At 68.5% G+C, this 55,027-nt stretch carries 56 protein-coding genes, 1 tRNA gene and 1 pseudogene (2 of these 58 cut by a window edge); 22 read left to right on the top strand and 36 right to left on the bottom strand.

All coding sequences use genetic code 11. The features are described 5' to 3' along the window. Together ACQR3U_RS14250 and ACQR3U_RS14255 are read left to right on the top strand one after the other, a co-directional pair. A protein-coding gene (locus ACQR3U_RS14250) for an RNA polymerase sigma-70 factor (RefSeq protein WP_039583783.1) crosses the window boundary here: on the top strand, positions 1-509 show its 3' portion. 373 nt of this gene lie to the left of the window's left edge; only the last 509 of its 882 coding nucleotides appear in the window; its start codon lies off the left edge, out of view; its stop codon occupies positions 507-509. A gap of 12 nt (positions 510-521) precedes the next feature. Then, positions 522-1,874, top strand: a complete 1,353-nt coding sequence (locus ACQR3U_RS14255) for an aminodeoxychorismate synthase component I (protein ID WP_071934493.1) — start codon at positions 522-524, stop codon at positions 1,872-1,874. A gap of 393 nt (positions 1,875-2,267) precedes the next feature. Here ACQR3U_RS14255 and ACQR3U_RS14260 read toward each other — a convergent pair. The 3 genes and pseudogenes from ACQR3U_RS14260 to rsmI all read right to left on the bottom strand — a co-directional run. Next, positions 2,268-5,813, bottom strand: a pseudogene (locus ACQR3U_RS14260) (WD40 repeat domain-containing protein); the annotation flags it as partial. Between the two features lie 286 nt (positions 5,814-6,099). Continuing rightward, a complete protein-coding gene (locus tag ACQR3U_RS14265; RefSeq protein ID WP_230810726.1) occupies positions 6,100-7,503 on the bottom strand; it encodes an alanine/glycine:cation symporter family protein in 1,404 nt (467 codons plus the stop codon). Between the two features lie 252 nt (positions 7,504-7,755). After that, entirely contained in the window at positions 7,756-8,643 is an 888-nt protein-coding gene (rsmI, locus tag ACQR3U_RS14270) for a 16S rRNA (cytidine(1402)-2'-O)-methyltransferase (protein WP_071934491.1), read from the bottom strand. A gap of 23 nt (positions 8,644-8,666) precedes the next feature. On the opposite strand from rsmI, the gene ACQR3U_RS14275 reads away from it, so the two are divergent. Next, the gene (locus ACQR3U_RS14275; protein WP_372477609.1) at positions 8,667-10,244 is read left to right on the top strand and encodes a dolichyl-phosphate-mannose--protein mannosyltransferase; all 1,578 of its coding nucleotides are present in this window, start codon (positions 8,667-8,669) and stop codon (positions 10,242-10,244) included. Positions 10,245-10,275: 31 nt separating this feature from the next. On the opposite strand, the gene ACQR3U_RS14280 is transcribed toward ACQR3U_RS14275, so the two are convergent. The 5 genes from ACQR3U_RS14280 to mscL (ACQR3U_RS14300) all read right to left on the bottom strand — a co-directional run bounded on the left by ACQR3U_RS14280 (position 10,276) and on the right by mscL (ACQR3U_RS14300) (position 14,157). Further along, a complete protein-coding gene (locus ACQR3U_RS14280; RefSeq protein WP_230810724.1) occupies positions 10,276-11,076 on the bottom strand; it encodes a T3SS (YopN, CesT) and YbjN peptide-binding chaperone 1 in 801 nt (266 codons plus the stop codon). An 88-nt stretch (positions 11,077-11,164) separates the two neighbouring features. Further along, positions 11,165-11,611, bottom strand: a complete 447-nt coding sequence (locus ACQR3U_RS14285) for a hypothetical protein (protein WP_019288786.1) — start codon at positions 11,609-11,611, stop codon at positions 11,165-11,167. Beyond that, on the bottom strand, positions 11,608-13,218 hold the full coding sequence (locus ACQR3U_RS14290) for a BCCT family transporter (RefSeq protein ID WP_006553803.1): 1,611 nt from the start codon (positions 13,216-13,218) through the stop codon (positions 11,608-11,610). Before ACQR3U_RS14290 ends, ACQR3U_RS14285 begins: the two co-directional genes overlap by 4 nt. A 114-nt stretch (positions 13,219-13,332) precedes the next feature. Beyond that, positions 13,333-13,695 carry a GntR family transcriptional regulator gene (locus ACQR3U_RS14295; RefSeq protein ID WP_039583790.1) on the bottom strand — a complete coding sequence of 121 codons (363 nt, stop codon included), beginning with the start codon at positions 13,693-13,695 and terminating at the stop codon, positions 13,333-13,335. A 12-nt stretch (positions 13,696-13,707) separates the two neighbouring features. Beyond that, complete coding sequence (gene mscL / locus ACQR3U_RS14300) at positions 13,708-14,157, bottom strand: large conductance mechanosensitive channel protein MscL (RefSeq protein WP_006553801.1); 450 nt, start codon at positions 14,155-14,157, stop codon at positions 13,708-13,710. A gap of 150 nt (positions 14,158-14,307) precedes the next feature. On the opposite strand from mscL (ACQR3U_RS14300), the gene arsC reads away from it, so the two are divergent. Next, the gene (gene arsC / locus ACQR3U_RS14305; RefSeq protein ID WP_006553800.1) at positions 14,308-14,655 is read left to right on the top strand and encodes an arsenate reductase (glutaredoxin); all 348 of its coding nucleotides are present in this window, start codon (positions 14,308-14,310) and stop codon (positions 14,653-14,655) included. A 7-nt stretch (positions 14,656-14,662) separates the two neighbouring features. Here arsC and arcA read toward each other — a convergent pair whose 3' ends face one another. Continuing rightward, on the bottom strand, positions 14,663-15,874 hold the full coding sequence (arcA, locus tag ACQR3U_RS14310) for an arginine deiminase (protein ID WP_230810723.1): 1,212 nt from the start codon (positions 15,872-15,874) through the stop codon (positions 14,663-14,665). 100 nt (positions 15,875-15,974) lie between these two features. Here arcA and ACQR3U_RS14315 point away from each other — a divergent pair, with 100 nt between their 5' ends. Beyond that, positions 15,975-16,442, top strand: a complete 468-nt coding sequence (locus ACQR3U_RS14315; RefSeq protein ID WP_006553798.1) for an FABP family protein — start codon at positions 15,975-15,977, stop codon at positions 16,440-16,442. A 61-nt stretch (positions 16,443-16,503) separates the two neighbouring features. Here ACQR3U_RS14315 and ACQR3U_RS14320 read toward each other — a convergent pair whose 3' ends face one another. The 7 genes from ACQR3U_RS14320 to ACQR3U_RS14350 form a co-directional block, all read right to left on the bottom strand. After that, on the bottom strand, positions 16,504-17,352 hold the full coding sequence (locus tag ACQR3U_RS14320; RefSeq protein ID WP_006553797.1) for an SDR family oxidoreductase: 849 nt from the start codon (positions 17,350-17,352) through the stop codon (positions 16,504-16,506). A 160-nt stretch (positions 17,353-17,512) separates the two neighbouring features. After that, positions 17,513-17,656 carry a hypothetical protein gene (locus ACQR3U_RS14325; RefSeq protein ID WP_153811617.1) on the bottom strand — a complete coding sequence of 48 codons (144 nt, stop codon included), beginning with the start codon at positions 17,654-17,656 and terminating at the stop codon, positions 17,513-17,515. A gap of 101 nt (positions 17,657-17,757) precedes the next feature. After that, positions 17,758-17,830: transfer RNA gene (locus tag ACQR3U_RS14330), tRNA-Ala, on the bottom strand. Positions 17,831-17,993: 163 nt separating this feature from the next. Next, positions 17,994-18,812 (bottom strand): divisome protein SepX/GlpR, encoded by an 819-nt coding sequence (sepX, locus tag ACQR3U_RS14335; protein ID WP_230810722.1) that lies wholly within the window; start codon positions 18,810-18,812, stop codon positions 17,994-17,996. A gap of 256 nt (positions 18,813-19,068) precedes the next feature. Next, complete coding sequence (locus ACQR3U_RS14340; protein WP_230810721.1) at positions 19,069-19,704, bottom strand: GNAT family N-acetyltransferase; 636 nt, start codon at positions 19,702-19,704, stop codon at positions 19,069-19,071. Continuing rightward, positions 19,704-20,957, bottom strand: coding sequence for a molybdotransferase-like divisome protein Glp (gene glp / locus ACQR3U_RS14345; RefSeq protein ID WP_019288788.1), 1,254 nt, complete (start codon positions 20,955-20,957; stop codon positions 19,704-19,706). Before glp ends, ACQR3U_RS14340 begins: the two co-directional genes overlap by 1 nt. 31 nt (positions 20,958-20,988) lie before the next feature. After that, on the bottom strand, positions 20,989-21,900 hold the full coding sequence (locus tag ACQR3U_RS14350) for a UTP--glucose-1-phosphate uridylyltransferase (RefSeq protein ID WP_006553794.1): 912 nt from the start codon (positions 21,898-21,900) through the stop codon (positions 20,989-20,991). 61 nt (positions 21,901-21,961) lie between these two features. Here ACQR3U_RS14350 and ACQR3U_RS14355 point away from each other — a divergent pair, with 61 nt between their 5' ends. The 4 genes from ACQR3U_RS14355 to mscL (ACQR3U_RS14370) all read left to right on the top strand — a co-directional run bounded on the left by ACQR3U_RS14355 (position 21,962) and on the right by mscL (ACQR3U_RS14370) (position 24,322). Beyond that, positions 21,962-22,564, top strand: coding sequence for a 5-formyltetrahydrofolate cyclo-ligase (locus ACQR3U_RS14355; protein WP_024103191.1), 603 nt, complete (start codon positions 21,962-21,964; stop codon positions 22,562-22,564). An 84-nt stretch (positions 22,565-22,648) separates the two neighbouring features. Continuing rightward, positions 22,649-22,936: an FmdB family zinc ribbon protein gene (locus ACQR3U_RS14360; RefSeq protein ID WP_006553792.1), complete on the top strand. Its 288-nt coding sequence runs from the start codon at positions 22,649-22,651 to the stop codon at positions 22,934-22,936. A 103-nt stretch (positions 22,937-23,039) separates the two neighbouring features. Further along, on the top strand, positions 23,040-23,765 hold the full coding sequence (locus ACQR3U_RS14365; protein ID WP_006553791.1) for an SAF domain-containing protein: 726 nt from the start codon (positions 23,040-23,042) through the stop codon (positions 23,763-23,765). A gap of 125 nt (positions 23,766-23,890) precedes the next feature. After that, complete coding sequence (gene mscL / locus ACQR3U_RS14370; RefSeq protein ID WP_006553790.1) at positions 23,891-24,322, top strand: large-conductance mechanosensitive channel protein MscL; 432 nt, start codon at positions 23,891-23,893, stop codon at positions 24,320-24,322. An 88-nt stretch (positions 24,323-24,410) separates the two neighbouring features. On the opposite strand, the gene ACQR3U_RS14375 is transcribed toward mscL (ACQR3U_RS14370), so the two are convergent. The 10 genes from ACQR3U_RS14375 to mrf form a co-directional block, all read right to left on the bottom strand. Then, a complete protein-coding gene (locus ACQR3U_RS14375; RefSeq protein WP_006553789.1) occupies positions 24,411-25,043 on the bottom strand; it encodes an MspA family porin in 633 nt (210 codons plus the stop codon). A gap of 53 nt (positions 25,044-25,096) precedes the next feature. Next, positions 25,097-25,897 (bottom strand): MspA family porin, encoded by an 801-nt coding sequence (locus ACQR3U_RS14380; protein WP_230810720.1) that lies wholly within the window; start codon positions 25,895-25,897, stop codon positions 25,097-25,099. 573 nt (positions 25,898-26,470) lie between these two features. Continuing rightward, positions 26,471-26,680: a hypothetical protein gene (locus tag ACQR3U_RS14385; protein ID WP_006553787.1), complete on the bottom strand. Its 210-nt coding sequence runs from the start codon at positions 26,678-26,680 to the stop codon at positions 26,471-26,473. Between the two features lie 7 nt (positions 26,681-26,687). After that, positions 26,688-27,185, bottom strand: a complete 498-nt coding sequence (locus ACQR3U_RS14390; protein ID WP_006553786.1) for a MogA/MoaB family molybdenum cofactor biosynthesis protein — start codon at positions 27,183-27,185, stop codon at positions 26,688-26,690. Between the two features lie 74 nt (positions 27,186-27,259). Next, on the bottom strand, positions 27,260-28,474 hold the full coding sequence (locus ACQR3U_RS14395; RefSeq protein ID WP_170318558.1) for a S1C family serine protease: 1,215 nt from the start codon (positions 28,472-28,474) through the stop codon (positions 27,260-27,262). A gap of 167 nt (positions 28,475-28,641) precedes the next feature. Continuing rightward, the gene (locus tag ACQR3U_RS14400; RefSeq protein WP_050993447.1) at positions 28,642-30,045 is read right to left on the bottom strand and encodes a HAMP domain-containing sensor histidine kinase; all 1,404 of its coding nucleotides are present in this window, start codon (positions 30,043-30,045) and stop codon (positions 28,642-28,644) included. 8 nt (positions 30,046-30,053) lie between these two features. After that, positions 30,054-30,743: a response regulator transcription factor gene (locus ACQR3U_RS14405; protein ID WP_006553783.1), complete on the bottom strand. Its 690-nt coding sequence runs from the start codon at positions 30,741-30,743 to the stop codon at positions 30,054-30,056. A gap of 69 nt (positions 30,744-30,812) precedes the next feature. Then, the gene (rpmF, locus tag ACQR3U_RS14410) at positions 30,813-30,986 is read right to left on the bottom strand and encodes a 50S ribosomal protein L32 (protein ID WP_006553782.1); all 174 of its coding nucleotides are present in this window, start codon (positions 30,984-30,986) and stop codon (positions 30,813-30,815) included. A gap of 32 nt (positions 30,987-31,018) precedes the next feature. Beyond that, a complete protein-coding gene (locus tag ACQR3U_RS14415) occupies positions 31,019-31,270 on the bottom strand; it encodes a type B 50S ribosomal protein L31 (RefSeq protein ID WP_006553781.1) in 252 nt (83 codons plus the stop codon). Next, positions 31,267-32,484 (bottom strand): ribosome hibernation factor-recruiting GTPase MRF, encoded by a 1,218-nt coding sequence (gene mrf / locus ACQR3U_RS14420; protein ID WP_006553780.1) that lies wholly within the window; start codon positions 32,482-32,484, stop codon positions 31,267-31,269. The genes ACQR3U_RS14415 and mrf overlap by 4 nt, the downstream gene beginning before the upstream one ends. A 101-nt stretch (positions 32,485-32,585) precedes the next feature. Here mrf and rpmB point away from each other — a divergent pair, with 101 nt between their 5' ends. The 7 genes from rpmB to ACQR3U_RS14455 all read left to right on the top strand — a co-directional run bounded on the left by rpmB (position 32,586) and on the right by ACQR3U_RS14455 (position 36,296). Further along, positions 32,586-32,822, top strand: a complete 237-nt coding sequence (gene rpmB, locus ACQR3U_RS14425; protein WP_006553779.1) for a 50S ribosomal protein L28 — start codon at positions 32,586-32,588, stop codon at positions 32,820-32,822. After that, positions 32,822-32,989, top strand: a complete 168-nt coding sequence (rpmG, locus tag ACQR3U_RS14430) for a 50S ribosomal protein L33 (RefSeq protein WP_006553778.1) — start codon at positions 32,822-32,824, stop codon at positions 32,987-32,989. The genes rpmB and rpmG overlap by 1 nt, the downstream gene beginning before the upstream one ends. A 2-nt stretch (positions 32,990-32,991) precedes the next feature. Beyond that, complete coding sequence (gene rpsN / locus ACQR3U_RS14435) at positions 32,992-33,297, top strand: 30S ribosomal protein S14 (protein WP_006553777.1); 306 nt, start codon at positions 32,992-32,994, stop codon at positions 33,295-33,297. A 10-nt stretch (positions 33,298-33,307) separates the two neighbouring features. Continuing rightward, entirely contained in the window at positions 33,308-33,565 is a 258-nt protein-coding gene (gene rpsR, locus ACQR3U_RS14440) for a 30S ribosomal protein S18 (RefSeq protein WP_230810719.1), read from the top strand. 173 nt (positions 33,566-33,738) lie between these two features. Continuing rightward, positions 33,739-34,665, top strand: coding sequence for an AEC family transporter (locus ACQR3U_RS14445; RefSeq protein WP_019288796.1), 927 nt, complete (start codon positions 33,739-33,741; stop codon positions 34,663-34,665). 32 nt (positions 34,666-34,697) lie between these two features. Next, on the top strand, positions 34,698-35,120 hold the full coding sequence (locus tag ACQR3U_RS14450) for a hypothetical protein (protein ID WP_039958480.1): 423 nt from the start codon (positions 34,698-34,700) through the stop codon (positions 35,118-35,120). 3 nt (positions 35,121-35,123) lie between these two features. After that, positions 35,124-36,296 carry an MFS transporter gene (locus ACQR3U_RS14455; RefSeq protein ID WP_230810718.1) on the top strand — a complete coding sequence of 391 codons (1,173 nt, stop codon included), beginning with the start codon at positions 35,124-35,126 and terminating at the stop codon, positions 36,294-36,296. 27 nt (positions 36,297-36,323) lie between these two features. Here the strand turns inward: ACQR3U_RS14455 and ACQR3U_RS14460 are convergent, their stop codons facing one another. Both ACQR3U_RS14460 and ACQR3U_RS14465 read right to left on the bottom strand, forming a co-directional pair. After that, entirely contained in the window at positions 36,324-38,261 is a 1,938-nt protein-coding gene (locus ACQR3U_RS14460; RefSeq protein ID WP_230810717.1) for a vWA domain-containing protein, read from the bottom strand. Next, the gene (locus tag ACQR3U_RS14465; RefSeq protein ID WP_230810716.1) at positions 38,258-39,646 is read right to left on the bottom strand and encodes an ATP-binding protein; all 1,389 of its coding nucleotides are present in this window, start codon (positions 39,644-39,646) and stop codon (positions 38,258-38,260) included. Before ACQR3U_RS14465 ends, ACQR3U_RS14460 begins: the two co-directional genes overlap by 4 nt. A gap of 72 nt (positions 39,647-39,718) precedes the next feature. Here ACQR3U_RS14465 and ACQR3U_RS14470 point away from each other — a divergent pair, with 72 nt between their 5' ends. The 3 genes from ACQR3U_RS14470 to ACQR3U_RS14480 all read left to right on the top strand — a co-directional run bounded on the left by ACQR3U_RS14470 (position 39,719) and on the right by ACQR3U_RS14480 (position 41,878). Continuing rightward, positions 39,719-40,348, top strand: a complete 630-nt coding sequence (locus ACQR3U_RS14470; RefSeq protein ID WP_230810715.1) for a DUF4126 domain-containing protein — start codon at positions 39,719-39,721, stop codon at positions 40,346-40,348. Positions 40,349-40,360: 12 nt separating this feature from the next. Continuing rightward, positions 40,361-41,326 (top strand): alpha/beta hydrolase, encoded by a 966-nt coding sequence (locus ACQR3U_RS14475; RefSeq protein WP_024103174.1) that lies wholly within the window; start codon positions 40,361-40,363, stop codon positions 41,324-41,326. Positions 41,327-41,635: 309 nt separating this feature from the next. Then, positions 41,636-41,878, top strand: a complete 243-nt coding sequence (locus ACQR3U_RS14480) for a hypothetical protein (RefSeq protein WP_064061768.1) — start codon at positions 41,636-41,638, stop codon at positions 41,876-41,878. Positions 41,879-41,917: 39 nt separating this feature from the next. On the opposite strand, the gene purH is transcribed toward ACQR3U_RS14480, so the two are convergent. Genes purH through ACQR3U_RS14500 form a run of 4 tightly spaced genes read right to left on the bottom strand, consistent with a single transcriptional unit; the run spans position 41,918 to position 46,912 of the window. Next, positions 41,918-43,480: a bifunctional phosphoribosylaminoimidazolecarboxamide formyltransferase/IMP cyclohydrolase gene (purH, locus tag ACQR3U_RS14485; protein ID WP_006553767.1), complete on the bottom strand. Its 1,563-nt coding sequence runs from the start codon at positions 43,478-43,480 to the stop codon at positions 41,918-41,920. Beyond that, complete coding sequence (gene purN, locus ACQR3U_RS14490) at positions 43,467-44,114, bottom strand: phosphoribosylglycinamide formyltransferase (protein ID WP_230810750.1); 648 nt, start codon at positions 44,112-44,114, stop codon at positions 43,467-43,469. The genes purH and purN overlap by 14 nt, the downstream gene beginning before the upstream one ends. A 55-nt stretch (positions 44,115-44,169) precedes the next feature. Continuing rightward, a complete protein-coding gene (locus tag ACQR3U_RS14495) occupies positions 44,170-45,771 on the bottom strand; it encodes a cell division protein PerM (protein WP_230810714.1) in 1,602 nt (533 codons plus the stop codon). A 49-nt stretch (positions 45,772-45,820) separates the two neighbouring features. After that, positions 45,821-46,912, bottom strand: coding sequence for a DUF5336 domain-containing protein (locus tag ACQR3U_RS14500; RefSeq protein ID WP_230810713.1), 1,092 nt, complete (start codon positions 46,910-46,912; stop codon positions 45,821-45,823). A gap of 83 nt (positions 46,913-46,995) precedes the next feature. Between ACQR3U_RS14500 and ACQR3U_RS14505 the strand changes: the two genes are divergently transcribed. Further along, entirely contained in the window at positions 46,996-47,619 is a 624-nt protein-coding gene (locus tag ACQR3U_RS14505; RefSeq protein ID WP_230810712.1) for an IMPACT family protein, read from the top strand. Between the two features lie 68 nt (positions 47,620-47,687). Here the strand turns inward: ACQR3U_RS14505 and sucD are convergent, their stop codons facing one another. Together sucD and sucC are read right to left on the bottom strand one after the other, a co-directional pair. Beyond that, positions 47,688-48,590: a succinate--CoA ligase subunit alpha gene (sucD, locus tag ACQR3U_RS14510; RefSeq protein WP_006553762.1), complete on the bottom strand. Its 903-nt coding sequence runs from the start codon at positions 48,588-48,590 to the stop codon at positions 47,688-47,690. A gap of 16 nt (positions 48,591-48,606) precedes the next feature. Continuing rightward, the gene (gene sucC / locus ACQR3U_RS14515) at positions 48,607-49,776 is read right to left on the bottom strand and encodes an ADP-forming succinate--CoA ligase subunit beta (protein ID WP_006553761.1); all 1,170 of its coding nucleotides are present in this window, start codon (positions 49,774-49,776) and stop codon (positions 48,607-48,609) included. A 442-nt stretch (positions 49,777-50,218) separates the two neighbouring features. On the opposite strand from sucC, the gene ACQR3U_RS14520 reads away from it, so the two are divergent. Continuing rightward, positions 50,219-51,208 (top strand): M23 family metallopeptidase, encoded by a 990-nt coding sequence (locus ACQR3U_RS14520; protein WP_006553760.1) that lies wholly within the window; start codon positions 50,219-50,221, stop codon positions 51,206-51,208. 110 nt (positions 51,209-51,318) lie between these two features. Here the strand turns inward: ACQR3U_RS14520 and pcrA are convergent, their stop codons facing one another. Further along, complete coding sequence (gene pcrA, locus ACQR3U_RS14525; RefSeq protein WP_230810711.1) at positions 51,319-53,697, bottom strand: DNA helicase PcrA; 2,379 nt, start codon at positions 53,695-53,697, stop codon at positions 51,319-51,321. A gap of 234 nt (positions 53,698-53,931) precedes the next feature. On the opposite strand from pcrA, the gene ACQR3U_RS14530 reads away from it, so the two are divergent. Continuing rightward, positions 53,932-54,267: a chorismate mutase gene (locus tag ACQR3U_RS14530; RefSeq protein ID WP_006553758.1), complete on the top strand. Its 336-nt coding sequence runs from the start codon at positions 53,932-53,934 to the stop codon at positions 54,265-54,267. A 152-nt stretch (positions 54,268-54,419) separates the two neighbouring features. Here the strand turns inward: ACQR3U_RS14530 and ACQR3U_RS14535 are convergent, their stop codons facing one another. Continuing rightward, positions 54,420-55,027, bottom strand: the 3' portion of a protein-coding gene (locus tag ACQR3U_RS14535; protein WP_230810710.1) for an NAD-dependent succinate-semialdehyde dehydrogenase. 844 nt of this gene lie beyond the right edge of the window; only the last 608 of its 1,452 coding nucleotides appear in the window; the start codon falls outside the window, past its right edge; it ends in the stop codon at positions 54,420-54,422.

Below are 55,027 nucleotides of genomic sequence, written 5' to 3' on the forward strand. Positions count from 1 at the left end.
TGTTCGGTTTCGAGTACGGGCGCATCGCCGAGACGGTCGACCGTACCGAGAGTGCCGTCCGGCAGATCGCGCACCGCGCCCGCGAGCACGTCCATGCCCGGCAGCGACGCTTCACTCCCGCGGGCGACGAGACCGACCGGGTGGTCGCGGCGTTCCTCACCGCGGCCACCACCGGCGACCTCGACGGACTGCTGTCGCTGCTGGCTCCCGACGTGCGGTACCTCGCCGACGGTGGCGGCAAGGTCACTGCGGCCCGAGTTCCGATCTTCGGCTCCGCGAAGGTCGCCGGCCTGTTCCTCGGACTGGTCCGGCATCCGCTGCCCGACATGACCATCGAGCCGGCCGTGGTGAACTCGATGCCCGGTTTCCTCGTCTACTCGGCAGGTGTCCTCGACATGGTGCTGCACCTCGAGATCGACGACCACCTGATCACCGGCGTCTACGTGGTCCGCAATCCCGACAAGCTCACGCATCTCCGGGCTCGTCCCGATGCTTCCGACCAGACATGACAAGCTGACGCCATGCGGATGGAACGACTCGGCCGCGGCGGCACCGTCGATCGCGTGCTCGGTGCACTCGCAGAACGCGCCAGGATCCTCGCGATCCCCGCCCCGGCGGCACTGTCGGGTGAATGGTTCGGGGCGGCGGCCGTGCTCGTCCCGTCCGTGTCCGTCGAATCCGTCCCACCGGCAGAGGTCTTCTCCCTCCCCGCGGACGCTCCCGGGCCCGGCGGTGCCGATCGGCGCTTCCAGCGCAGTGACGACCGGCCGCTCATCGGAGGCGGGCGCATCGGTTATCTCGCCTACCCGGATCGCATCCCGGACCGACCCGCGCTGCCCCTCGCCGCGAGCGGGTGGACCGACACTGTCCTGCGTCTCGACGCCGACGGGTGCTGGTGGTACGAGACCCTCGGTACCGCACCCTGCCCCGACGATCTCGCCGCGGCAGTCCTCGATTCACCGTCGACCGCCGCCCCGCCGACGAACGCCACAGAGTCGACGAACGCCACGGACTGGCACATCGACTGGACACCACCGCCTCGCGACGAGCACCGCCGCGGCGTCGAACACTGTCTCGACGCGATCCGCGCCGGCGAGGTGTACCAGGCGTGCGTGTGCACGCGGTTCACGGGCAGATGGGACGGCGATCCGCTGGCGTTCTTCGCCGACGGGATCTCCCGGACTGACCCTCCGCGCGCCGCCTACCTGCAGGGATCGTGGGGTGCGGTCGCGTCGCTCTCGCCCGAACTGTTCGTCTCCCTCCACGGCGACACGCTGCGGTCGAGTCCGATCAAGGGCACCCTCCCCCTCTCCGCCGACCCCGCCGGGCTACGGGCATCGGTCAAGGACGTCGCCGAGAACGTGATGATCGTCGATCTCGTCCGCAACGATCTCGGCCGCGTCGCCGAGACCGGTTCGGTGCGGGTCGAGGATCTTCTGACCGTGCGTCCCGCACCCGGCGTGTGGCATCTGGTGTCCACCGTCGCGGCGGAGCGGCGACCGGGTGTGACGGTCGCCGATGTGCTCGACGCGGCGTTCCCGCCCGCATCGGTGACGGGCTGCCCGAAACTCCGCGCCCGGACGCTGCTCACCAGGTGGGAGGGTTCCGCGCGAGGTGTCTACTGCGGCACCGTCGGCATGTCGAGTCCGATCGCCGGCACCGAACTGAACGTCGCGATCCGCACCGTCGAGTTCGGGCACGACGACAGCGGCAACGGCGTGTGCGCGCTCGGTGTGGGAGGCGGCATCACCATCGACTCCGATCCCGACGCGGAATGGCAGGAATGCCTCGACAAGGCCGCCAGCATCCTCGCGCTCGGCGACGCGCGGGCAGCCGTTCAGCACACCTCGTCGGGAGGCGACGGCAACTCGTAACGGTCGAGGACCTCCTCGAGTCGCACCGAGGTGGAACGGCAGATGCGGGCTACGACGGCATCGGCGTCGAGCCCCCATGTGCGGAGCAGACCGTCGCCACCGGCGGCGACGATGGTGCTGTCGGGCGCGAAGGTCACCTGCCATCGTCCCGTTCCCATGTCGGTGACCGGGCCACCGATCTCGTGCATGCCGCCCGGGTCGGCGACGTCCCACAGACGGACAGTGCCGTCGTCGCTGCCGCCTGACCGCGCGGGTGCCGTCGAGGGTGATGGAGACGGAGTAGACCGTGCCGGTGTGGCCGCTCAACCGGGTCTCGCGGGCGACGAAGTCACCGGACTCGGTGCGGTCCCAGACCACCACGTCGTGGTCGTCCCCGCCGGTCACCAGCACGTCGCTCGACCCGCCGAAGGCCACGGTGTTCACGCCGGTTGCGTGCCCGTCCGAGACGTTCACCCGTGTCGGGGAGCGCGGATCGGTCACGTTCCAGGCGTAGATCTCGCTGTCGGCGCTCGTGACCACGAGACTTCGGCCGTCGGGGCTGATGGCAGCACTGCGCACGAGATTCTTCGGTCCCGTCAGCGGCTGGCCCCACGGCACCGGTTCGGCGGGATCCGCGATGTCCCACAACTGCACCGTGGAGTCGTCGGCGCCGGTCACGAGGGTCGTGCCGTCGGGTCCGAACGCCAGGGCGGAGGTGAACCTCGTGTCGAGCGGCACCGGATCGCCGAACGGCTTCGGTGTTGCCGGATCGCGCACGTCCCACAATTGCACGCTGCCGCCGGAGGTCGGTGCCGTGGCCAGGATCGTGCCCGAGGGCGAGAGCGCGCACACGTACGCACCGCCGAGCGGGCGCGGCAACGCGATCCCACCGGCGCGGTTCCAGTCGCCGCCCTGATCGACCCGCCAGAGCGTGACATCCGGTCCGTAGCTGCCGGTCGCGACGAGGGCTCCGGCACGATCGATCGCCGGCCTGGTCAGCGCTCCGTCGGCGACCGCCATCCGGGTCTGCGGCATCGTCCACACCCGGACGTTGGAATCCTGTCCGCCGGTGACGACGGTGGTCCCGGTCGGGCTCACCGCGAGCGTCGGGACACCGCCTCCGTGCCCGGTCAGCGGCGGGCCGATCTCGTCTAGGGTTCGTGTCGACGGGTCGACGTCCCACAGTTTCGCGGTGCCGTCCCAGGACGCGCTCGCCAGTGTGCGTCCGTCGGGGAGGAACGCGATGTTCCAGACACCGCCGGTGTGGGCGTTCGTCGGCACCCCCAGCGGGCGGGCCGCGCGCGGATCGGTGGTGTCGAACAGGTGCAGCACACCGTCGTCGCTGCTCGCCGCGAGGATCGTGCCGTCGCCGTTGAAGCTCACCGAATGGGCCACGTCGCCGAAACCGGTGAGCGGCTCACCGAGCGGCACCGGCCGCGAGGGCGTGCTCACGTCCCATAGCCGGACGGTGCGGTCGTCGCTCGACGTGGCGAGGACCTGCCCACCGGGACGGAAGGCCACCGTCCGCACACCACCGTCGTGCTCGTCGACCAAGGTGACGGGGAACCGGCCCGATCCGGGATCCGAGGTGTCGACGAGTGCGACGTGCCCGTCGTCGTAGGGCACGGCGAGCACCCGCCCGTTGGGTGAGTACCGCACGTTGTGCACGGCGCCGTCGGCGTAGACCTGCCGGTCGAGCACCACGCGCGGCGCGGCACGATCGGACGCGTCGTAGATCCACACACCGCCGTCACCTGCCCCGATCGCGAGGAAACGGCCGTCGGGGCTGAACGAGACGGACGCCATGTACTTCGACGACAACCGCAACGGCTCGCCCACGGCGGACGGTTCGTCGCCGTCGAGTGCCCACAGGCGGACGGTGCCGTCATCGCTCGCCGACGCGAGGGTGGCCCCGTCGGGGGAGACGACGACGCCGTACACCGGCCCGGTGTGTCCGCTCAGTGTGTACGCGAGGGGCACGGCCTGGCTGGCGATGAGCCTCGAGTACGCGACCGGGCTGTCGGGCTGGAGTTCGGCCGCGACGAGCGCCAGGTTCGCCGAGATCGTGGAGTCCTTGTCCCGCAGGGAGTCGGACAGCGCGACGATCTGCTGGAACTGCGCGGTGCTCCGTGCCGTCTCGGCCCGGCTCTTCGCGTCCCAGGCCAGTCCGGTCATGACGAACGCGATGATCGTGGACAGCGCCATCGCGGTGATGCCGACCCGCCGGGTCCGGGTCTCGCGGGCGATCTGCCGCCGGGAGGCGTCGAGGAAGGCCACCGCGATGGGGCTGAGCGCGACCGGCCCGCGCCGGCCCTCGGGAGTGCCCGCCATGGCGAGGTGCGGATTCTGCTCGGACACGACGTCCATGCGTCCGCGCTGGTAGAGCAGCTCGCGGTTGCGTCCGGAGCCGAGCCAGGTCGACGCGTCGGCCTCGATCTGCTGTCGCAGGGCGGCACCGGCGCGGTCCTGCTGGATCCAGGACTTGAGTCGGGGCCACGCGTCGATCACCGCATCGTGGATGAGTTCGACATAGTCGGCGTCGACGACGAGCACACGTGCCGACACGAAATGGTCGAGGACGCGCTTCGACGCGTCGCGATCCTCCCCGCCGACCGCGAGCAGTTCGTTCAGCGACCGCGCGATCTTGACGTCCGTGCCGGTCGTGGTGACGTACACCAGGTGGACGAGCATCGAGCGGGCACGGGCACGGTCGGAATCGTCGGCGAGACTCTCCCACGCTCGTTCGGCGCCGGCGGCGACGGATCCGCGGACCCCGCCGGTCGCGCGGTAGGCGGCGACGGTGAGCGTGCCCCCGCTGCGCTTGTCCCACAGGGAGTCGAGCAGGTGGGACAGCAGGGGAAGCTCGGTGCCGCTGATCTCACCGTCGGCCAGTCCGGTGAGGTCGTGGAGGATGAGGTCGACGAGACCTGGTTCGAGGCGGACACCCACGAGTTTGGCGGGCGCGGTGATGACCTCGACGAGATCGTCGCGGTCGAGGGGCTGGACGGTCTTGGTCCGCCGTTCGAGGGCCCGGGCGAGCACGGGAGTGGCCACTGCCTGGTCGTAGAAGTCCGACCTCATCGTCGCGACGACGAGTGCGGGCGCGTCGCCGTCCGAACCGGTCGACGCCGTCTCGATGAGGGTGAGGAACTCGGTGCGCAGAGCGACGTCGCTGCACTGGGTGAACAGTTCCTCGATCTGGTCGACGACGATCAGCAGCAAGGACGACGACGTACGGGAGGTCGCGGCAAGCAGGGCCGCGTGGACGGCGGTGTGGTCGGCGGGGTCGCCGACGTCGGTCAGTTCGGGGAGCGCGTCGACGAGTCGTGCCACCGGGTCGGTGCCGGGGGTGAGGACCACCGGGTGGCAGTCCGGCGCGGAACACAGCTGGGGAATGAGACCGGCCTGGACGAGCGAGGACTTGCCGACGCCGGAGGCACCGGTCACCACGACCGGGCCCTGCCCGTGGGAGGCCGTCACCACGTCGGCGAGGGTCCGCACACTCTGGGCGCGCCCGAAGAACAACCGGGCGTCGTTCTGACGGTAGGAGGCGAGTCCCTTGTAAGGGCGGATCCCGGGCGGCACCGATACCGATGCCGATTCCTTGGTGCGCGGAGCGTTCGCCTGGCCGCGCGCGGCCTTCCACCAGTTCTCCCACTGCTTCAGGGAGTACAGACCGGGGGCCGGCGGTTCGGCGTTGAGCTCCCGCGCCGCGCGGATGAGGACCACGAGCACCGGATGCACCGACTCGAAGTTGGCCGGCATCCGGTTGCCGCTGCGCCAGTCGCTGACCCGCTGTACGGAGACGGTCCGGTCGCTGCCCACCGCCCGGGCGACGGTCGCGGCATCCGAGACGACCTTCTTGAGGGCGGGACGACCGGCTGCGGCGAACAGCATGCGCAACTGGTCGGCGAAGAACTGACGCTGCGCCGAACCAGGCTTTCCGCCGGTCTCTGACATCCGTTCCGCGCCCTTCGTGCTCCCGTTCCCCGCCTGCAAACATCCGCTGCGGAAAAATTCCTCACCACGTCTGAGCAGGGATGATACCGGTTCCGCGCCGGTCGGTATTCTTCGTCCCCATCAAAGACGAGGAAGAGTGGTGACCACGCAAGGTTCGGCCTTGCAGTGTGGGGCGGGGGCCTCCACGCCGATAGGGACTGACGAGGGGTAGTTCCGGGTCGGCGTGGAGGCATGCTCCACATACGTTCGGCCCCGCATCACGCGGGGCTTTTCGCGTATCCCCGGCCTACTTCACGACGTCGGGATCGTCCGTCGCGACGGGGCTATTCAACAGATACGGATCGCGATCCAGGTAGGCCTTCGTCTCCCGCGCGATCAGACCCGACAGCACCAGCAGACCGATCAGGTTCGGCAGCGCCATGAGGCCGTTCATCACGTCCGAGAAGTTCCAGACCACCTCGAGCTGGGTGGTGGCACCGATGAACACCACGATCACGAAGATCGCGCGGTAGGGCACCACGCCGCGGCGACCGACGAGACGCTCGACGCACCGCTCGCCGTAGTACGACCAGCCGAGGATCGTCGAGAAGGCGAAGAAGACGACCGAGATGGCAACGATCCAGTGACCCCAGTCCCCACCGAGTCCGTCGGCGAAGCCGGCCGATGTCATCGCGGCGCCCTGCTCGCCGGACTCCCAGACTCCGGTCGTGACGATGACCAGACCGGTGAAGGTGACGACGATGATCGTGTCGATGAACGTCTGGGTCATCGACACCAGGCCCTGACGCACCGGGTGGGTGGTCTGGGCGGCCGCGGCGGCGATCGCCGCGCTGCCCATGCCCGACTCGTTCGAGAAGATGCCGCGCGCCACGCCGTAACGCAGAGCGATCATGAAGACCGATCCGATGAAGCCACCGGTGGCCGCCGTGCCGGTGAAGGCATCGGTGAAGATGAGCGCGAAGGCATCGGGGATCTGCGTGAAGTTGACCGCGAGGACGATGATGCCGGCGCCGACGTAGAGGAGGATCATCGCGGGCACGAAGCCGGCGGTGACCCTGCCGATGGACTTGATGCCGCCGAGCAGGACTGCCGCGGCGAGCACGGTCATCACGATGCCACTGAGCCAGGTCGGCACACCGAAGGTGCCGTCGAGCTGGGTGGCGACGGTGTTGGCCTGGGTCATGTTGCCGATGCCGAAGCTGGCGAGCACGGCGAACACCGCGAACAGCAGACTCAGGACGAGACCGGCCTTGTTGGGGATGGCGCGGGCGAGGTAGTACTGCGGACCACCGCTCTGCTCACCCTTGGCGTCGGTCGTGCGGTACTTCACGCCGAGGAACGCCTCGGAGTACTTGCTGGCCATGCCGACCAGGCCGGTGACCCACATCCAGAACAGCGCCCCGGGCCCGCCGAAGTAGATCGCGGTGCCGACACCGGCGATGTTGCCCACGCCCACCGTCGCGGCGAGCGCGGTGGTCAGTGCCTGGTACTGGGAGATGTCGCCTTCGGTGGCGCCTTCGTCGTGGCGGGTGATCAGACCCAGCCGCAGTGCGGGCCACAGCTTGCGGAACTGGATGCCCTTCAGCCGAATCGTGAGCACGAGGCCCGTGCCCAACAGCAGCGGGATGAGCAGGTACGGCCCCCACACCACCCCGCCCACCTCGACGAGGAAATCGTTCACCGAATCCATCCGCGTCCTCCTGATCGTCCGAAGCCCCCGACAGCGTCCGACCGGCCGGTGCCGGTGACGTCTGCGCTCGGGACCCGGCAGAGTCTAGGCTTCCGTGGCACGCAATGTCCCCGGACCCCGCGGCGCGTCCGATATGCGTTCTTCTCGATCGGTGGGCGGCAGGCCGCGTCAGTCGCGACGCGCTTCCAGCACCGCGTCAGTCGCGACGCGCTTCCAGCACCGCGTCAGTCGCGACGCGCTTCCAGCACCGCGTCAGTCGCGACGCGCTTCCAGCACCGCGTCGTACAGTTCGCGCTTCGAGACCGTCGCACCGGACGACGTCGACGCCGCTTCGGCGACGACGGCGCAGGCGTCCTTCAGCCGCATCCCGTCCTCGACCTTCCGTTCCACCTCGTCGACGAGGTCGACGGGGTCGGTGGCCACGGCAACCGCCCCTTCGAGCACCACGGTGATCTCACCGCGCGCGCCCTCGACGGCCCACTCGGCGAGTTCGGCGAGCGTGCCGCGGCGCACTTCCTCGTAGGTCTTGGTGAGTTCGCGGCAGACGGCGGCGCGACGGTCACCGCCGAGCACGTCGACGGCGTCGGCCAGACAGGCCGCGAGCCGGTGCGGCGCCTCGAAGAACACCACGGCGCGAGGCTCCTGGACGAGCGTGCCGAAATACGCGCGTCGCTGGCCCGGTTTGCGGGGTGGGAACCCGTCGAAGCAGAACCGCTCGACCGGCAGGCCCGACAGGGCGAGGGCGGTGGTCACGGCGGACGGGCCGGGTAGGCAGGTCACCGGCAGACCGGTCTCGACGCATGCCGCGACGAGCCGATAGCCGGGATCGCTCACCGACGGCATGCCCGCGTCGGTGACGAGCAGGACGGTGCGGCCCTCCTCGATGTCGGTGACCAGGCCCGGCAGTCGCGACACCTCGACCTGATCGTAGAAGCTCACGACCCGCCCGGTGATGGTGACGCCGAGCGCCGCGGCGAGTGCCTTGGTGCGCCGGGTGTCCTCGGCGGCGATGACGTCGGCGGTGCCGAGAGCGTCGCGGAGACGCGCCGAGGCGTCACCGATATCTCCCATCGGAGTGGCGGCCAGCACGAGCCGGCCCTCTCCCGGATTCGCGCCGTGGACCGGTTTGGCTGCCTGCATACGGCTCAGCCTACGATCGGAACGTGACCGTGACGGACCGCAGCCCTTCACAGGCCCCCGGCCGTGGTCCGTCGGCAGCGCAGGATCGTCGCCTCATCGGTCCAGGCCCGTTGGTGCCCGGACCCGAGCCCCTTCCGGAAGATCGGGCGCGCGGCTGGATCGTCACCGCCTTCGTCACGGCGCTCGCCGCGATCACGCGGTTCACGATGCTCAGCTACCCCACCGATGCGAAGACGCCGGTGTTCGACGAGAAGCACTACGCCCCGCAGGGCTGGCAGGTGCTCACCGGCGGCTGGATCGAGGACAATCCCGGCTACGGGCTCGTCGTGCATCCGCCCGTCGGCAAACAGATGATCGCGCTCGGCGAGGCACTGTTCGGATACACCGCGTGGGGTTGGCGTTTCTCGGCCGCTGCGGCCGGCGTCGTGCTCGTCCTGCTGGTCGTGCGGATCGTGCGGCGGCTGACCCGCTCGACGATGCTCGGCGCGATCGCCGGTCTGCTGCTCGTCGTCGACGGGGTGACCTTCGTGTCGTCCCGCCTCGGCATGCTCGACATCTTCCAGGCGGTCTTCGTCGTCGGCGCCTTCGGATGCCTGATCGTCGACCGCGACGACGTGCGCGCCCGGATGGCCCGGGTCCATGCCGAGGGCCGTGTTCTCGACAGTGTGTGGGGTCCGCGCTTCGGTGTGCGCTGGTGGCGCTTCGGCGCGGGCATTCTGCTCGGCCTGGCGGTCGGCACCAAGTGGTCGGGCCTGTACTTCATCGCGTTCTTCGGGCTGATGTCCGTGGCCTTCGACCTCGCGACGCGTCGCGCGTACCGGGTGCAGCGACCGTGGATCGGGACGGCCCTGCGCGACATCGGCCCGGCACTGTATGCCCTCGTGCTCGTCCCGCTCGGGGTGTACCTGTCGACCTACTGGGCGTGGTTCGCGAGCGAGACCGGCGTCTACCGTCACGCGGTCGGCTCGCGGATCGGCCACGACGGGATGTTCTCGTTCGTGCCCGACGCGCTGCGGTCACTCTGGTACTACAGCGCGAGCGTCCTGGAGTTCCACTCCGGCCTGACGAACTCGGCCGGCAACCAGCATCCCTGGGAGTCGAAGCCGTGGACGTGGCCGATGGGCCTGCGTCCGATGCTGTACTACTTCGCCGACGGCGAGCGGATCAGCGGATGCGACGCCGAGCAGTGCGTCAAGGCCGTGATGCTGATCGGAACGCCGGCGCTGTGGTGGGTGTCGGTGCCGGTGCTCGGATGGGGACTGTGGCAGCTGCTCGTCCGCCGCGACTGGCGGTGGGCCGCGGTGCTCACCGGATGCGGCGCGGGGATCCTCCCGTGGTTCGCGAGCCTCGACCGGCAGATGTACTACTTCTACGCGGTGCCGATGGCGCCGTTCCTGGTGATGGGTGTCGCGCTGGTGCTCGGCGACATCCTCGGGTCGCCGCACGCCTCGACGGAACGACGGACGACCGGGCTGCTCGTGGTGTGCCTGTATGTCGGGCTCGTCATCGCGAACTTCGTGTGGTTGTGGCCGATTCTCACGGCGCTGCCGATCACCCCGGAGCACTGGAACGACCAGCTGTGGCTCCCCAGCTGGCGCTGAGCGGAGCGCAGTCGCTCGTCCCGAGGAGAGCTCAGTTGGGTTCGTCGAGCACGCTGCCCTCGGCCAGCTCGACGTCGCGGTCCCTGTCGGAGCCGTAGCGGATGCCGTCGAAGCGGCGCTCGAATCGCTCGTCGACGACCGTGAGGAAGCCCTTGAGTCGTTGGAGCAGCTCGGACAGGTGGCGGGGCACGAACGGATCGCCGAGCAGGTCGACGGTGGCGACAAGCCGGTCCTCGACGAGCACCACCTTGATGTGCGGCCACGTCCGGTTCAGTTCGGTGAGCTCGGCGAGCGCGTGGGTGCGACCGCCGGTGGGCGTGGCTCCCGGGGTGTCGTCCTCGGGGATCGCGTGCAGCAGCGGTGCCCACAGCCGGATGCTGCCGTCGTCGTCGATCACGACGAAGACCACATGGGAGTCGAGGACGACGACGAAGTCGCCGTCGGCGTCGACCGGCACAGGGCGGCCGAGGGCGTGCGCGAGCGCATCGCTCACGCGTTCGCGGAGGTCGCCGAGGGCTGAGGGCGGGTGTGCCTGCAAGAAGGCCGGATGCGGCACCTTCCCGCGACCGCGCAGCACCGACACGATGTGCCGGGCGAGCGTGTCGGCCTCGGACACGGGCCTGGTGACCGGCTCGGATCCGGTGACCTCGATCGTGGCGTGTCCCCCGGCGCTCGCGAGCACCCGCACGCAGGCCGCGGGCCCCGAGGCGGTCTCGGCGTGCAGTTCGAAGGCGTCGGGTCCGGCGAGTTCGGAGATGCGCCGGGCCAGTTGCGAGGCGTAACGGGACCAATCGCGGTCGAGGGCGTCGTCGAATCGGTCGGTGTCGGTCACGCGCACTCCTCTCGAAGAGCAACTGCCGGGCAGGCGACACCGTACTCGGGGTGGGCGACAACTCACCGCAGGCACGCGGCGTCGTGTGTCACCCGTGATGCCGTCGTCCGGCCGCCGCCCACACCGCGACTCGCGATCCGCGTTCGAGGATGTCGACGATCGCGAATCCTGCCCGTGCGAGAACGGTGCTCACGGTCATCGAGACGGTTCCGGTGTCCTCCCCCGGTCCTGCCCCGTCGATCACCCACAGTTGTCCGTCGTCGGTCAGCAGCGGCGCGAGGGCGGCCGCGGCGGCGGTGTCCTCGCGGAGGTCGGGGATGTCGAGTGCGTAGATGCGGTCGAACTTCTCCCGCTGCGCGAACTCGTGGGCGCGGGTCACCGAGGGTGCCACGCGCACGCGGCCGTGGGGACCGACGTTCTCGGCGACCACGGCGGAGGCGGGCCCGGCGTCGATCGCGAGGACGGACGTGCCCGGACGCGCATCGAGGACGTCGAGCAGGAACTCGACGTCCTCGATGTGGGACCGCTCGGTCATTCGACCTTGCGCAGTGTCCGTTTCCTGCGCCCGCCCGTGATCAGGGGGTCGCGCTGCAGATCCCGGTACAGCGACACGCACAGACCGATCATCACGAGGAGGAAGGGAGCTGCCGCGATGATCGTCATCGTCTGCAGGGCGTTGAGGGCTTCCTCGCCGCCGCTCCACAGCAGCAGGGCCGCGACACCGCCGGTGAGTCCGCCCCAGAAGACCACGACGCCGCGATTCGGCGCGAGGGTGCCGCGTTGACTGAGGCTGCCCATCACCATCGACGCGGAGTCCGCTCCGGAGATGAAGAAGATGGCGATGAGGAGCATCGCGACGACCGTGGCGATGCCGGTGAGCGGGAGGTTGCCGAGCACCCCGAACAGCTGTCCTTCGACGCTGTCGGCACCCGCGATGTCCAGGCCGTCCAGCTGCTGTCCGATACCGGCGCCGCCGAACACCGAGAACCAGATGAGGCTGACGAGGCTCGGGACGAGGATGACACCGACGATGAACTCGCGGATGGTGCGGCCGCGGCTGATGCGGGCGAGGAACATGCCGACGAAGGGCGCCCACGAGACCCACCACGCCCAGTAGAAGATCGTCCAGCTCGACAGCCACTCACCTGCGGCCTCGTTGGAGGCGGCCGTGCGCGCCGACATGCGGGCGAACTCCGCGGCGTAGGCACCGAGGGTGGTGGGCACGAGGTTGAGGATGAAGACGGTGGGTCCGAGCACGAACACGAAGATCGCCAGGATCGCGGCGAGCACCATGTTGATGTTCGACAGATATTGGATGCCCTTGGCGACACCCGTGACCGCGGAGGCGATGAACGCGAGCGTGAGCAGTGCGACGATCGCGACGAGCAGCATCACCCCGGCCGTCTCGAGCCAGCCGGTGACCTCGAAGCCCGAGCCGATCTGCAGCGCGCCCAGGCCGAGCGACGCCGCGGTGCCGAACAGGGTCGCGAACAGGGCGAGGATGTCGATGACCTTGCCGAGCGGACCTTCGGCCCGGCGTCCCAGCAGCGGGATGAACGCCGAGCTGATGAGCTGCTTGCGACCCCTGCGGAAGGTGCCGTAGGCGATGGCCAGACCCACCACGGCGTAGATCGCCCAGGGATGCAGGCTCCAGTGGAACATCGAGGTCGCCATCGCGACGCCGGTGCCGCCGGTGCTGCCCGGTGGCGGCTCGACGAAGTGCGAGAGCGGTTCGGCGACACCGAAGAACATCAAGCCGATGCCCATGCCGGCGGCGAACATCATCGAGATCCAGCTGACGGTGCGGAACTCCGGCTTCTCGTCGTCCTTGCCGAGCGGAATGCGGCCGTATCGGCTCACCGCCAGCCAGAGCGCGAAGAACACGAATCCGCTCGCCGTGAGCACGAACAACCAACCGAACTCGACGACGATCCAGTCGAGGATGTTCCCGGTAACGGTCCCGAAATTGTCGGTGGCGGCCAAGCCCCACACCACGATCGCCGCGACCAGCGCGGCAGCGACTCCGAAGACCACTTTGTCGGTCTGCGGCGGATGCGCCGCGGACGCGGCTACTTCAGAAGCACGGGCGCCCGAGACCTCGTCGATCTCCTCGGACCCGGGCCGATCACCAGGGACATTCATGCGAACAAACCTTGCAAGTTTCGGGCGCCTGCGGAGCGGAATCGTCGAACCCGAGAAAATCATCACATTCCGGACGCGCCGTGCATTCTCTGCACGAACTCGAAGATCGACAGGTCAACCCGCGCGCAGGGCGGCCGAGACGAACTCGAGGATCTCCTCGTCGGACATCCCGAGTGCCCTCACCTCGGTTACGTACTCGTTGGTGGATCGCTGGGCCCGCGTGCGGGTGGGATCGCCCGTGTCGGCGACGAACGTCCCCGCCCGCCCCCGGGCTTCGAGCACACCCACCTTCTCGAGTTCCCGGTAGGTCTTGGCGACCGTGTTCGGAGCGATGCCGAGGGTGTCGGCGAGGCCCCGGACGGTGGGCAGCTTGGTACCAGCGATCAGCTCACCATCGTGGACCAGGTCGACGATGCGTCGCCGCAGTTGCTCGAACGGCGGGACAGGCGAGTCTGGATCGATGGCGAGGTCGAGCATTCTCGCAGGTTATCAGCGCTCGGTGACCTTGACGGGTGCTTCGGCCGAGGGCACCTCGGCAGGGGCGTGGTTGTAACTCCCGGTCTCGAGCAGGTCGCGGATCTGGATGAGCAGATCGGTCTCGCTCAGCGGCTCGTCCTCGGGCTCCTTCTCCGGCGCGAAGCGGGCCTTGGCCGCGTTGACCGGCACGATGAGCACGAAGTAGACGACGGCCGCGATGATCAAGAAGTTGATCGCCGCGGAGATGACGGCGCCCAGGTTGACGAAGGTCGCGTCGTTCGACGAGAGCAGGCGGAAGCCGAAGCCCATCTCATTGTCGCCACCCACTGCAGCGACCAGCGGGTTCACGATGTGATCGGTGAACGCCGTGACGATGGACGTGAACGCCGCGCCGACGACCACTGCGACGGCGAGTTCGACGACATTTCCGCGCAGCAGGAAATCCTTGAAACCTTTGAGCATCGTGCTCCGTACCTTTTCTGGTGAGAATTCGAAAAACTTCAGTGCGCGGAGATCGTAGTAACGCTGCCCACCGGCTTCAACAGGGACGAATCGGGCAACACGGCGGCGGGTGGCAGCGGGTTACGGATTGCGCCGGGGCAGAATCGGGCCATGGCAACCACGGCGACGATCTATCACAACCCGCGCTGCAGCACGTCACGCAACACTCTGGCGTTGCTGAAGGAGAACGGACTCGAACCCACGGTCATCAAATATCTCGAGACTCCGCCCTCCCGAGACGAACTGCAGGCGCTGCTCGATGCGGCAGGTCTCACACCGAGTCGAGCGATCCGGAAGAAGGAATCGCTCTACAAGGAGCTGAACCTGGCCGAGGCGTCCGAGGACGAACTGCTCGATGCGATGGTCGCGAATCCGATCCTCATCGAGCGTCCGCTGGTCGTCACCGACAAGGGCACCGTGCTCGCGCGTCCGGTCGACAAGGTGCGCGAGATCCTCTGACGAGGAGTTACAGGACCGCCCGCGAGAGCGGGCACGACATGCATCGTGGACCGCCGCGGCCGGAACCGAGTTCCGACCCGGCGATCCGCAGTACCTCGATCCCCGAATCCTCGAGGCGGGTGTTCGTCTCGACATTGCGTTCGTAGGCGACGACGACGCCGGGCGCCACGGCCAGCGTGTTGTTCCCGTCGTCCCACTGCTCACGCTCGGCGACAACGGAATCCAGACCGGTGTCGATGACACGCAGTTCCTCGATCCCCATCGCGTCGGCGGCGGCCTCGAGGAAGGGGCGCGGCCCCGAGATCTGCACCGCGCCGTTCTCGCGGTGGATGGCGAACGCCTGGAGGCTGTCCCGGATCGCCGGGTACATCACCACCGCGTCGACGTCGACCATCGTGCACACGGTGTCGAGGTGCATCGACGCCCGGCGCTGCTCGATCGGGACCGCCAACACGGTGTGCGCGAGCTCGTCGTCGAAGACACTGCGCGCCAACGCTTCCGCACCGGCGGGACTCGTCCTCTCCCCCACCCCCACGGCGACGACGCCGGGCGCGAGGAGCAACACGTCGCCACCCTCGACGGGCGCGGTGTGCGATTCGTACGCGCGTCGCACGTGGAGGAATTGCGGGTGAAAGGCGTAGATGAGGTCGGTGAGGCTGGTCTCGCGCCGGCGCGCGGGCAGCGCAAGATTGGGGATCGCCACGCGCGAGCCGATCCAGAAGGACGAATCGCGCGTGAAGAGCAGGTTCGGCAGCGGTGCGATCGCGAAATCGGAACCGTGGTGCATCAGCCGCACGAGGGACGGGGCAGCGCCGTTGCCCACCGCGGGCAGTTCGTCGAAGGTCATGCCCGCGATGAGGATCCGGGCGAGCTCGGCAGCGGGCAGGGCACGCAGATGGCCCGTCAACTCCTCCGCGAGGGCATAACCGAGACGCTGTGCGTCGACGGCCGACGACACGCTTTGCACCCGCGCGGCGCCACTGGCCTCGAGTGTCTCGGTGAGCAGGTCGGCCAGCAGGAACACCTCCACCCCGCGGCTGCGCAGCAGCTCGACGAAGGCGTCGTGTTCCTCCTGGGCGCGCGCCACCCACGGCAGGGCGTCGAAGAGCAGCTGGTCGTTGTTGCGGGGCGTGAGGCGTTCGAGTTCGGCACCGGGCCGGTGCAGCATCACGGCGCGGAGTTCACCGACTTCGGACTCGACACCCCAGCGATGACTCATATGCTCACGGTATCGCGCAGGACGGCGGCATCCGGGTCAGGCGCGTCGAGTACGGCGGCAACGATTGCGAAGAACACACCGAGAACGCGAGGGAGATTTCATGGCCGACGACCCGCTCGGGTGCCTGGCACCGTTCGCCGGGCGCTGGACCGGAGGTGGCGACGGCCACTACCGCACCATCGACGACTTCGCGTACGACGAGACGATCGAGTTCGCCACCATTCCCGGAAAGCCCTTCCTGATGTACGTCAGCCGTACGCGGCACCGCACGGAGGGACGCCCGTTGCACACCGAGAACGGTTACCTGCGCCGCAGCGGCGACGACGTCGAACTGCTCGTCTCGCAGCCCACCGGGTTCGTCGAGATCCAGCGGGCCCGGCCGGAGGGCGGCGTGCTGGACTTCACCACCCTCACCCTGGAGCGCTCACCCGACGCCAAGCCCGTGCACGAGGTCCGGCGGCGTTTCGAGGTCGACGGCGACGTGCTGGTCTACGACTTCTGGATGGCCCACGCCGACACCCCTCTGACGCATCATTTGCACGCCGAGCTGCACCGCGCGCCGGAATGATTCAGGTGGTTCCGGCCCCGCCGAGCGGTATCGGATCCACTGAATCATGTCGCGCCGAATTTCATTTGGTGCCGACGACGCGACGGAAGTAGTCGTTGGCGGCCTGCATGACGAGGTTGTAGGGCGGCGCGAACTTACGCGCCCACCAGTAACCGAACCGGGTGTCGAAGGACGTGTAGACCATGAAGCGGTTCTTCAGGATGCCGGTGACGATGCGCTCGGCCACCTTCTCGGGAGTCGCGGCGTGGCGGACGAACCGTTGGGTGAGTTTGCGGACCTCGGGACGATCACGGTCGACGCCGACGATCTGCACGGTGTCGACGAGCGGTGTACGCACGGCCCCCGGGACGACCAGCGAGACACCGATGCCGTCGCGCTTGAGGTCGAACCGCAGCACCTCCGACACTCCCCGCAGACCGAACTTGCTTGCGCTGTAGGCGGCGTGCCACGGCAGGGCGAGCAGCCCGGCGGCCGAGGAGACGTTGACGATGTGCCCGCCGCGACCGGCCTCGATCATGGCCGGCACGAAGTTCTCGATGACGTGGATGGGCCCCATGAGGTTGACGTCCACCATGAGCTTCCAGTGCTCGTGCTGCAGCCGGTCGACGGTGCCCCACACCGACACTCCGGCGACGTTGGCGACGATGTCGAGCGACCCGCACGCCTCGTGCACGTCGCGGGCGAAGGCGGTGACGGCCTCGTAGTCGGAGATGTCGAGGGCGGCCGAGTGCAGCACGGTGCCGCCGCGTTCACGAACGCTGCGGACGACCTCGTCGAGGGCCGCCTCCTGCAGGTCGGTGAGCACCAGCCGGGCCCCGCGATCGGAGGCCGCATGGGCCAGGGCGCGGCCGATTCCGCTGGCCGCGCCGGTCACAAGGAATTTGGTTCCGCGCAGGTCGGTGATCGCCATGGCGACACCCTAGCCTCGCCGTGACGACTCGATGCTCCGGCGCGCCACGGACGAACCGGATGCGCCGGAGCGAAGCGACTTGTGTGTCCGAGCGAAGCGACTTGTGTGTCCGAGCGAAGCGACCTGTGAGCCGGAGTGTTGGGCTCCGGCGGATGGAAACTCAGAGCCGCTGGGCCATCTCCTCCTGGTATTGCCGAATCGTGCGCTCGATCATCTCGACATCGTCGTGGCGATTCTCGCTGCGCGCGAGGTCGGCGCGCTCGCGCAGTACCCGGATCGCCCGACGCAACTCGTCGTCACTCATCCTGTGGTCCATGCCATACAGTCTGCCGGGTTCGGCGTGGACCCGCCAGCGAATGGCCCTGCATACGACGAAAGCCCCGCCGAGGGCGGGGCTTTCAGGGGTGGAGCTGAGGGGAATCGAACCCCTGACCTCTTCGATGCGAACGAAGCGCGCTACCAACTGCGCCACAGCCCCGTAGGTTCCGAGGGAACCGACTCGCAAACTCTAGCAAACCACCCCGTCCATCACGAAATCGGAGTGTCGGCGCAGGTGACGGGCGATTTCACGGCCTGCTCCGAAGCCGGGTCGGGGCCCGCACAGATTCGGTGCGGGCCCCGCCGTAAGCGTCGCAGGACGATCATTCCCCCACTGCGCGGGGAACGACGTAGTCGCCGGGCTCGTCGTCGCCGTCGCTCGCTCGGACGTCGTAGCCGTGGTCGATGCCGTAGTCGTCCTCGTAGCGATCGAGGTGCTCGAACTCCGGATCCTCGTCGTCGACCTCGAGGACCACGGCCCCCGGGCGACGCAGGCGCTGTGGAACGTCGTCGTGGCCGCCGCGGGCCCCCGCGCGGGACCGTTGCAGTCGCGCGAGGCGACGCCGCCGGATCTCCTGCTCGAGATGCACCTGGCGCCGCAGGTAGAACAGATAGGCGACGAGGGCCACGGCCGCGAGACCGGCGAGCCACCACATGACCGACGAGACGATCAGGGCGAGCGCCGAGGTCATGATCGCGGCGATCAGCAGGCCGAGGACGGCCCGCTGCCGGAATTCGTATCGTGCGGCGCTGGCGACCGCATCGGCGTGCGGGTCGAATCCGCCGCGGCCCCGGCGTTGCGGTGCGTGTGCGCGCACGGGCTCACGATCGGGTGCTGCTTCGTGGTGGACGTCGGCCTCGTCGGAATCGATCTCCGGCCTGTCGTCGAGTTCAGTGTTCATGCGGTCCTCCGCGGGGGTGCGGTGCGTGCGGTCACGACTCGGACGCCAATGAGGATCGCTGCGGTGCCCGGCGGCCGGCCCTCGAGGGGTGATCGGCTCGTCGTCTCCGCGGTGCAGAACTCGAGTTGCGAGCGCGGCGTCGGTCGTCTGCCGGATTCGAGGACGCTTCGTGACCAGCATGGGAACCAGAACGAACAACCACACGGCAACGAGCCCGATCCACAGAAGCGAGTTCGGCATCCGGTGGTCCTCCCTCCAGTCGTCGCCCTACCAGCCCGTCGACGCCACCGACCTACATGAGGCTAACGGCATCACCGCGTTTACCTGTACAGAAACGCCGACTCGATCGACAACAGACGTCACTCGAGTCACGCGAAACCAATTGACACTTTCTTCACTCTAATCACAGAGATCCCACACGCGCTGGGGATTGTTACTCGAGTTGCGAGTAACCTGCGTTACATAGCGGACGAACCCGACTCGAGACGGAAAGCGATCAGGACCAGGTCGCGCGACCGGCACGGACGAGGCGATCCGAGACCGAGCCCGGCACCTCCTCGACCGTCATCGCGACCAGCAGATGGTCGCGGAACCGGCCCTGGACGTCGAGGTAGCGCTTCAGCAGACCTTCATCGCGGAAGCCGACCTTGCGCAGCACCGCGCGACTGGCCTCGTTCTCCGGGCGCACGGTGGCCTCGACGCGGTGCAGCCCGACCGGGCCGAAGCAGTGGTCGAGGCCCAGGGCGACGGCGGCGGTCGCGACACCGAGGCCGTTGACCTCCTTCTCCACCCAATAGCCGATCCAGGCCGAGCGCAACGCTCCGCGCACGATGTTGCCCACCGTCAGCTGCCCGCAGAATCTGCCGTCCAGCTCGATGGCCATCGGCAGCATCAGGCCCTTGTGGGCCTCCGAGCGCAGACTCCGGTAGAGCCCGGGCCACACCGAGATGTGGTGCCGCATGTCCCACGGCGCCTCACCGGTCGGCTCCCACGGCTCGAGATGCGCGCGATCACGCAGACGCAGACGGCTCCACGCCGCGGCGTCGCGCAGTCGGATCGATCGGACGGTCACCACGCCCCCTGCCACCCGCAGCGGCCCGAGCTCCGCCGGCCAGCCGGGATGACGGGACATCAACCACGCTGCCCGAGGAACGCCACGTCCACCGGGTCTCCCGTGCGGATTTCGGAGACCTCGGGATCGACGATGACGAGACAGTTCGCCTCGGCGAGGGTGGCGAGCAGATGCGACGACGAACCCGCGGCGCCGCCGAGCGCCTGCACGAGATAGTCGCCCGTCGTTTCGTCGCGCATGAGCCGGCCGCGCAGGAAACCTTTGCGATCGGGGATCGAGGTGATGGGGGCGACCGTGCGTGCCGAGACCACGCGGCGCATCGGCTGGCGACGGCCGAGCGCGATGCGGATCAGCGGCCGGACCATCACCTCGAAGACGACGAGCGCGCTCACCGGATTGGCGGGCAGCAGGAAGGTCGGCACCTCGTCGCGGCCGAGACGTCCGAAGCCCTGGACCGAGCCCGGATGCATCGCGATCCGCTCGACGCCCATCTCGCCGAGATCGGACAGCGCCTCGCGGACCTCCTCGAGCGCGCCGCCGCCCACGGCCCCGGCGATCACGACGATCTCGGCGCGGATCAGCTGACCCTCGACGACCTCGCGCAGCCGCTTCGGGTCGGTACTGGCGATCCCGACCCGGTTGACGTCGGCTCCGGCGTCACGCGCGGCCGCGGCCAGCGCGTAGGAGTTGACGTCGTAGACCTGTCCCGGCCCCGGGGTGCGGTCGACGTCGACGAGTTCGCCGCCGACGGAGATGACCGACAGTCGCGGGCGCGGATGGACGAGCACCTTGTCGCGGCCGACCGCGGCGAGCAGACCTACCTGGGCGGCCCCGATGATCGTCCCGGCCCGCACTGCGATGTCGCCGGGCTGGACGTCGTCGCCGGTGCGGCGCACGTAGTCGCCGGACCGCACCGGTTCGAGCACCTTGATGCGCGCGGCACCGCCGTCGGTGTTGTCGAGCGGCAGCACCGCGTCGGCGAGCGTCGGCAGCGGCGCACCGGTGTCGACGCGCACCGCCTGACGGGGCTGGAGACGGATCGGCTGACGCGAACCGGCACGCACCTCGCCCACGACCGGCAGCGTCACCTCGGCGGGCGCGGACCCGCCGTCGGTCTCGGCCGGGGCTTGGAGGTCGACGCTGCGCACGGCGTAGCCATCGATCGCCGCCTGGTCGAATCCGGGTAGGGGTCGCTCGGTGACCACTTCCTCCGCGCACAGCAGACCCTGCGCCTCGGAAATGGCCACCCGGACCGGCCGGGGTGCGACTGCCGCCGCCGTGACCCTGGCCTGCTGATCCTCAACCGACCGCATACTGCTTCTCGTCCTCCAGCCCGTCCTGCAGTCAGCGCTTCAAGCGCTCGATGAGCCACTCGCGCAGCGAGGGCCCGTACTCTTCCGTGTTCAACGCCGAGTCAACCGCAGCGCGCAGATAGCCCCCGGGATTTCCGAGGTCGTGTCGGGTGCCGCGGTGCACCACCACGTGAACGGGGTGGCCCTCGGAGATGAGCAGGGCGATTGCGTCGGTGAGCTGCAACTCTCCCCCGGCTCCGGGCTCGATGCGACGCAGTGCGTCGAAGATCGCCCGGTCGAGCAGGTATCGGCCGGCGGCGGCGAAGGTCGACGGTGCGTCCTCTACGGCCGGCTTCTCGACCATGCCGAGCACCTTGAGCACGTCGGGGTTGGCGGCGTCCGGCACGACCTCGACGTCGAAGACGCCGTACGCGCTGACCTGTTCCTTGGGCACGTCGATCGCGCACAGCACAGAACCGCCACGCTTGGCGCGGACGCGCTGCATCGTCTCGAGCACGCCGACCGGCAGCACGAGGTCGTCGGGCAGCAGCACGGCGATCGCGTCCTCGTCGGGATCGAGCGCCTCTTCGGCGCACGCCACGGCGTGACCGAGGCCGAGCGGCTTCTCCTGGACCACGGACTCGACCTCGAGCAGCCCCTGGGCCTTGCGGACCTTGGCGAGGAGCTCGTACTTGCCCTTCTCCTCGAGCTTGGACTCGAGGACGAGGTCCTCGACGAAGTGCGCGACCACGCCGTCCTTACCCGGCGCTGTCACGATGAGAAGGCGTTCGGCGCCCGACTCCGCGGCTTCACCCGCCACGAGCTCGATGCCGGGCGTGTCGACCACCGGCAGGAGTTCCTTCGGAACCGTCTTGGTTGCGGGAAGGAACCGCGTCCCCATACCTGCTGCGGGGACAACCGCGGTCTTGAAATGCCGCGTGCCTCCGGTCGTACTGTTCGTCATAGACTCCCACCCTAAACTTCGGCCACCGAGGACGGTGGTTCGGCGATCGTAAGGCGCAGACATGCCCCCACCCCCGAAAGCGGTCTGGCGTGACCGCATTCTTACAGCTCGGCGCGAGCTGAGTGCTGCGAGGCGCAGAATCGAGGACACCGCGCTCGCCACGGTGGCCTCGACGCTGGCCCCGGCGGGGTCGATGGTGTGCGCATATGTGCCCGTGGGTTCGGAGCCCGGATCGATCGCGCTCCTCGACGCTCTGACCGAGGCCGGAACGACGGTGCTCGTCCCGGTGACCCGCACCGGCGAACCGTTGTCGTGGGCCCGCTACATGGGCGAGAAGACGCTGATGGCGGCCGATTTCGGGCTGCGCGAGCCGGGTGGTGAGATCTTCCCGCCCGAGGCGGTGGCGAAGGCTCACACGGTGCTCGTCCCGGCCCTGGCGGTGGACGCGCGGGGCGTGCGGCTCGGCCGCGGCGCCGGCTTCTACGACCGCACCTTGCACCTCGCCTCACCCGAGGCCGTGATCATCGCGGTGGTCCGCGATGAAGAGCTCGTCGACGAACTCCCCGAGGACCCCCACGACATCCGTATGGGATGGGCGCTGACACCCGGGAAAGGGCTGGTCCGGCTCGGTAGCGGCGACCGTGCGGAACAACACACTCCCTAGCGCTGTTGGCACTGTCGGCGGTAGAGTGCCAAAACTGCAGTACGACGAATACTGCGGTTCGACGAACTGGCGGAGGATCAACCGGTGCCCACCTACTCATATGCCTGCACGGCCTGCGACAACAAGTTCGACATCGTGCAGTCCTTCAGTGACGACTCCCTGACCGAATGCCCGCAGTGCGAGGGCAAGCTGCGCAAGCTCTTCAACTCGGTCGGCATCGTGTTCAAGGGCAGCGGCTTCTACCGCACCGACTCCCGCAGCGGCAGCACCGCGAGCGAATCCGCGTCGACGAGCTCGACCAGCTCCTCGTCGAGCGACAGCAGCTCGTCGTCGAGCAGCACGTCCTCGGCTCCGGCGGCCGCCGCGAGCTGACCTCCGGACTCCTTTGTCCACAGGCGGTCGAGTCATCCACAGACCGCCGTCTCCGAGGGTTCATCGGGGCCGACAGAGCATCCCCACCTTCTAGGTTCGGGGCATGCCCGTCGGCCCTTTCTCGTTCCTCCAGCGTGCGCGCGCGCATCCGCACCACTCGCGCTCCTCTGCGGGTGCCTCGCTGCAGCCCACCCTCCCCGACCGGTTCGTCGAACTCCTCCGCCCCGGCTGGTCGCGCATCGTCCGGGCCCGACGGATCGCGGCCGGACTCCTCGCCGTCCTCGCGGTGATCCTCGCGCTGCGCGGCGACCCCGACACCGATCGTGTGGGTGTCGTTGTCGCGGCTCACGATCTCGCGCCCGGGCACACCCTCACGGCCGACGATGTCGCGCACGTGGAGCGCGATCGGTCCACTGTGGTCGCCGGGACCCTGCACGACGTCGACGACGCCGTGGGCCACACTCTCGCCGGCCCTGTGCCGGCCGGTGAACCCCTCGTGGACACCCGCCTTCTCGGTCCTCGTCTCGCCGCAGTCGCCACCGGCTCCACCGAGGCCCGCGTAGTGCCCATCCGGCTCGCCGATGCCGGGGTGAGCGAACTGCTCCGTGAGGGCGACCGCGTCGATGTCCTGACGGTGACGGAGACCGAAGAGGGACCCCTGCCCGGCGCCCACGTCCTCGCTCGGGGTGCAGTGGTGGTGCTGGCCGAATCCGGCGGTTCGACGAGGGATCGGAACGAGCGGGTCGTGCTGGTCGCGCTGGAGCCCGAACCTGCCACGGCGGTCGCGGCGGCGTCACTCGTCAGTGCTCTGACCGTCACACTGCACTGAGCATCCGCTCGTTTCCCCAGCGCAATCGCCACCCGTAACCGACCTCGCGGTTTATCGTGTGAACGTCCGTGTGACCTACCTCATGTGCGCGGCTCCGGCGGACAGGCCGCGAAAAGGAGCACACCATGCTGAAGGGCTTCAAGGACTTCATACTCAGGGGCAACGTCCTCGATCTCGCCGTCGCGGTCGTGGTCGGTGCGGCATTCACCGCTATCGTCACCGCCTTCACCGCGAACATCATCGAGCCGCTCATCAGCGCGGTGGGCGGCGACAACGAGATGGGCTGGGGCTTCGAGATCGTGAGCGGCAACCCGGAGACCTTCGTGAACATCGGCGCGGTGATCTCCGCGATCATCAACTTCATCATCATCGCCGCGGTCGTGTACTTCGTGCTCATCGTCCCCGCCAACGCGGCGAAGAAGAAGTTCGTCACCGAACCGGAGGACAAGCAGGCCAGCGCCGAGGACCTGCTCATCCAGATCCGCGACATCCTCGAGGCACAGGCAGGCCAGGCTACTCAGGGCGCTCACGCCAAACCCAACCCGGGCATCGAGTAGGTGGTCGACGACGAAAAAGACCGGGCCCGCTCGAGATTCGAGCGAGCCCGGTCTTGTCGTGCTGTGTTCGGCTGAGCCGGACGTCTACTTAGACGGTCCAGGGAGCGCCGTAGGTGGTGACGTTGTCGCCGTTGGCCGTGATGGCGCGGACGAACGGACGGACCTGGACGGCGCCGAGGACGCCGGAGGCCGTGCCGTGGACGTTGGAGAACTGAACGGTCTTGAAATCACCGTCGAACTCGCCCTCGGCGACGACGAGCTCCTCGATGCCCGGAGCCGGGGTCAGCTCGAGCTCGGCGTAGGCCTGCGGGAGGATGTCGGTAACGGTTGCGCCGACAGAGTCGCTGATCTCGAGCTCCAGCTGCGGGGTGGAGTAGGTCACGCCGATGGCACCGTCGATGCTGCCGGCCCACGCGAACTGGTAGCCGAACTGGAAGGTGGTGCCCTCGGCGTCGGCTGCGCCCTCACCGAGGAGGTTCGCGGTGCCGCGGCCGTTGTGGAAGAACTCGCGGTTGAACGGGCTGCCACCGAGGGCCGGAACACCCTGGATGAAGGTGTCTTCCTGGGTCACGACGACCTCGAGGCCGTCGGAGACGATGCGGTTCTGGTCGTTGACCTCGGCCGAAGCGGCGCCCGAGGCACCGAGCACCAGACCGAGGACGGCGGCACCGGCGACGGTGGCGTTACGAGCGGCCTTGAAGCCACGCGACTTGATTCCCATGATTACTCCGTTTGTGGTGGTGGGGATTTCTTGCGGGATGGCGCGGAGCAGGACTAGAGGGTCCAGACCTGGCCGTAGGTGGTGACGTTGTCGCCGTTCTCGGTGATCACACGGACGAACGGACGGAGGGAGACCGGGCCGATGACGCCCGTCGCGGCACCGTGGATGTTGGCGATCTGGACTTCCTTGTAATCGCCGTCGAACTCACCCTCGGCAACCACGATTTCCTCGATACCCGGAGCGGGAGTCAGCTCGATGCCTGCGGTCGCCTGCGGGAGAATCCCGGACACGGTCGACTCGGTGTTGACGACGGTCTCGCCGCCACCCTCGATCTTCTGGTACGCCTTCTCGGTCACGAGGATTGCGCCTTCGGCGTCGGCGCCAACCGGCTCGCCCTTTTCGTTGACGTACTGCGCCTGACCGTCCTTGAGGACTGGAACATCGATCTCTTCGTAGGACGGCGTCGTCGTGGGGAAGAGACCCAACTCGACATCGGGACTGGTCCAGCTGAAACCGATTGCGCCGTCGACGGACGCGGTCCACGCGACCTGGTAGCCGAACTGGAAGGTCGAGCCTTCGAAGTCCGCCGCCTCGGGGCCGAAGATGTTGGCGATGCCGCGGCCGTTGTGGAACCACTCACGGCTCAGCGGGCTGCCGCCGATCGGGGGCACACCGTTGATGAAGGTGTCCTCCTGCGTGACGATGACCTCGTGGCCGTTGGAGACGATCCGGTTCTGGTCGTTGACCTCGGCACCTGCGGCGCCGGCCGATCCGAGAACCAGACCGGCCACAGCAGCTGCTGCCACCGTGGCGTTGCGGGTGGCCCGGAAGCCACGTCGCGTCTGAATCTTCATGAATGCCTCATCCGTTCTCTGCGTGCCGGGTTGCGCACCGCGTCCGACAACAAGTGGTCGCCCTGTCGCCCGCGGGCCGCTGTCCACAGCGAACACACCGGCGGATCACCCGTCGGTGTGTCGGTACGTCCATCGTCCGCACGGTTTTGCTTTACCGATTCGTGACCGAGCCCAGGCCGTGAAGCCTGGGCTCGACCGGTTTGAACCTGAGAGGGAGATTAGACCGTGACCATTCCTGGAGCAACGCCTAGCTTTCGTAACGCTCCGGTATAGGCGCGGTGCAGGCCACACGCCCAGCGATTCACCGAAGCGGGCAAACCGGACACTTTTCGGGGTGGAATATGTAACCCGGGATTACACGTACATGACCCGCCCACCGCCACATCAGCGCAGGTAGAAGCCACATATTCAGTGCACCCGGAGTGCAGGACGAAATGCCTTCTGTGACTGGAAACACAGATTCAAAAGATCGCGCGGACCAGATGGAGATGAACGGACCGTTGCGGCGACGTTTCGTTGCGGTCGACAACGGGTGGAATCCGGTTGAGCGCAACACGACATCAGTGATACAGATCACCCACCGGAATGGTGCGGAGGCACCTGCCTGCGCAGCCATTCATCCGAGTCGCCACCGCCGGAGTCGTTCTCGCCGCGTTCGTCGCGTGTCGTCTCGGGAAGTACATCCCCGAAGATGCGCGCCAGCCGTGCCCGGTCGATCCGGGCACGGCTCTGCTGCTGCTCGCCGGTCACCTCGTCGTGCGAGGGATCACGGTCGTCGGACACGGCGTCGTCACTCCTCCATCCAGGACAACTCTTCGATGACGTGTGCGGCGAGAGGCAACAACGTCGCCATCCCGTCGCGGATGGCGGGACGCGACGACGCGAGGTTCACCACGAGCGTCGATCCGGAGACTCCCACGAGACCACGGGAGAGGCCGGCGTCGACGGCGCCCGACGCCAGGCCCGACGAACGCAGCGCCTCGGCGATGCCGCGGATCTCGTGATCGAGTACGTCCTCGGTCGCGTCGGGAGTCACATCGCGCGGGGTGACACCGGTGCCACCGACGGAGATCACCAGGTCGACGCCGCCGATCACTGCAGTATTGAGTGCATTTCGGATCTCGACCTCGTCGGCAGCGACCGTGACGACACCGTCGACGGCGAAGCCACCTTCGACGAGAAGCTCCGTGACGAGCGGACCCGCGGAGTCCGGACTGTCGCCGTGGGAGACGCGATCGTCGACGACGACGACGAGTGCGCGGCCTTTTCTGGGAGCTTCGAGTTCCATGAGGTCCACGGTAGTTTGCGGCTCGAAAGCATGCGGCTCTTGTACCGGAATGTGAGCTATGTCCATGTCGTTCCTCATCGTCCGGCCGAATCCGACGCAGTCACCACGTCGACTGTGGTCTCGTTGCCGTCGGGCGTCTTGTAGGTGATCTTCACGGTGTCCCCCGGCGCGCGGGAGCGGATCGCGGCGATGAGCGAGTCGCCGTCGGTCACGACCCGATCGTCGACCCGGACGATGATCGCGTTGTCGGGGATTCCGGCTCGGTCGGCCGGCCCGTCGGGCACGACCTCCACGACGCGCGCACCGTAGGCGTCGTCCCGGGACGGAACCTGGACACCGATGATCGCGTGCGTCGCCTTACCCGTGTCGACGAGTTCCTGCGCGACACGCCGGGCCTGTTCGACGGGGATCGCGAAACCGAGGCCGATCGAACCCGACTGTCCGCCGGCCGTGGCGATCGCGGTGTTGATGCCGACGAGGCGGCCTTCCATGTCGACCAGCGCACCGCCGGAGTTGCCGGGGTTGATCGCCGCGTCGGTCTGGATCGCGTCGATGACCGACGCCTGATTGGCGTTGTCCCCGCTCGTGGACACGGGCCGGTTGAGTGCGGACACGATGCCCGCCGTCACGGTGCTCTGCAGTCCGAGCGGTGATCCGACGGCCACGACCTCCTGGCCTACCGCGAGATTCTCCGAACTACCGAGTTCGATGGGAGTGAGATCGGTGCGCCCTTCGGTCCGGATGACAGCGATGTCCGACACCGCATCCGCACCGACGACCGTCGCCGGCGCGGTGGACCCGTCCGAGAAGAAGACCGTCAGTTGCGCCCCCTGACCTCCACCCGCCACGACGTGGTTGTTGGTGAGGATCAATCCGTCCGACGACAGGACCACGCCCGACCCTTCACCCGCGCCGGTGCGTCCTGCGACCTCGATCCGCACGACGCTCGGCACGACCTTGTCGGCGACGGCCTGCACGCTGCCCTCGGGGGCAGCGGCGACCGACTGGGTATCGGGCTTCGGAGCGTCGAGGGAGTTGACGACCGGTCCGGACGAATCGCGCACCGACCACGCGCCGACCGCGCCACCGATGCCGCCGCTCACCAGCGCGAGCGCGATGGCCCCCACGGCGAGGGCGGAGCGACCCGGCATCCGGCCGGATCCTGCGGTCGGTGGCGGAGGTGCCGACTGCTGGGGTGTGTGCGGGTAGGGGCCGGTGTATCCGCCGGGGCCGTACGGATGGGGTTGCGGTTGCGGTGCTCCCGCGCCGCGGGTGGGGTCCTCACTCATTCGTCACTTCACCTTCGTCCGCCGGGGCCACCGGACGCATACGGGTCGACGTCGGCGTGCGGTGGCCGATGATGCGGGGTGCGTCGAGCACCTCCGCGCTTCTTCGTCCAGCATGGACCGGGCAGCTGAGAGTCGCATCAGAACTACCCGCGATTCTGCTGTCGAATTCATTCGATCTCGGTGGGGTGTGTCTCTCCGTCGAGGGCCGGTGTGCCGGGCAGCACGATGCGGATCAGCGCGCCGCCCCGATTCGACCGTTCGACGGCGATCGTCCCGCCGTGCTTCGTGACCATCTGTCGCACGATGGCCAGTCCCAGACCGGATCCCGGCATCGACCGCGCGGTCGTCGCCCGGTAGAACCGTTCGAACACCAGTTCGCGTTCCTCCTCCGGGATCCCCGGGCCGGCGTCGTCGACGGTCAGCTCCATCAGACCGCTGGCGATCTGCCGCATGTTCACGACGACGTCTTCCCCCGCCGGGCTCCACTTGGCCGCGTTGTCGAGGACGTTGACCACGGCGCGGGTGAGTCCGGCCTGGTCGCCGAAGACGAACCACTGCTCGGTGGTGGCCCGGAACTCGATGTCGGTACGCCGTCGACGCGCACGTTCGAGACTGCGGTCCACCACCTCGGCGACGTCGACGACCTCGAAGACCGTCTCCGGCGCATCCTCACGAGCGAGGTCGACGAGATCGCCGACGAGCGTCGACAACTCCTCGATCTGGCCGATGACGTCGGCCCGCAGCTCGGCCATGTCCTCGTCGGGCAGGCTCGGTGCACCGGGACGGCTCGCGGCGATGAGCAGTTCCATGTTGGTGCGCAGCGAGGTCAGTGGTGTCTTCAGTTCGTGGCCGGCGTCGGCGACCAGCCGGCTCTGCCGTTCTCGCGACTCGGCGAGCGCACGCAGCATCATGTTGAAGCTCTCGGTGAGGCGGGCGAGCTCGTCGTGGCCGGTCACCCGGATGGGCCGCAGGTCGTCGGTGCGCGCGACCCGCTCGGCGGCGGCGGTGAGCCGGGCGACGGGACGCAGACCGGTGCGGCCGACGGTCGCGCCGACGGCGGCGGCGAGCACCACCCCGCACCCGCCGACGATGAACAGCACACTCGCCAGGCGGTTGAGGATCTCGACGGTGGGACGCAGTCGCTGCGCGATCACGACCGTGCTGCCGTCGGGCATGCGCTGGGCCAGTACGCGCTGCTGGGCGACGGTGCGCAGCGACGACTCCCGGTCGCCCTCGGCCACCGCCAGTTCGGGTTCGCCGATGGGCACCGACGAGCCCGGCGGCACGTACCTGCCGAGATCCGGGTAGATCAGGGCAACGCTGATGTCGGAGCTGTAGAGCTGGGCCCCACCGATGTAGCGCGGGTCGTAGGTGATGAGGGTGCTCGACTCGACGAGCGCGGCGGCCCGCGCCCGCAACTGGGTGTCGACCTCCGAGTACAACGCCCGCGAGACCACGGCGTAGGCCGCGATGGAGGTGACGGCGACGGCGAGCGCCACTGCGCCGGCCGCGAGAAGCGTGACGCGGATGCGCAGCGGCACCGAGCGGGTCAGGAGAAGAGGTGGTCGCATCAGGTCGCTCACGGCGGGGTCTCGCGCAGCACGTACCCGACGCCGCGCACCGTGTGGATCAGGCGCGGTTCCCCACCGGCCTCGGTCTTGCGTCGCAGATACCCCACGTAGACCTCGAGGGCGTTGCCGGAGGTCGGGAAGTCGTAACCCCACACCTCCTCGAGGATGCGGCTGCGCGTGAGGACCCTCCTCGGGTTTGCCATGAGCATCTCCATCAGGGAGAACTCGGTGCGGGTGAGGCTGATCGGCCGGTCGCCGCGAGTGACCTCGCGGGTCGCAGGGTCGAGGCTGAGGTCGGCGAACCGCAGCACCTCGTCGGCGGACGAGTCCGGGTCGGGCGCGGCACGACGCAGCAGCGCCCGCAGTCGCGCGAGCAGTTCCTCGAGCGCGAACGGTTTCGGCAGGTAGTCGTCGGCCCCCGCGTCGAGACCCGCGACCCGCTCCGAGACGGAGTCGCGCGCCGTGAGGACGAGGATCGGCAGGTCGTCGCCGGTGCTGCGGAGCCGGCGGCACACTTCGAGGCCGTCGACGCGCGGCATCATGACGTCGAGCACCATCGCATCCGGACGCGACGTCGCGACCTGTTCGAGGGCGTCCTGCCCGTCCGTCGCGAGGTCGACCGTGTATCCGTTGAAGCTCAGTGACCGGCGCAGCGACTCCCGCACTGCACGGTCGTCGTCGACCACCAGAATGCGCATGATCACCATTGTGGCCTGCGCCTACTGAGAGCGCGCTGAGAACCCGCGGTGGCCGGCGGGCTCTACGACTCAGTCGGTCCGCGGGTCGACCTCACCCCTGTGCACGGCCTCGACGAGCCTGCGGGGCACCTTCACGGTCGTTCCGTCGACCGTGATCGGCACGAGATCGGGGACCTTCGCCGTCCACTGCGACCGGCGGTGACGGGTGTTGGAGCGGGACTTCCTGCGTTTGGGGACTGCCATGTGGTTCTCCTTCGATGTCGGGACGTGCGGGATCAGGGTCGGCGCCGGCCGTACTTGCGTTCGAACTTCTCGACGCGACCGGCGGTGTCGAGCAGGCGGGCGGCGCCCGTCCAGAACGGATGCGAGTCGCTTGTGACGTCGACGACGATCAGCGGGTAGGTAAGGCCGTCCGACCAGACGGTCGTGCGTTCGGATGTCGCGGTGGAGCGGGTCAGGAAGGTGGCGCCGGTGTTGGCGTCCTGGAAGACCACGGGGTGGTAGTCGGGATGCAGGCCTGATTTCATCGGTGTCCTTCTCTCTCGTTGTCGCGGCGGTCTGCCGGGAGGTCGTCACAAGGGTCTTCGTGGAATCGGCCGAAGGGGTCGCGCCAGGTCGGCCACAGATCGGGGCGGGCGAACTCGTCGTCTGTCACGACCGCCGCGCGCAGCGTGCGGTCGATGAGTTCCGAGTCGGCGTCGTGGACGAGGACGACGATGCTCGTGTCCCGGTCGCCGTAGCGTTCGTCCCAGCGCAGCGACGCCATCGCGCGGCGTTCCGCCGGGATCTCGCGCTGCTGATCGGGAGTCATCGACGCGAGCCATGGCCCCGCGTGAGCGACCCGCAGTCCTCCACCGGCTGATTCGACGAGCAGCGCATTGTCGGGTTGGGTGGCGACCCACAGTCGCCCGCGGGCGCGCACGACGCCGTCGAGCAGCACGTCGATCGCGTGGTGGAGACGTTCCGGATGGAACGGCCGGTCGGCGGAGAACTCGACGAGGCGGATTCCGCAGTCGTCGTCGAGAGGCGGTCGACCTCGTAGGAGAGGCGAGTGCGCCCCGTCGATCGCCCCCCGACGGGCGGTGGCGGGTATCTCCCGGAGGAGCCGCTCGACGTCCGGTTCCCCCGCCCACGCGATCGGCGCGTCCGGGGCGAGTCGGGTGAGCACCGCGTGCAGGCGCGCCTGCTGCCAGCCGTCCGCTCCGGGGAGCACCACCAGCGCATCGGCGAACTCGACCTGGCCGACGACGACCTGCGCCAGGGTGCGGTCGTCGTCGACACGCTCGTTCAGTTCGTCGTCGCCCGTCGCGTCCTCGAGCCAGGTTGCGGCGTCGAGGCAGGTCACGACGCCGTCCACCCGGACATCGAGGGACGCAGGTCCGTCGACACGACCGACGATCCCGCTCACCACGACATGTTCGACTGCCCAGCACAATGCCTCGGGTTCGAGTTGCGGGTCGAGGTGCAGCACGATCCGGTCGACGCTGCTGTAGTCGCGCATGCGGCGCAGAAGCGGCAGCAGATCCTCGCGCAGTGTGCAGGAGACGCACCCGTGCGCGAGTTCGAGGATCTCGGTGCGTTCATCCTCGACGGTGAGCACGGAGCGGCGGAGTACGCCCTGGTCGAGACCGGACAGGTCATGGTGGACGACCGCGGTGCCCGGACGCAGTAGTGACCGCGCGGCCTGCGCAGTCCGTCCGCGCCATCCGCAGACGATGACGAGCGGCGTCCTGATGTCCACAGCATTCCTTTCGATAACGATTGTCATTAACGATATCAAAGCGTACAGTTGGCGACGCAGTTTGTCGAAAATGATTGTCGTTACCTACGAAAGGAGCCGACGTGTCGGCCACGTGCCAACTCACCGGACGGCGACCCGGTTTCGGGAGATCCGTATCGCACTCCCACGTCCGCACCAGCCGGCGGTGGAACCCGAACATCCAGCGCAGAACCTATTTCGTACCCTCGCTCGGACGCCGGGTCGCGCTGAACCTGTCCACCAAGGGCATCAAGATCGTCGACCGCGACGGCATCGAGAGCGTTGTCGCACGTCTGCGTGCCCGCGGGGAGAAGTTCTGATGGCAGCACGCAGCGAGATCCGGCCCGTCGTCAAGCTTCGCTCGACCGCCGGGACCGGCTACACCTACGTCACCCGGAAGAACCGCCGGAACGATCCCGACCGTCTCGTCCTGCGCAAGTACGACCCCGTGCTGCGCAGACACGTCGACTTCCGCGAGGAGAAGTAGTCGTGGCGAAGAAATCGAAGATCGCACGCAACGAGCAACGGAAGGCGATCGTGGCCCGGTACGCCGAGCGCCGCGCGGAACTGAAGGAGGTCGTGCGCCGACCGTCGTCCTCGCCCGAAGAGCGCAGCGAAGCCCAGCGGGCACTGCAGCGTCTACCCCGCGACGCCAGTCCGGTACGATTGCGCAATCGAGACGCTGCGGACGGCCGCCCGCGCGGCCACCTGCGAAAGTTCGGGCTCTCACGAGTGCGTGTGCGTGAACTCGCCCACCGCGGGGAACTACCCGGCGTCCACAAGTCGAGCTGGTGAGGAGCGAGATATGGCAGTCAAGCGAGGACCGTCGAAGAAGTCGCGTGCCGTAGAGGGACGCAAGCCCAAGAAGAACCCCCTCTTCGCGGCGAAGATCGAGTACGTCGACTACAAGGACGTCAATCTGCTCCGCACCTTCGTCTCCGACCGCGGCAAGATCCGCAGCCGTCGCGTCACGGGCCTGACCCCGCAGCAGCAGCGTCAGGTGGCCGTCGCGGTGAAGAACGCCCGCGAGATGGCCTTGCTCCCCTACGTCAGCAGCAAGTAGGTCGTAGCTTCCGACGCCGCCTCTCCCCATCGGGAGGGGCGGCGTCGTCGTATGTGCACCCGAGACCGGTGTTGTTTTCGAAGATCGGCCGAGAATCACAAACAACACCGGTCTCGACGCTCGCTGCGGTCCGATGGCGGGACGACACTCCGGGGTCCTTAGACTAGGCAACCGTGTCGGGTGTGATCGCGGGGTTCAGTGTCATCTTCGTGATCATCGCCATCGGCTTCACGCTGGGGCGCCTGGGCACCCTCGGGCACGAGGCGCAGACGGTGCTCAGCCGGCTCGTCTTCTTCGTCGCCACCCCCGCGCTGCTGTTCGACGTGCTCGCGACGTCCGACCTGTCGGTGATCTTCTCGCCCAATCTCTACATCGCAGCGGCCACGGCGTTCGCCGTCGCGATCGTGCACTTCGTCGTCGCGAAGCTCTGGCTGCGACGTGCGGTTCCCGAGGCGACCATCGGCGCGCTGTGCGCCGGCTACGTCAACTCCGCGAACCTCGGCATCCCCATTGCGGTCTTCGTGCTCGGCGACGCGTCGTTCGTCGCGCCCCTGTTGTTGTTCCAGATCGTCGTGCTCTCCCCCATCGCGCTGACGATGCTCGACCTGTCGACGATGCGCGCCGGGGTCTCGCTCCTCGACACCCTGCTCGCGCCGTTCAAGAACCCCATCGTCCTGGCCGCCGCGGCCGGACTCGCCATCGCGATCAGCGAGTGGACGCCTCCCGAGGCGTTGCTGCAGCCGTTCCATCTGCTCGGCGGCGCGTCGGTGCCCGGTGCGCTGCTCGCGTTCGGATTGTCGCTGCAGGGCGTCCGGGTGCTCGAGAAGGGGACGAGCCCGCGCCGCGACATCGCGCTCGCCTCGGTGCTCAAGATCCTCGCCCAGCCGGTGCTCGCGTATCTGATGGGGCGTTTCGTGTTCGGCCTCGACGGCCATGCGCTGTTCGCCGTCGTGGTGGTCGCCGCGCTTCCCACCGCGCAGAACGTGTTCGTCTACGCGAGCGCTTACGGTCGCGGCACGGTGCTCGCCCGCGACGCCGCCCTCGTCACCACCATCGCCTCCATCCCTGCGATCGGCGTGACCGCCGCCCTGCTGGCGTGATGAACACGCGACACGGGAATACCGTGGGAACCATGCGTTCCGTCGTCCGTGCTTGCCGGGGAATCACCGTCCTCGCGATGTGCCTGCTCATCGCGGCCTGCGGATCGAGTTCGGGTACACCGGACGTCCCCGCGCTGCCCGAGGAACCGGTTCCGGCAGGGGCGACGGCGTTCTCGGCGCGACCCGACATCGTCGATGCGCATCCGCTGACGATCCTGTCGTGGTCGCGGGTGAGCGACGACCGGCTCGCCCTGCACTTCGAGACGGGCACCCCCGAGTGCTTCGGCGTCGACGCGACCGTCACCGAAACGGACGACACGGTGACGGTGACGCTCCTCGGCGGCACGCTGCCGGAGATGCAGGACCGCATGTGCATCATGGTCGCCGTCGTCGGCGCCCTCGAGGTCTCCTTGCAGTCGCCGCTCGGCGACCGGGTCGTGACCGCCGGCGCCTGACATATGCCGCATCCTCCGCGTCACTGGCTGCTGTACCTGTGCTTGTCCACGGCCCTGCTGCACGCGGCCTTCCAGTCGATCCGTGTCCTGGTCTCCTACCGGATTCTCGCGCTGGGCGGTGACGCGACGACCATCGGTGCCGTCACCGCGCTCTACGCCATCGTTCCGCTGATCGCGGCGGTGCGGATGGGACGTGTCGTGGACCGCGGGCACACGACCGCCATTCTGCGTTCGGGCATCGTCGTCACCACTGTCGGTGCCGGGTTGATCGCTCTCAGTTCGGGATTGTTCGTGCTCGCCGCCGGCAACGTCGTGCTCGGTCTCGGACAGTTGCTCGTCACGGTGTCGGGGCAGGCATTCGTGTCGATCCTGTCGCCGCCGGGGCAACTGGATCGCGGGTTCGCCGGTCTCACGCTGGGTGTGTCGGTCGGTCAGGCCGTCGGTGTGCCCGTCTCCGGCGTGATCGCCGCGACCACCGGCGACGGCAACGGATCCGTCGAGACCACCGGCGCATTGCTGGTGATGACGGTGGTTTCGCTGCTCTCCCTGCCGCTGGTGCTGGGGCTCCGCGAGCCGCCCGGCTCCGGTCGCACCGCGGAGGACGGCGCGCCGCAGTCGATCCTGTCGATGCTCGCGACGAAGGGCATGAAGCCCGCAATGCTGTCGAGCCTGGTGGTCCTCGCCTCGGTCGACCTGGTCGTGGCCTACCTGCCGTTGCTCGGTGAGCAGTTCGGGTTCGGTGTGCTCCTGGTGTCGATCCTGCTCACCGCCCGCACCATGGCGTCGATCGTCTCGCGTGCTCTGCTGCCGTGGGCGTTGCGCCGGATTCCGCGCAGGTGGCTGCTCGTCTCCTCGACCGCCGGGACCATCGTGCCGGTCGCGCTGCTGCCGCTCGTGCCGAATCCCTGGGTCATCGGCGCGTTGCTCGCCGTGTGCGGAATGTTCTGGGGCGTCGGCCAACCCCTGACGATGACGTGGGTGGTCGAACTCGTCGCACAGGCCGACCGCGCGTCGGCGCTGGCGGTGCGATTGACCGGCAACCGTCTCGGGCAGGTCGCGGTGCCCATGGTGGCCGGCGCGATCGCCGGGGTCGCCGGTGTCGCGTCGATCTTCTGGGTGACCGCCGCCCTGCTGTCCGCCGCCGCGACGACCACGTGGCGGTCGGTGCGCCACTGAGTTCCCGGGGCGCCTCGCGCCGAGTTCCTACGACCGCCGACGGGCCCGCACGTAGTCGGCGACGACCGCCGCCCCGAGACCGTCGACATCGGGCGCGACCACTCGTCCCCCGACGCGACGCGCCAGCACGTCGACGACCCGCGCGAGCCCCGGATCGCTGCCGAGCCGGAAGATCGTGACCTGGGCGCCGAGCCGCGCGATGTGGTCGAGTTCGCGCACCGTCAGCCCCAGAGTGCGTTCGCTCGGCGGGTAGTCGAAGGCCGCGAAGCCGTCCGGTTCGAGGTGAGCGGTGGGTTCACCATCGGTGACGACGAAGACCACCGGCTGCGCGTTGGGATGTCGACGCAGGTGACGACCCGCGAGCATCAGGGCGTGGTGCAGATTGGTGCCCTGCTCGTAGACGCCGTCGAGCCCGGCGAGTTCGGGCGCGGACACCACACGGGCGTGCCGGCCGAACGCGATGAGCTGCAGCGCATCCCCGCGGAAGCGCGTGGACACGAGATGCTCGAGCGCGAGGGCCGTGCGTTTCATCGGCACCCAGCGACCGTCCATGACCATCGAGAACGACGTGTCGACGAGCAGCGCGACCGCCGCCTGCGTCCGCTGCTCGGTCTCGATCACCTCGACGTCCTGCACCGACATCCGCACCGGCAGACCGGGACTGCGCAGGGTCGCGTTGGTGAGGGTCCGTACGACGTCCCACGGTTCGGTGTCGCCGAACTCCCATGCCTTCGACGCGCCGGTCGGTTCGCCGAGCACACCCGCCCGCCGCGACTCGCGTTGCCCGGTGCGCGACGAGATGCGGTTGACGACGTCGCGCAGCGCCGCTTCGCCGAGCCGGCGCATGGCCTTGGGCGACAGTCGCCACTGCCCGTCGGCACCGCGGTCGAAGAAGCCCTGCCGCTGCAGTTCTTTCTCGAGTTCGGCGAGGGTGCGTGCATCGGCCGCGGCCTCGGGTCCGAGATGACGGGCGAGCGCGTCGAGGTCGATGTCGTCGAGGGACGCCCCGGCGTACTGCTGCGACAGCTGCTCGGCGAGCTGGTCGAGTTCGGACAACTCCTGCAGCGCCGAGGTGGCCTCGCCGAGACCCATGCCCTGTTCGCCGCGCACCTGCTCGGAGCCGGTCCAGTCCTCGCCGGGACGCGCGGCCCGCAGGTGGCCGTCGAGACGGTCGAGCTGGCTCATCAGATCCGGGGATCCGAACGCCTGCTGTGCGAGAGCGTCGAGTTCGTCGCGCTGCTCGGGGGTGAGGGAGTTGCGCAGCCGCTGCGCCGCCGCGGCCCGCTGTGCGAGGGAGTCGAGCAGTTCCTCGACGTTCTGCGGGTTCTCCGGGAAGAACTCGCCGTGCTGGGCCATGAACTGCTCGAAGTCCTCCTCGGTGTCCTCACCGCGGGAGTGCTTGTCGAGCAGGTCGTTGAGGTCCTCGAGCATCTCCGAGATGCGTTGCCGGTCCTCGTCGGTGGCCCCCTCGAGCGCCTGCTTCATCCCGGAGAAGCGCTGGTCGAGCATCTCCCGGCCGAGCAGGTCGCGGATCTTCTCGTAATCCTGTCGGGCCTGCGCGCTGCGCCAGTCGTAGTCGGCGAGTTCCTGCACGGCCTGCGCCGTCGACGGCGGCAGTTCCTCGATCCGCATCTCGGCGAACCGCGCGTCGTCGTCGAGGGCCCTGGCCAGTTCTTTGCGTTCCTCGAGCACGGCGCGATCGAGAAGCTCGCGCACCTCCTGGAGGGTGCCGTCGAGGTTGGTGCGGTCGAGCAGCTGCCGTCGACGCCGATTCGCCTGCGCGGCAAGCTTGTCGAGGCCACGCATACCGTCGTGACCGCGGCGCAGCAACTCCCGCAGGGCGCGCTTGGGTGAGGCGCCGGCCATGACGTCGTCGCCGATCGCGGCGAGCGCGTCGCGCAGGTCCACCGGTGGGGCGAGCGGATCGCCCCCGGTATACGGACCATAGCGGGCGGACCTGCTCATCGGGAGTACACCGCCGAGCCGTCGTCGCCGGTGTCCTTGGCGATGCGCCGTGCCAGATACAGACCTTCGAGGGCGAGTTCCACTGCTGCAGCGCGACTTCCGGTGTCGGTGGCACCGAGCCGTTCGGCGACGGCATCGAGCACAGGCAGTTCGGGGAGTTCGTCGAGCAGCACCTTCGCGGTGATCCGCTCACCGGTGACCACCGGCTCGCCCTGCTCGACGGCGGAGACGAGCGACCCGAGATCGACGCCCGCGAGTCGCGAGCGGGCCGTTTCGGCCGTCGCGCGCCGGAGGAGATGATCGAGGATCTCGAATTCCCTTCCCTCCTCGCCGGATTCGAACTCGACCTTGCCTCGGAGCACCTCCACGACGGCGCCGAGATCGACGGGACGCGCGACCGGATCGTCCTCGCCGAGGACCGCACCGCGATGCAGGGCCGCGGCCGAGACGGTCTCGGCGCCGGCGACGGCGAACCGTGCAGAGACACCCGAACGCTGGTCGACGGACGTCGATTCGCGCAGCAGCCGGGTGAACCGTGCCAGGATCTCGAGCAGATAGTCGGGGACGCGGGCCTGCAGATGCGCCTCCTGCTCGATGACGGCGATCTCGTCCTCGAGTCGCGTCGGGTAGTGCGTGCGGATCTCCGCTCCGAAGCGGTCCTTGAGCGGAGTGATGATGCGGCCGCGATTCGTGTAGTCCTCGGGGTTCGCACTCGCCACGAGCAACACGTCGAGGGGCAGGCGCAACGTGTAACCGCGCACCTGGATGTCGCGTTCCTCCATGACGTTGAGCAGCGACACCTGGATGCGTTCGGCCAGGTCGGGCAGTTCGTTGACGGCGACGATGCCGCGGTGCGCGCGGGGCACGAGACCGAAGTGGATCGTCTCCGGATCACCGAGGCTGCGGCCCTCGGCGACCTTCACGGGGTCGACGTCGCCGACGAGGTCGGCGACCGAAGTGTCGGGCGTCGCGAGCTTCTCGGCGTACCGCTCGCTGCGGTGCCGCCACGCGACGGGCAGGTCGTCGCCGAGTTCGGCGGCCCGGCGGATCGACGCCGGGGTGATGGGCTCGTAGGGATGCTCGCCGAGCTCCGAACCGGCGATGACCGGGGTCCATTCGTCGAGCAGCAGCGGCAGGGTACGTAGCAGGCGGGTCTTGCCCTGACCGCGTTCGCCGAGCAGGACCACGTCGTGACCGGCGATGAGGGCGCGTTCGAGCTGCGGGACGACGGTGTCCTCGAAACCGAGGATGCCGGGCCACGGATCGGTACCGTCGCGCAGCGCAGCGAGCAGGTTGTGCCGGATCTCGTCCTTGACGGACCGTTGCACGTGGCCGGAGGCGCGGAGCTCGCCGACCGTGGAGGGGCGCGGTGTGGGTGACGTCACCTCACCCAAGGTACGACCGAACCGCCGTTTCGGCATCCGCGATCCCGCGACCGGTCCGCCTACACTCGCCGCATGGACACCTGGATCCTGGCGGCCCTGCTCGGGCTGGGGCTCGCGGCCGCCACCGGGCTGCGCACCTTCCTGCCGCTGCTGCTCCTGTCGGCCGCGGTCCACTTCGAACTCTTCGGGGTCGTCCTCAACGAATCGATGCAGTGGCTCGGGTCCACCTCGGCGCTCGTCGCCCTGACGATCGCCACCGCCGTGGAGGTCGTCGCCGACCTCGTGCCGCTCGTGGACAACGCACTGTCCGCCCTCGGCACGGTGACCCGACCGGTCGCGGGTGCGCTTGCGGCGTGGGCGGCCTTCGCGAGTCTCGATCCCGCGATGGCGGCACTCGCGGGCATCGTCATCGGCGCCCCGACCGCCCTGGCGGTGAGCACGGCGCAGACGGGCACGCGGGTCGCGAGTACCACGACCACCGCCGGTTTCGGCAACCCGGTGCTGTCGATCGTCGAGAGCGTCGCCTCGTTCGTCACGTCGCTGATCGCGCTGCTCGCTCCCCTGCTCGTCGTCCCGCTGCTGGCGCTGTTCGGATGGCTCGGCGTACGGGGCTACCGTCGGGTACGCCGGGCCCGTTCGTCACGCACGAAACCGACGCCACACCGCGGCGCCCTCGACACGGGCCGGTCCGGCGACTTCTGATAGACACATGACATGTCGGACACCGAGATCACCTTTTCCAGCGGCGACGTGACCCTGCACGGCAGCCTGCGGGTACCCGTCTCCATGAGGGGTCCGGTGCCCGCCGTGCTGCTGCTCGCCGGCAGCGGTCCCACCGACCGCAACGGCGACAGCGCACTGCTCCCCGGATCGATCGGCACCCTGCGGCATCTCGCCGACGTGCTCGAACGCAAGGGATTCGCGAGTCTGCGCTACGACAAGCTCGGCAGCGGTGTGACCGCGCTCGGCCCGTACAGCGTCGAGGACGTCGCCGATCTCGGTTTCTCGACATTCATCGACGGCGCCGCCGATGCGCTCGCCTTCCTCGGTTCGCAGCGCGGGGTCGACCCGGAGCGGCTCTACGTCGTCGGGCACAGCGAGGGCGCGCTGATCGCGCTGTCGCTCGCCCAGGACAACGACTCGATCGCCGGACTCGGCCTGCTCGAACCGCTCGCCGTGCGCCTGCTCGACCTGCTGACCGCCCAGATCGACGCACAGCTCGACGCCGTCGTCGCCGCGGGACAACTTCCCGTCCAGATCGCCGATGAACTGCGGGTCGCGCTCACCGGCGCGGTCGAGTCGCTCCGCGCCGACGGCACCCTCAGCGACACTCTCCCCGAGCCGCTGCGCAACGCCGGGCTCGTCCCCACCAACGCGAAGGCACTCGCCGAGGAGGACGCGCTCGATCCGCGGATGCTCGCCGCACAGGTCGCCGGCGACCTGCCGGTGCTCACCGCGGTCTCGTCCAAGGACATCCAGGTGCGGGTCGAGGACGTCGACGCGCTCGACGCGGCACTCGTCCACACCCGTCTGACGTCGCTGCGCATGACGCGCACCAACCACGTACTCAAGGACATCGGCGACCAGCAGTCGACGGGCGCCGACTACGTCGCCGACCTGCCCTTCTCCGACGAGTTCACGTCCGGTTTCGAGGCGTGGCTCGACAAGCTGAGGGGCTGATCGGCCCACCCCCACGCACGGACGACGCGGAAATAACAAATGTCCATTCCGCGTTGTTCGTGTATGGTCATCCGTTAACCAACTGGTTCACATGAGAAAGGTACGGTCCGATGCGATACAAGCACATGTACGTAGCCGGTTGTTCCGTACCGTTTTCTCACTTCTTCTTCCACTTCGCGGCGGAGCGATCCCGAGAATAGAAGTCACACGACGACTCGTTCTCGGGCACTCGGGGCACATACGCCCCGGGTGCCCTTTCTCTATCCCCGACCGCGACCCGTACAAGATCACCTCGATAGGAGAAACACCATGAAACTGAGAATCGAATCCGGCGGCACCGTGTCGACCGAACTGCCCGAAGACCTCACCGGTCACGCCATCACCATCGACCTGAGCCGGGTCGGCGGTACCGAGAGCGGCGCCGCCTCCGCGGATCTCATCCGCGAGCTGCTCGACCGCGGCGCTGCCAAGCTCGTCATCTCCGAGGGGCGCGGCAAGCGCACCGTCGAACCCACCGCGCACGACAACGGCACCCACGCGCACGCCGCCTGAGCGACGATGCGCGTGGGTGCCGCGCGTGTGTGTTCGTGACTAGTGCGCGAAGTGCCGCGCGCCGGTGAGGTACAGCGTCACGCCGGCCTCGCGAGCGGCCTCGATGACCTCGTTGTCGCGCACCGAGCCACCCGGCTGCACGATCGCCTTCACGCCGGCCTCGGTCAGCACCTGTAGACCGTCGGCGAACGGGAAGAAGGCATCCGACGCGGCCACCGACCCGGCGACACGATCACCCGCACGGGTGACGGCGAGTCGCGCCGAGTCGACGCGGTTGACCTGACCCATGCCGACACCGACGGTCGCGCCGCCCGAGGCCAGCAGGATCGCGTTGGACTTCACTGCACGGCATGCGCGCCAGGCGAATTCGAGATCGCGCAGCGTGGCCTCGTCGGCTGCCTCGCCGCACGCGAGCTGCCAGTTGGTGGTGGAGTCGCCGTCCGCGGTGAGCACGTCGCGCTCCTGCAGGAGCAGCCCGCCGGAGATCTGACGGATCTCGACCGGAGCCGACTTCGGCGAATCGGCGCGCAGGATGCGGATGTTCTTCTTGCGGGAGAGCACGTCGACAGCCCCGTCGGCGTACGACGGGGCGATGATCACCTCGGTGAAGATCTCGGCGACCTGCTCCGCCATCTCGACGCTCACCTCACGGTTGGCGGCGATGACGCCACCGAAGGCCGAGACCGGATCGCACTCGTGCGCGTTGCGGTGCGCGGTGGCGATGTCGTCGGCGATCGCGATGCCACACGGATTGGCGTGCTTGATGATCGCGACGCACGGCTCGCTGTGGTCGTGCGCGGCGCGCCAGGCGGCGTCGGCGTCCTGGTAGTTGTTGTAGGACATCTCCTTGCCGTGGAACTGCTCGGCCTGCGCGAGCCCCGGCTCACCGGCCTCGTTCACGTACAGGGCCGCGGCCTGGTGCGGGTTCTCGCCGTAGCGAAGGACATTCGCGCGGGTCCAGGTAGCGCCGGTCCACGCCGGGAACTGCGACTCGTCGCCCTCGGGCGCCGCGTAATCGCTGTTCATCCAGCTCGCCACCGCGACGTCGTAGGCGGCGGTGTGCTGGAACGCCTGCGCGGCAAGACGCTTTCGCTGCTCGAGGGTGAAACCGCCACCCTCGACGGCGGCGAGCACGTCACCGTAGGCGGCCGGGTCGACGACGACCGCGACCGACGGGTGGTTCTTCGCCGCGGCACGCACCATCGACGGGCCACCGATGTCGATCTGCTCGACGCACTCGTCGGGGCTCGCACCCGAGGCGACCGTCTGCGTGAACGGGTAGAGGTTCACGACGACGAGTTCGAACGCCTCGATGCCCAGATCGGCGATCTGATCGAGGTGGTCCTGCTTGCGGGTGTCGGCGAGGATGCCGGCGTGCACGCGCGGGTGCAGGGTCTTCACCCGGCCCTCGAGGCACTCGGGGAAGCCGGTCAGTTCCTCGACCTTCGTCACCGGCACGCCTGCGTCGGCGATGGTCTTGGCCGTGGAGCCGGTCGAGACCAGCTCGACACCTGCCGCGTGGAGCCCTGTCGCCAGCTCCACCAGCCCGCTCTTGTCGTACACGCTGACCAGCGCGCGGCGCACAGTCTTACGTTCGGTCACCGGGGATCACGGCCTTTCGTCCATCGGAAACAACTCCACGGGTGGCGACGGCGGCGACCATCTCGGCCAGCAGCCGCCGCTCCACAACCTTGATGCGCTCGTGCAGGGTGTCCTCGTCGTCGTCGTCGAGCACCTGCACGGCTTCCTGCGCGAGGATCGGTCCGGTGTCGACTCCCCCGTCGACGAGATGCACCGTCGAACCGGTGACCTTGACGCCGTAGGCCAGGGCGTCGGCGACGGCGTGCGCGCCGGGGAACGACGGCAGCAGCGCGGGATGAGTGTTGATGATGCGGCCGGCGAACCGTTCCAGGAACGCCGAACCCAGGATCTTCATGAAGCCTGCGGACACCACGAGGTCGGGTTCGTGGGCGGCGACCGCGTCGGTCAGCGCGCGGTCCCACGCGGTGCGGTCCTCGAAGTCGCGCAACGCGACGCGGAACGAGGGGATCTCCTCGTCGGCGGCGTGCCCTTCGGCGGGGCATTCGCGGTCGACACCGACAGCGACGACTGTCGCGGGATATCCGTCGGTCCGGGTGGCGTCGAGCAGCGAACGCAAGAGGCTGCCCGTGCCCGAAGCGAGGACGACGAGCCGCGCCGGCGCGGTGGGCGGCAGCTGGTCACGCGAGGCAGTCAGGGTCCACTCCTGTGAAGTCGAGGTGGGTCGGCCGATCGACCGGCCGTAGGAGAGCCTAGTCGGCACCCTTTTCGGTCTTGTTCGCGACCTCCTCGGCGGGCTCGTCGTCGTCCTCGGCGTCATCCTCGTCGACGACCTCGACCACCTCGGCGTCGATGACGTCGTCGGCGTCCGCATCCTCTTCGAGGCTCTCCGCGTCGTCCTCGGCAGCCTCGTCCTCGTCGACTGCGGCGGCTTCGTCCTCGTCGACTTCTGCCACCTCGCGCTCGGCGGCGGTGGTGTCCTCTGCCACAGGAGCTTCGAGTGCCGAGGTCTCGTTCTCGGCCGCCTCGAGTTCTCTGTCGGCTCCTGCATCAGCGGCGTCGTCGGCCTCGGCCGCGTCCGTCGCATCCTCCGAGGTCTCCTCGTCCACCTCGGTGTCGGCGCGCAGTGCCACCGCGGCCAATCGTCCTTCGCGCCACACGAGCAGCTGCGCCGTGATGATGCCGAGCAGGCCCGACCAGGCGAAGACGAGGATGCCGGCGAGCCACCAGTTGGCGCCGACCGTTCCGAAGACGCCGAGCGGGCCGCCCGCAACCCAGGTCGCCAGCGCCGTGACGAGTCCGGCGCCCGCTGCGGCAGCGAGCACCGTCCATGAAGCGTCGGCGCTGCCCACCGGGGCACCGTCGGCCTTCGCCTGCAGGGTTCGCTGCGCGGCGAAACGTCCGAGCAGCGCACCGACCGTCGCCGGAACGGCCAGCAGCACCGGCCAGAACGCTGCGGCCGGACCCGAGGGGACCGCCGCGAGCACCGGCAGCGCCGGGAGGTCACCGCTCGTCGCCTCGAACAGGCTCAGGTGGATGTCGCCGACGTGCACGGTGCTGCCCGCCAGAACGGCCGCGGCACCGATGATGACGTTGGGCAGGTACAGGATCGACATCACCGTCAGCCCCAGCACGCCGGTCCAGTGATCCCCGCGCGCGAGCAGTTCACCGACGACGTTCCACGACCACAACAGTCCGGCGACGACCGCCACCCCACCGAGGGCGAACATCCCCAGCAGCACCCGCAGTGCCGGACGGAAGGCGAGCACGAGCCAATCGGGAGCCGAGTAGTAGCGCACCAGCGGCTTCCACACACGGGAGCCGATACCGATGAGAGCCGCGGCCAGGTAGATGGCGGTGACCCACGCGAGCGCGGCAGCTGCATTCGGAGGCGTCACCGGCAGCACGCTCGCCGCATCCTGCAGCACGATCAGCGACGCCGCGGTCACCAGTAGCGGGCCGGCGAGGACGGCGACGGTGATGCGCGAGACATCCTGACGGTCGAGGGCGTACCCACTGTTCTCGACGAGCGCGTCGGCCGCGGACGCACACCCGCGCGCCGCCTGCCACACCAGGACCGCGGTGGGCAGCAGCGGCAGCACACCGAGCGACGTGCCGTCGATCGTGAGCGTCACCTGGTGCAGTGCGAGCCACGTGCCGGCGATCGCAGCGTAGATGCCGGTGAGGTCGCTGTTGGCGACGACCATCGTCGTCACCACGATGGTGGCCACGACGGCGAGCGTCACCGCCGGAACGCGGGCCGCGGTGCCGAGCAGGATGCGAAACCGCTCCGGGTCCAGGCTGTCGTCGTCGGTTGGAACGTGCCGGGTGGACCGGCCGAGCGTCGAAGTCATCGGTTCGAGAGTGTCACCGACACGGCGATCGTGGTGTCAGGCGCGCCGATCACCGCTGGTCGTCCGGTGCGCGGAAGGCCTGCGTGGCGTCCTGGTCGCCGGTCGCAGTGGTCCCGGTCTCCTCGCGACGTTCCGTGCCCGTCGTGTCGTCATCGGACACTGTGCCGTCCGCCCGGGTGGCTGGGCCGTCCGCCCGGGTGTCGGTGTGGTCCGTCGAGTCCTGAGCGCCGTGCGGTTCCTGGACCGGGTACTGCTGGGTCGGCTGCGCACCCGTGTACTGCTGGCCGGCGCCGTACTGCTGGGCACCGGAATACTGTGCTCCCCCGCCGTACTGCTGAGCGCCCGGGAACTGCTGAGCGCCCGGGAACTGCTGGGAACCGGGGAACTGCTGGGCTCCGCTGTACTGCTGCCCGCCGTACTGCTGGGCGTCCGGATACTGCTGGGAACCGCCGTACTGCTGCGACCCCGAATACTGCTGCGCGCCGGAGTACTCCCCCGACGTCTGCTGTCCGGGATACGCCTGGTGTCCGGGATGCGGCGCACCGAACTGGGACTGCCCGACGGCTCCCTGCTGCGAGCCGTAGGGCTGGCCGTATCCCTGCGGACCGTAAATCTGCGGCGAACCGGAGCCCTGGGGCTGACCTGTTCCCGCACCGGTCCCGAATCCCTGGTACTGCCCGGCGCTCTGCGGCGACCCGAAGGAACTCCGCTCACCCGACCGGCCGGACACGAGGATGCCGAGGCCGAACAGCAATGCGACGAGCGCCAGCGCGAACTGCAGGAAACCGAGGACGAGGATCGTCACGCCGCCCCACGCGATCCCGGTGTCCTCGGGCAGATGGAAGAGCTGGAACAGGGATGTCACGAAACCGACGCCCGACGCCGCGACGGCCACCGCACGCAGGTCCTGGCCGGGGAGCAGCGACAGCGCCGCGCTCACACCGCCGAAGAGCAGGAAGGCCAGCGGCACGACGGCGAAGCCGAAATCGAAGGACGTGAGCGCCACCTGCGAGCCGAAGGTGATGTTCACGAAGGGCGTGAGGCCGAGGAGGAAGTTCACGGCACCGAGCACGGCCACCGCGAGTGGCAGCAACAACGGCACCACCTTGCTCTGGGCGGATGCGCCTGCGGGGAATGTCATCGATTCTCCTGCCGTCGATCGGTGTGTGTCGGTCACTCGTCCTGCAGTCAACAGCCTAGGGACTACCCGAGAGAATGGGGTCCATGCCGCACACTCTCGCCCCGGGCCCCGACGTCGTGATCGAGACGGAGGTGAAGCACTCGCGTTTCCTCGCCGCGGTTCGTCGTGTCGACACGGCCGACGCCGCGCTCGCCTTCGTCGACGAACAACGCCGACTGTATCCCGATGCCCGACATCACTGCTGGGCGTTCGTGGTGGGTGACGACCCGTCGGCGCGTGCCGAGCGGTCGAGCGACGACGGGGAGCCGGGCGGCACGGCCGGCATCCCGATGCTGCAGGTCCTGCACCACCGGGATCTGGTGAACGTCGCGGTGGTGGTAACCCGATGGTTCGGAGGGATCAAGCTCGGCGCGGGCGGGCTGGTGCGCGCGTACTCGGGTGCGGTCGCGACGGCCTTGGACGAGGCGCCCCTCGTCGAGCGCAGGCAGCAGGAGAAGTTCACCCTCGCGATCGATCACGGCGAAGCGGGTCGCGTGGAGGCGGAACTGCGCGGCCGCGGGGTCGCAGTGCTCGACGCGGCCTATGCGGACCGGGTGGTCCTCACCGTCGCGGGGCGCGAGCGGAGCGCACTGGAGGGCTGGGTGGCGTCACTGACGTCCGGGGCGGGCGAACTCGAACCCGCGGGAGTCGACTGGATCGACTCCTGAAACGGCGCGTGCGCGCCTCCCGATGGCGGAACGCCACCGGAAGGCGCGCACGGAAGGCGACGCTGCTGTCAGAGCGACTGCAGGATCTCGCGAGCGAGCGCAGCGGTCTCGGACGGCGTCTTGCCGACCTTCACGCCGGCCGCCTCGAGAGCGTCCTTCTTGGCCTGAGCGGTGCCCGAGGAGCCCGAGACGATGGCGCCGGCGTGGCCCATGGTCTTGCCCTCGGGAGCGGTGAAGCCTGCGACGTAGCCGACGACGGGCTTGGTCACGTTGGCCTTGATGTAATCGGCCGCGCGCTCCTCGGCGTCGCCGCCGATCTCGCCGATCATGACGATGACCTTGGTCTCCGGGTCCTTCTCGAACGCCTCGATGGCATCGATGTGGGTGGTGCCGATGACCGGGTCGCCGCCGATGCCGATGGCGGTCGAGAAGCCGTACTCGCGCAGCTCGAACATCATCTGGTAGGTCAGGGTGCCCGACTTCGAGACGAGGCCGACCGGACCCTTGCCGGCGATGTTCGCCGGGGTGATGCCGACGAGCGCCTCACCCGGGGTGATGATGCCGGGGCAGTTGGGGCCGATGATGCGGGTCTTGTTGCCCTTCTGGACGTTGTACGCCCAAGCGTAGGCGGAGTCCTGCACCGGGATGCCCTCGGTGATGACCACGAGCAGCGGGATCTCCGCGTCGATGGCCTCGACGATGGCGTCCTTCGAGAAGGCCGGGGGAACGAACGCGATCGAGACATCGGCGCCGGTCTCCTTCATGGCCTCGGCGACGGAGCCGAAGACGGGGAGCTCGACCGGGTTGCCGTCCTTGTCGGTGTGCGAGACCGTCGTGCCGGCCTTGCGGGCGTTCACGCCGCCGACGACCTGGGTGCCGGCCTTGAGCATGAGCGCGGTGTGCTTGGTGCCCTCGCCGCCGGTGATGCCCTGGACGATGACCTTGGAATCCTTGGTAAGGAAGATTGCCATTGTTCTGTGTGTCCCTTTACTTCGCTGCGAAGGCGAGTTCGGCCGCCTTGTCGGCAGCCTCGTCCATGGTGGCGACGACCGTGACCAGCGGGTGGTTGGCCTCGGCGAGGATGCGGCGACCTTCGTCGACGTTGTTGCCGTCGAGGCGGACGACCAGCGGCTTGTTGGCCTCGTCGCCGAGGATCTCGAGGGCCTTGACGATGCCGTTCGCGACCGCGTCGCACGCGGTGATGCCACCGAAGACGTTGACGAACACGCTCTTGACCTGAGCGTCGTTCAGGATGACGTCGAGACCGGCAGCCATGACGGCCGCAGAGGCGCCGCCACCGATGTCGAGGAAGTTGGCGGGCTTGACGCCGCCGTGCTTCTCGCCTGCGTAGGCGACGACGTCGAGGGTCGACATGACCAGGCCGGCGCCGTTACCGATGATTCCGACCTCGCCGTCGAGCTTGACGTAGTTGAGGTCGTTCTCCTTGGCCTTGAGCTCGAGGGGATCCGTGGCGTCCTTGTCCTCGAACTCGGCGTGGCCGGGCTGACGGAAGTCGGCGTTGGCATCCAGGGTGACCTTGCCGTCGAGGGCGAGGATCTGGTCGTCCGGGGTACGGACGAGGGGGTTGACCTCCACGAGAAGAGCGTCTTCCTTGACGAAGACCTCCCACAGCTTCTGGATGGTCACGGCTGCGGCGTCGAGGACCTCGGCGGGCAGGTGGCCCTTCTCGGCGATCTCGCGCGCGAACGCGAGGTCGACACCCTTGACGGCGTCGACGGGGACCTTGGCGAGGCGCTCCGGCTTGGTGGCGGCGACCTCTTCGATCTCCATGCCGCCCTCGACCGAGCACATCGCCAGGTAGGTGCGGTTGGTGCGGTCGAGCAGGAAGGAGATGTAGTACTCCTCCGCGATGTCGCTGGCCTCGGCGACCAGGAGCTTCTTGACGATGTGACCCTTGATGTCGAGCCCGAGGATGTTCTCGGCGTGGGTCTGCGCGTCGTCTGCGGTGGCGGCGTACTTCACGCCACCGGCCTTGCCGCGGCCGCCGACCTTGACCTGGGCCTTGACCATGACCGGCTTGCCGATTTCCTCCGCGATCTCGCGGGCACCGGCGACAGTGTCGGTAACACGGCCGGCCGACGTCGGCACGTCATGCTTGGCGAAGAGTTCCTTCGCCTGATATTCGAAGAGATCCATCTGCTCACCGTCTCGTCTGCGTTCACGCCCGCTCCGGGGTATCGAGCGGGTCGTTTCGGACTCTAGTTTCTCGGCCGGGCCGCGGATCACGCGCGGCAGTCCCATGTGGCACAGGTCACGCGCGCGTAGGTCCGGGAACGACTTCACAGTTCCCCTCCCGGGACGTGGCGGGCGCCACGTTCGAGCGGAGCACTCGGTTCAGAATGACAGGTACCCACTCGCTCCCCGACACCGGATCCCACGCTGCCGCGATGCAACAGACTCGTGACGTGTCGGAAAACAGTGTTTGGAACTCCGGCCGCTGGGGAATGTCCCAATTTGCCCCGGTTTGCACTGTGATGCCACTCACATAACGTCCGCCGGACGAACTACGGCTTGCCACCCCCGCGATCACTTCGTTACCGTCGCCTGGTCGAAGTAACGATGAGGTCACGAACGGAGGATGGCGATGCGCTCTGGTAACCCGAGTGCCGAGAGCCGAACCCGCCGTCCCGAATCGGCACCCGAAGACTGGAATGCCTGGGAAGCCGCCACGATGGACTTCCGTAACACCGGCCCCGGTTCCGAGCCCACCTACTACTCCGACTCCTTCGGCCATGCCGTCCGCGACGACCGCTTCGCGCAGGATCGTCGCGACGAGAGCACCGACGTCACCGCTCCCGCATCCCGCGGTGGAGCCCATCGACTTCCCACTCCCCCCACTGCCCTCAAGGGCCGCGCCGCAGTCTTCGCGGTCGCCGCAGGCGCCGTGGTCGCCGCGGGCCAGGCCGCAGCCAATGGTGGTCCGGGACAGAACACCGAGCACTCCGAGGTCGCTCTCGCCGCCGGCGAAGCCGATTCCTCGATCATCACGGCCACCGCAGTGCCGCAGGCCGCACAGTTCGCGCCGAGCGCCGACGCCGAGCCGTCGCAGGCCCCGCAAGTGCTCAACATCGCCGACCCGAACGACCTGTCGCAGTTCTCGAATCTCCTGGCCAAGGGCCAGCGATTCAGCGAGGAACGCGCTGCACGCGAGGCCGCGGCCCGTCGCCCGCTGTTCGTCCTCCCCGCCGCGGGGTCGTTCACCTCGAACTTCGGCGCACGCTGGGGCACCCTCCACGCCGGCGTCGACATCGCAGGCCCCATCGGCACCCCGATCCTCGCGGTCGCCGACGGTGAGGTCATCGATTCCGGCCCGGCTTCCGGCTTCGGCATGTGGGTCCGCCTCCTCCACGCCGACGGCACCATCACCGTGTACGGGCACATCGACCAGTCCCTGGTGACCGTGGGTCAACACGTCATGGCCGGCGACCAGATCGCCACCATGGGCAACCGCGGCTTCTCCACCGGCCCGCACCTGCACTTCGAGGTGCACCTCAACGGCGTCGACAAGATCGATCCCGTCCCGTGGCTCGCCACCCGGGGTATCGCCCTCGGCATCCAGCGCGACTGACCGACCTCGCCGCCGTACGTTCGGCGTGCGTCCCGTTCCGCCCTCTTTCCCGCTTCGGTGCGGACCCGCTCTTTCGTGCGAATCCGCGCCTGACACAGGCTTTCAGGGCATCACAGTTTGATCATCGGCACACCGCCGACGAGCATCAACCGCACCTTGCCGGCACTGCCGAAGTCGATCACGACGGTGGCCGTGGGGCCCGAGCCCCGAGTTTCGAGAACCGTTCCGAGACCGTACTTGTCATGGCTGACGCGGTCGCCGACGTCGAGCACCAAGTGGTTGTTGCGTCCGCGCGCCGCACCGAAACTCGGTGTTCCCGAGGATCCGCGCCGCTCGCCCGCACCGAACCGTGAACCAGTGCCCGAGCCGATCGCCTGACCACGGGCGGGCGTGGGCTCGAGGCGTCGCCAGTCGATGAGGTGCTGCGGAATCTCTTGCAGGAAACGAGATTCCGGGTTGGTGAGCGGCTGCCCCCAGGACGAACGCAACACGGCCCGCGTGAGATAGAGACGACGCCGGGCGCGCGTGATGCCGACATACGCGAGTCGCCGTTCCTCGGACAGCTCGGCCGGATCGCCGAGGGCACGCATGTGCGGGAACTGGCCGTCCTCCCAACCGGTGACGAACACAACCGGGAACTCGAGGCCCTTCGCGGTGTGCAACGTCATCAGCGTGACCACACCGGCCTCGTTCTCCGGGATCTGGTCGGCGTCGGCGACGAGCGAGACCTTCTCGAGGAACGCCGCGAGCGATCCTAGTTCGGGATCCCCCTCTTCACGTTCGTCGTCGACGATCCCGGCCGCGTTACGGACGTCGGCACTGAATTCCCTTGCCACGCTGACGAGTTCGTGGAGGTTGTCGAGACGGGCGCCGTCCTGCGGGTCGTCGCTCGCCGACAACTCGGCGCTGTATCCGGTGCGATCGAGGATCGCCTCGACGACGTCGCCGATGTCCACCATGTCGTTGCCGTCGGCGTCGCTCGCGACGAGCATCGCCCGCAGGCCGTCCATCATCTCGACGAAACCGGCGATCGCCTTCTGCGCCCGCGTGTTCAGCAGCGCGACCTTGCCGGCCGCGGCGTCGGCGAGGGCCTGCCCGAAGCTCACACCGAGCCGCTCGGCGTGCACCGCCACGCACGCCTCGGCACGATCGCCGATACCGCGGCGAGGGGTGTTGAGGATGCGGCGCAGGCTCACCGTGTCGTCGGGGTTGTCGAGCACCTTCAGGTACGCAACGACGTCGCGCACCTCCTTGCGCTCGTAGAACCGCACACCGCCGACGACCTTGTAGGGCACACCGTGCCGGATGAAGACGTCCTCGAACGCGCGGGAGGCATTGTTGGTGCGGTAGAACACCGCGATGTCGGAGTAGGTGGTGTCGCCGCCGTCGACGAGCCGGTCGATCTCGGCGGCGACGAACCGCGCCTCGTCGTGCTCGTTGTCGGCGACGTAGCCGGTGATGAGTTCGCCCTCACCCGAATCGGTCCACAGCCGCTTCTCGCGGCGACCCGCGTTCTTGGAGATGACGGAATTGGCCGCCGACAAGATGTTCTGGGTGGAGCGGTAATTCTGTTCGAGCAGGATCGTGCGCGCCTGCGGATAGTCGCGCTCGAACTCCTCGATGTTGCGGATCGTGGCGCCGCGGAAGGCGTAGATCGACTGGTCGGCGTCGCCCACCACGCACAGTTCGCTCGGGAGGACGGCGGATTCCTCCTCCGGATCGCCCACGAGGGTGCGCACCAGCACGTACTGCGCGTGGTTGGTGTCCTGGTACTCGTCGACCAGGACGTGACGGAACCGGCGCCGGTAGTACTCGGCGACCTGCGGATGAGCCTGCAGCAGCGCCACCGTCTCGCCGATGAGGTCGTCGAAGTCGAAGGCGTTCGCCGTGCGCAGGCGCTGCTGGTAGTGCGCGTAGACCCGAGCAACGACGCGGGTGAGTTCGGTGGCCGCCGAATCGGTCTCCGCCTCGTGGGCGGCTTCTTCCGGCCCGATCAATTCGTTCTTCAGGTTCGAGATCTGTGTGGACAGCAGCCGGGCGGAGTACTTCTTGCTGTCGAGTTCGAGATCCTTCGCGATCATCGTGAGCAGACGACGGGAATCGTCGGCGTCGTAGATCGTGAAATTCGAATTCATGCCCTGCAGCAGACCCGCCTGCGCGCGCAGGATCCGGACGCAGCTCGAGTGGAAGGTCGAGACCCACATCGCATTCGCGCGCGGTCCCACCAGAGCCGCCACCCGCTCGCGCATCTCGGCGGCGGCCTTGTTGGTGAACGTGATGGCGAGCACCTGACCAGGGACGACGCCGCGCTCGGCCAGCAGATAGGCGATGCGACGCGTGAGCACCGCAGTCTTGCCGGAGCCCGCGCCCGCGACGATCAGCAGCGGGGCTCCTTCGTGCGTGACCGCTTCTCGCTGCTGCGGATTGAGCCCTTCGAGAAGAGCATCGGATCCGGGGCGGGAGTTTGCGAGCGCGACGGGAGTGTTCATCGTTTCACCAAACTACCGGACCGTTCGGACAACGGATCCGGACCACACAGTCGATCAAGCCGAGTGGCAGGGCCTACATGGTGAGTGGCAAACTGGAGATCATGTCTTCTGTCCTTTGCAGGCTCGGATCGAGTTCCGGTTGTCGCTGTCGATTCCCGACTGCCGGCCCGACCCGATACCGGTAACAGCCGCTCCCATACGGGCGATCCTTCAGAGCAGATGCGAGGAGACGACATGAGCACGCACATCGATTCTTCCCTTTCCGGCGAGCCGGACCAGGCGAACGCCGGAACACCGGCCGCGACCGACGACACCGCAGTGCCCACCGAGGCCGAGATCGAGGAGCTCCGCAAGGAGATCGATCGTCTCGACGCCGAGATCCTGGCCGCGGTCAAGCGCCGCACCGAGGTCTCCCGCATGATCGGGCGTACCCGCATGGCGTCCGGCGGTACCCGTCTCGTGCACAGCCGCGAGATGAAGGTCCTCGAGCGGTTCAGCGAGTTGGGCCAGGAAGGCCACACCCTGGCGATGCTGCTGCTCCGCCTCGGGCGTGGCCGCCTGGGCCACTAACGGCGTGGCCGTCCGCGTCACTGACGGCGAGGCCGTACGCGTCACTGACGGCGAGGCCGTCCGCGTCACTGACGGCGAGGCCGTCCGCGTCACTGACGGCGAGGCCGTCCGCGTCACTGACGGCGAGGCCGTCCCGACCATCGCCGAGTTCCCTACTGCAGGGCGATGTACTTGGTTTCGAGGAATTCCTCGATGCCTTCGGTACCGCCCTCGCGTCCCAGCCCGGAATCCTTGATTCCGCCGAAGGGGGCCGCGACATCCGAGACGACACCGCGGTTCACACCGACGATGCCCGTTTCGAGCGCATGCGACACGCGCAGGGCCCGGTCGAGGTCGCGCGTGAAAATGTAGGCAGCGAGCCCGTAGCGGGTATCGTTCGCCGCTGCGAGGGCTTCCTCCTCGGTGTCGAAGCCGGTGACGGCCGCGACCGGCCCGAAGACCTCTTCCTGCAGGATGCGGGCCTGCTTCGGCACGTCGTCGAGCACGGTGGCCGGGTAGAACCATCCCGGTCCGTCCGCGGGTTCACCGCCCAGGCGCACCGAGGCACCCGCCGACACCGCGTCCTGCACGAGTTCGATCACGGTCTTCTTCTGGTTCTCGTTGACCAGGGGGCCCAGCGTCGCGTCGGGGTCCGTTCCCGGCCCGAGCTTGTACGACGCCATGCGTTCGGTGAGCTTGGCGACGAAGGCGTCGCGCACCGAGTTGTGGACGTGGAAGCGGTTCGCGGCCGTGCATGCCTCTCCCCCGTTGCGCAGCTTGG

Source organism: Rhodococcus sp. IEGM1339, assembly GCF_050321925.1.
GTDB lineage: Bacteria > Actinomycetota > Actinomycetes > Mycobacteriales > Mycobacteriaceae > Rhodococcus > Rhodococcus pyridinivorans.

Bases quoted from the DNA above. Each gene is read 5' to 3' on its own strand.
- ACQR3U_RS14255 (WP_071934493.1), top strand. From the start codon at position 522: ATGCGGATGGAACGACTCGGCCGCGGCGGCACCGTCGATCGCGTGCTC.
- ACQR3U_RS14265 (WP_230810726.1), bottom strand. From the start codon at position 7,503: ATGGATTCGGTGAACGATTTCCTCGTCGAGGTGGGCGGGGTGGTGTGG.
- rsmI (WP_071934491.1), bottom strand. From the start codon at position 8,643: ATGCAGGCAGCCAAACCGGTCCACGGCGCGAATCCGGGAGAGGGCCGG.
- ACQR3U_RS14285 (WP_019288786.1), bottom strand. From the start codon at position 11,611: ATGACCGAGCGGTCCCACATCGAGGACGTCGAGTTCCTGCTCGACGTC.
- ACQR3U_RS14290 (WP_006553803.1), bottom strand. From the start codon at position 13,218: ATGAATGTCCCTGGTGATCGGCCCGGGTCCGAGGAGATCGACGAGGTC.
- ACQR3U_RS14295 (WP_039583790.1), bottom strand. From the start codon at position 13,695: ATGCTCGACCTCGCCATCGATCCAGACTCGCCTGTCCCGCCGTTCGAG.
- mscL (WP_006553801.1), bottom strand. From the start codon at position 14,157: ATGCTCAAAGGTTTCAAGGATTTCCTGCTGCGCGGAAATGTCGTCGAA.
- arsC (WP_006553800.1), top strand. From the start codon at position 14,308: ATGGCAACCACGGCGACGATCTATCACAACCCGCGCTGCAGCACGTCA.
- arcA (WP_230810723.1), bottom strand. From the start codon at position 15,874: ATGAGTCATCGCTGGGGTGTCGAGTCCGAAGTCGGTGAACTCCGCGCC.
- ACQR3U_RS14315 (WP_006553798.1), top strand. From the start codon at position 15,975: ATGGCCGACGACCCGCTCGGGTGCCTGGCACCGTTCGCCGGGCGCTGG.
- ACQR3U_RS14320 (WP_006553797.1), bottom strand. From the start codon at position 17,352: ATGGCGATCACCGACCTGCGCGGAACCAAATTCCTTGTGACCGGCGCG.
- ACQR3U_RS14325 (WP_153811617.1), bottom strand. From the start codon at position 17,656: ATGAGTGACGACGAGTTGCGTCGGGCGATCCGGGTACTGCGCGAGCGC.
- sepX (WP_230810722.1), bottom strand. From the start codon at position 18,812: ATGCCGAACTCGCTTCTGTGGATCGGGCTCGTTGCCGTGTGGTTGTTC.
- ACQR3U_RS14340 (WP_230810721.1), bottom strand. From the start codon at position 19,704: ATGTCCCGTCATCCCGGCTGGCCGGCGGAGCTCGGGCCGCTGCGGGTG.
- glp (WP_019288788.1), bottom strand. From the start codon at position 20,957: ATGCGGTCGGTTGAGGATCAGCAGGCCAGGGTCACGGCGGCGGCAGTC.
- ACQR3U_RS14350 (WP_006553794.1), bottom strand. From the start codon at position 21,900: ATGACGAACAGTACGACCGGAGGCACGCGGCATTTCAAGACCGCGGTT.
- ACQR3U_RS14355 (WP_024103191.1), top strand. From the start codon at position 21,962: ATGCCCCCACCCCCGAAAGCGGTCTGGCGTGACCGCATTCTTACAGCT.
- ACQR3U_RS14365 (WP_006553791.1), top strand. From the start codon at position 23,040: ATGCCCGTCGGCCCTTTCTCGTTCCTCCAGCGTGCGCGCGCGCATCCG.
- mscL (WP_006553790.1), top strand. From the start codon at position 23,891: ATGCTGAAGGGCTTCAAGGACTTCATACTCAGGGGCAACGTCCTCGAT.
- ACQR3U_RS14375 (WP_006553789.1), bottom strand. From the start codon at position 25,043: ATGGGAATCAAGTCGCGTGGCTTCAAGGCCGCTCGTAACGCCACCGTC.
- ACQR3U_RS14380 (WP_230810720.1), bottom strand. From the start codon at position 25,897: ATGAAGATTCAGACGCGACGTGGCTTCCGGGCCACCCGCAACGCCACG.
- ACQR3U_RS14390 (WP_006553786.1), bottom strand. From the start codon at position 27,185: ATGGAACTCGAAGCTCCCAGAAAAGGCCGCGCACTCGTCGTCGTCGTC.
- ACQR3U_RS14395 (WP_170318558.1), bottom strand. From the start codon at position 28,474: ATGAGTGAGGACCCCACCCGCGGCGCGGGAGCACCGCAACCGCAACCC.
- ACQR3U_RS14400 (WP_050993447.1), bottom strand. From the start codon at position 30,045: ATGCGACCACCTCTTCTCCTGACCCGCTCGGTGCCGCTGCGCATCCGC.
- ACQR3U_RS14405 (WP_006553783.1), bottom strand. From the start codon at position 30,743: ATGCGCATTCTGGTGGTCGACGACGACCGTGCAGTGCGGGAGTCGCTG.
- rpmF (WP_006553782.1), bottom strand. From the start codon at position 30,986: ATGGCAGTCCCCAAACGCAGGAAGTCCCGCTCCAACACCCGTCACCGC.
- ACQR3U_RS14415 (WP_006553781.1), bottom strand. From the start codon at position 31,270: ATGAAATCAGGCCTGCATCCCGACTACCACCCCGTGGTCTTCCAGGAC.
- rpmG (WP_006553778.1), top strand. From the start codon at position 32,822: ATGGCAGCACGCAGCGAGATCCGGCCCGTCGTCAAGCTTCGCTCGACC.
- rpsR (WP_230810719.1), top strand. From the start codon at position 33,308: ATGGCAGTCAAGCGAGGACCGTCGAAGAAGTCGCGTGCCGTAGAGGGA.
- ACQR3U_RS14450 (WP_039958480.1), top strand. From the start codon at position 34,698: ATGCGTTCCGTCGTCCGTGCTTGCCGGGGAATCACCGTCCTCGCGATG.
- ACQR3U_RS14455 (WP_230810718.1), top strand. From the start codon at position 35,124: ATGCCGCATCCTCCGCGTCACTGGCTGCTGTACCTGTGCTTGTCCACG.
- ACQR3U_RS14460 (WP_230810717.1), bottom strand. From the start codon at position 38,261: ATGAGCAGGTCCGCCCGCTATGGTCCGTATACCGGGGGCGATCCGCTC.
- ACQR3U_RS14470 (WP_230810715.1), top strand. From the start codon at position 39,719: ATGGACACCTGGATCCTGGCGGCCCTGCTCGGGCTGGGGCTCGCGGCC.
- ACQR3U_RS14475 (WP_024103174.1), top strand. From the start codon at position 40,361: ATGTCGGACACCGAGATCACCTTTTCCAGCGGCGACGTGACCCTGCAC.
- ACQR3U_RS14480 (WP_064061768.1), top strand. From the start codon at position 41,636: ATGAAACTGAGAATCGAATCCGGCGGCACCGTGTCGACCGAACTGCCC.
- ACQR3U_RS14495 (WP_230810714.1), bottom strand. From the start codon at position 45,771: ATGACTTCGACGCTCGGCCGGTCCACCCGGCACGTTCCAACCGACGAC.
- ACQR3U_RS14500 (WP_230810713.1), bottom strand. From the start codon at position 46,912: ATGACATTCCCCGCAGGCGCATCCGCCCAGAGCAAGGTGGTGCCGTTG.
- ACQR3U_RS14505 (WP_230810712.1), top strand. From the start codon at position 46,996: ATGCCGCACACTCTCGCCCCGGGCCCCGACGTCGTGATCGAGACGGAG.
- sucD (WP_006553762.1), bottom strand. From the start codon at position 48,590: ATGGCAATCTTCCTTACCAAGGATTCCAAGGTCATCGTCCAGGGCATC.
- sucC (WP_006553761.1), bottom strand. From the start codon at position 49,776: ATGGATCTCTTCGAATATCAGGCGAAGGAACTCTTCGCCAAGCATGAC.
- ACQR3U_RS14520 (WP_006553760.1), top strand. From the start codon at position 50,219: ATGGCGATGCGCTCTGGTAACCCGAGTGCCGAGAGCCGAACCCGCCGT.
- pcrA (WP_230810711.1), bottom strand. From the start codon at position 53,697: ATGAACACTCCCGTCGCGCTCGCAAACTCCCGCCCCGGATCCGATGCT.
- ACQR3U_RS14530 (WP_006553758.1), top strand. From the start codon at position 53,932: ATGAGCACGCACATCGATTCTTCCCTTTCCGGCGAGCCGGACCAGGCG.